Source organism: Verrucomicrobiia bacterium (assembly GCA_019634635.1).
Lineage (GTDB): Bacteria > Verrucomicrobiota > Verrucomicrobiia > Limisphaerales > UBA9464 > UBA9464.
Map to the genome: position 1 here is coordinate 57,672 of JAHCBB010000014.1, position 52,637 is coordinate 110,308.

At 66.3% G+C, this 52,637-nt stretch carries 33 protein-coding genes (1 of these 33 only partly in view); 17 read left to right on the forward strand and 16 right to left on the reverse strand.

What is annotated here, in order from left to right:
- From KF791_11520 to KF791_11545, 6 genes are all read right to left on the reverse strand, one after another.
- Positions 1 to 1,118: the 5' portion of a COX15/CtaA family protein gene (locus KF791_11520; GenBank protein ID MBX3733209.1), read on the reverse strand. It extends 100 nt beyond the left edge of the window; only the first 1,118 of its 1,218 coding nucleotides appear in the window; its start codon is at positions 1,116 to 1,118; its stop codon lies off the left edge, out of view.
- An 80-nt stretch (positions 1,119 to 1,198) separates the two neighbouring features.
- Positions 1,199 to 1,909, reverse strand: coding sequence for a hypothetical protein (locus KF791_11525; GenBank protein MBX3733210.1), 711 nt, complete (start codon positions 1,907 to 1,909; stop codon positions 1,199 to 1,201).
- Between the two features lie 150 nt (positions 1,910 to 2,059).
- Positions 2,060 to 7,930 (reverse strand): hypothetical protein, encoded by a 5,871-nt coding sequence (locus KF791_11530; protein MBX3733211.1) that lies wholly within the window; start codon positions 7,928 to 7,930, stop codon positions 2,060 to 2,062.
- Between the two features lie 128 nt (positions 7,931 to 8,058).
- On the reverse strand, positions 8,059 to 9,099 hold the full coding sequence (locus tag KF791_11535; GenBank protein MBX3733212.1) for a serine hydrolase: 1,041 nt from the start codon (positions 9,097 to 9,099) through the stop codon (positions 8,059 to 8,061).
- On the reverse strand, positions 9,065 to 9,682 hold the full coding sequence (locus KF791_11540) for an RsmD family RNA methyltransferase (GenBank protein MBX3733213.1): 618 nt from the start codon (positions 9,680 to 9,682) through the stop codon (positions 9,065 to 9,067). Before KF791_11540 ends, KF791_11535 begins: the two co-directional genes overlap by 35 nt.
- An 11-nt stretch (positions 9,683 to 9,693) precedes the next feature.
- Positions 9,694 to 11,256 (reverse strand): MFS transporter, encoded by a 1,563-nt coding sequence (locus KF791_11545; protein ID MBX3733214.1) that lies wholly within the window; start codon positions 11,254 to 11,256, stop codon positions 9,694 to 9,696.
- Between the two features lie 171 nt (positions 11,257 to 11,427).
- Between KF791_11545 and KF791_11550 the strand changes: the two genes are divergently transcribed.
- Both KF791_11550 and KF791_11555 read left to right on the forward strand, forming a co-directional pair.
- Complete coding sequence (locus KF791_11550) at positions 11,428 to 12,039, forward strand: hypothetical protein (protein MBX3733215.1); 612 nt, start codon at positions 11,428 to 11,430, stop codon at positions 12,037 to 12,039.
- Positions 12,036 to 12,695 (forward strand): hypothetical protein, encoded by a 660-nt coding sequence (locus tag KF791_11555; protein MBX3733216.1) that lies wholly within the window; start codon positions 12,036 to 12,038, stop codon positions 12,693 to 12,695. Before KF791_11550 ends, KF791_11555 begins: the two co-directional genes overlap by 4 nt.
- A gap of 36 nt (positions 12,696 to 12,731) precedes the next feature.
- Here KF791_11555 and KF791_11560 read toward each other — a convergent pair whose 3' ends face one another.
- Positions 12,732 to 13,802 (reverse strand): M42 family metallopeptidase, encoded by a 1,071-nt coding sequence (locus KF791_11560; GenBank protein ID MBX3733217.1) that lies wholly within the window; start codon positions 13,800 to 13,802, stop codon positions 12,732 to 12,734.
- Positions 13,803 to 14,074: 272 nt separating this feature from the next.
- Between KF791_11560 and KF791_11565 the strand changes: the two genes are divergently transcribed.
- Positions 14,075 to 16,987, forward strand: coding sequence for a PQQ-dependent sugar dehydrogenase (locus KF791_11565; protein ID MBX3733218.1), 2,913 nt, complete (start codon positions 14,075 to 14,077; stop codon positions 16,985 to 16,987).
- Positions 16,988 to 17,063: 76 nt separating this feature from the next.
- Here KF791_11565 and KF791_11570 read toward each other — a convergent pair whose 3' ends face one another.
- From KF791_11570 to KF791_11580, 3 genes are all read right to left on the reverse strand, one after another.
- Positions 17,064 to 17,240, reverse strand: a complete 177-nt coding sequence (locus tag KF791_11570) for a CPXCG motif-containing cysteine-rich protein (GenBank protein MBX3733219.1) — start codon at positions 17,238 to 17,240, stop codon at positions 17,064 to 17,066.
- 67 nt (positions 17,241 to 17,307) lie between these two features.
- The gene (locus tag KF791_11575) at positions 17,308 to 18,546 is read right to left on the reverse strand and encodes an iron-containing alcohol dehydrogenase (GenBank protein ID MBX3733220.1); all 1,239 of its coding nucleotides are present in this window, start codon (positions 18,544 to 18,546) and stop codon (positions 17,308 to 17,310) included.
- Between the two features lie 157 nt (positions 18,547 to 18,703).
- On the reverse strand, positions 18,704 to 20,143 hold the full coding sequence (locus KF791_11580) for an aldehyde dehydrogenase (GenBank protein MBX3733221.1): 1,440 nt from the start codon (positions 20,141 to 20,143) through the stop codon (positions 18,704 to 18,706).
- Between the two features lie 94 nt (positions 20,144 to 20,237).
- On the opposite strand from KF791_11580, the gene KF791_11585 reads away from it, so the two are divergent.
- Positions 20,238 to 21,410 (forward strand): 8-amino-7-oxononanoate synthase, encoded by a 1,173-nt coding sequence (locus KF791_11585; GenBank protein MBX3733222.1) that lies wholly within the window; start codon positions 20,238 to 20,240, stop codon positions 21,408 to 21,410.
- 10 nt (positions 21,411 to 21,420) lie between these two features.
- Positions 21,421 to 22,857, forward strand: coding sequence for an adenosylmethionine--8-amino-7-oxononanoate transaminase (bioA, locus tag KF791_11590; GenBank protein ID MBX3733223.1), 1,437 nt, complete (start codon positions 21,421 to 21,423; stop codon positions 22,855 to 22,857).
- Here the strand turns inward: bioA and KF791_11595 are convergent.
- The 3 genes from KF791_11595 to KF791_11605 all read right to left on the reverse strand — a co-directional run bounded on the left by KF791_11595 (position 22,849) and on the right by KF791_11605 (position 26,019).
- Positions 22,849 to 24,162, reverse strand: a complete 1,314-nt coding sequence (locus tag KF791_11595; GenBank protein MBX3733224.1) for a glycosyltransferase family 4 protein — start codon at positions 24,160 to 24,162, stop codon at positions 22,849 to 22,851. The two genes, bioA and KF791_11595, sit on opposite strands and share 9 nt — an antisense overlap.
- A gap of 21 nt (positions 24,163 to 24,183) precedes the next feature.
- Positions 24,184 to 25,467, reverse strand: a complete 1,284-nt coding sequence (locus tag KF791_11600; protein MBX3733225.1) for a tryptophan 7-halogenase — start codon at positions 25,465 to 25,467, stop codon at positions 24,184 to 24,186.
- Between the two features lie 162 nt (positions 25,468 to 25,629).
- Positions 25,630 to 26,019: a helix-turn-helix domain-containing protein gene (locus KF791_11605; GenBank protein ID MBX3733226.1), complete on the reverse strand. Its 390-nt coding sequence runs from the start codon at positions 26,017 to 26,019 to the stop codon at positions 25,630 to 25,632.
- Positions 26,020 to 26,299: 280 nt separating this feature from the next.
- Between KF791_11605 and KF791_11610 the strand changes: the two genes are divergently transcribed.
- From KF791_11610 to KF791_11665, 12 genes are all read left to right on the forward strand, one after another.
- Entirely contained in the window at positions 26,300 to 27,145 is an 846-nt protein-coding gene (locus KF791_11610) for a sigma-70 family RNA polymerase sigma factor (protein ID MBX3733227.1), read from the forward strand.
- Positions 27,146 to 27,287: 142 nt separating this feature from the next.
- Entirely contained in the window at positions 27,288 to 30,503 is a 3,216-nt protein-coding gene (locus KF791_11615; GenBank protein MBX3733228.1) for a protein kinase, read from the forward strand.
- A 73-nt stretch (positions 30,504 to 30,576) separates the two neighbouring features.
- Positions 30,577 to 31,200, forward strand: coding sequence for an NADH-quinone oxidoreductase subunit C (locus KF791_11620; GenBank protein MBX3733229.1), 624 nt, complete (start codon positions 30,577 to 30,579; stop codon positions 31,198 to 31,200).
- Positions 31,197 to 32,366: an NADH-quinone oxidoreductase subunit D gene (locus KF791_11625; GenBank protein ID MBX3733230.1), complete on the forward strand. Its 1,170-nt coding sequence runs from the start codon at positions 31,197 to 31,199 to the stop codon at positions 32,364 to 32,366. Before KF791_11620 ends, KF791_11625 begins: the two co-directional genes overlap by 4 nt.
- A gap of 10 nt (positions 32,367 to 32,376) precedes the next feature.
- The gene (locus tag KF791_11630) at positions 32,377 to 32,958 is read left to right on the forward strand and encodes a 4Fe-4S dicluster domain-containing protein (protein ID MBX3733231.1); all 582 of its coding nucleotides are present in this window, start codon (positions 32,377 to 32,379) and stop codon (positions 32,956 to 32,958) included.
- On the forward strand, positions 32,955 to 34,133 hold the full coding sequence (nuoH, locus tag KF791_11635) for an NADH-quinone oxidoreductase subunit NuoH (protein MBX3733232.1): 1,179 nt from the start codon (positions 32,955 to 32,957) through the stop codon (positions 34,131 to 34,133). The genes KF791_11630 and nuoH overlap by 4 nt, the downstream gene beginning before the upstream one ends.
- Entirely contained in the window at positions 34,126 to 34,662 is a 537-nt protein-coding gene (locus KF791_11640; GenBank protein MBX3733233.1) for an NADH-quinone oxidoreductase subunit J, read from the forward strand. The genes nuoH and KF791_11640 overlap by 8 nt, the downstream gene beginning before the upstream one ends.
- A gap of 8 nt (positions 34,663 to 34,670) precedes the next feature.
- Positions 34,671 to 34,982, forward strand: a complete 312-nt coding sequence (gene nuoK / locus KF791_11645; GenBank protein ID MBX3733234.1) for an NADH-quinone oxidoreductase subunit NuoK — start codon at positions 34,671 to 34,673, stop codon at positions 34,980 to 34,982.
- Between the two features lie 11 nt (positions 34,983 to 34,993).
- Positions 34,994 to 37,036, forward strand: coding sequence for an NADH-quinone oxidoreductase subunit L (nuoL, locus tag KF791_11650; GenBank protein ID MBX3733235.1), 2,043 nt, complete (start codon positions 34,994 to 34,996; stop codon positions 37,034 to 37,036).
- Positions 37,033 to 38,595 carry an NADH-quinone oxidoreductase subunit M gene (locus KF791_11655; GenBank protein ID MBX3733236.1) on the forward strand — a complete coding sequence of 521 codons (1,563 nt, stop codon included), beginning with the start codon at positions 37,033 to 37,035 and terminating at the stop codon, positions 38,593 to 38,595. The genes nuoL and KF791_11655 overlap by 4 nt, the downstream gene beginning before the upstream one ends.
- A gap of 3 nt (positions 38,596 to 38,598) precedes the next feature.
- Positions 38,599 to 40,083: an NADH-quinone oxidoreductase subunit M gene (locus KF791_11660; protein ID MBX3733237.1), complete on the forward strand. Its 1,485-nt coding sequence runs from the start codon at positions 38,599 to 38,601 to the stop codon at positions 40,081 to 40,083.
- Between the two features lie 6 nt (positions 40,084 to 40,089).
- Positions 40,090 to 41,595, forward strand: a complete 1,506-nt coding sequence (locus tag KF791_11665) for an NADH-quinone oxidoreductase subunit N (protein MBX3733238.1) — start codon at positions 40,090 to 40,092, stop codon at positions 41,593 to 41,595.
- Between the two features lie 13 nt (positions 41,596 to 41,608).
- Here KF791_11665 and KF791_11670 read toward each other — a convergent pair whose 3' ends face one another.
- The 3 genes from KF791_11670 to KF791_11680 all read right to left on the reverse strand — a co-directional run bounded on the left by KF791_11670 (position 41,609) and on the right by KF791_11680 (position 52,579).
- Complete coding sequence (locus KF791_11670) at positions 41,609 to 42,943, reverse strand: adenylosuccinate lyase (protein ID MBX3733239.1); 1,335 nt, start codon at positions 42,941 to 42,943, stop codon at positions 41,609 to 41,611.
- A 63-nt stretch (positions 42,944 to 43,006) separates the two neighbouring features.
- On the reverse strand, positions 43,007 to 44,083 hold the full coding sequence (locus tag KF791_11675; GenBank protein ID MBX3733240.1) for a glycosyltransferase family 9 protein: 1,077 nt from the start codon (positions 44,081 to 44,083) through the stop codon (positions 43,007 to 43,009).
- 75 nt (positions 44,084 to 44,158) lie between these two features.
- Positions 44,159 to 52,579, reverse strand: a complete 8,421-nt coding sequence (locus KF791_11680; protein MBX3733241.1) for a tandem-95 repeat protein — start codon at positions 52,577 to 52,579, stop codon at positions 44,159 to 44,161.
- Positions 52,580 to 52,637: the final 58 nt, after the last annotated feature.

Consider the following 52,637-nt stretch of genomic DNA (forward strand, 5'->3'; position numbering starts at 1 on the left):
CCGATGAGCAACGAGAGGGCGCCGATGGCGACATGGGCCGTGGCGACATCCGCCGCCTTGTTGGTCCAGATCGTCGCCGCTCCCAGGCCGGCTTGAATGCAGATCAGCCCCAGCCAGCACCGGAGTCCACGCATCACCACCCGGGGCAATGTCCCGCAACGGGTGCCCACACGGCACGCCATCGCGACGGCCACGAGCACGCCCACGGCGCCCAACCGATGGAGCAATTGCAGCACGATCTGGAAGGCGGTCACGGTGGACTCCTCGATCCGGTTCTGGTTGTACCGCAGCAATGCGGCGTCATCGAGCGCCGGCCACCAGCGTCCGTACGCTGTCGGAAAGTCCGGTATGGCCAGCCCGGAGTGCTGATGCCGCATGCTGGCCCCAAGGATCAACTGGAGGACAATCAGCACCGTCCCGGCGGTCACCCATGCCGCAAGGCGATGCGGGACCTGCGCGGATCCACTTCTGACAAGTCGCGACCAGAACGGGCTCACCCGCAGGGCGATCACGCCCAGCAGGACGAGAAATGCCTGCCCAAGGCATCCATGCACCAAGCCGAGGAGCAATCCGAGGGTCACATTTCCAAGGGTCCACTGGTCCAGCACCACGCGAAGACCGCCGAGAAGTCCCTGCAATTGAACCGCCCAGAAGGCCAGCCATCCCAGGGCCGGCAAGGGCGCCTCACGCGCTTCGCCCTGGTGCCAGACAACTGCCGCCAACACGACAACCCCGCCGATCCCGGCAAGGAAATGTCCGGCACCCCGCCAGTCCGGCCCCAATCCGAGCAGCGCGATCCCGAGGAATATCTCGGTGGCTCCGATGATTGCCAGCGGCCGCCGTGCCGCCCGGCCACCCAGCCAGCGCGTCAGGAAAACCACCATCAGCCCGACCATCGAGGCCCAGAGCCGGTGGGTGTGTTCATCAAAAACCCCGCCGTGAAACCATTGGCTCACCGGCAGGGCAAACATGTTGTACCCGAAGCTGGTGGGCCAGTCCGGAACCGACATCCCCACACCTTTGCTGGTCACCAACCCGCCCAGACAGACCAGTCCGAGGGTGGCCAGGGCGGTCAGGTATGCATACCAAGGGAGCCAGCGGTCGGAGGGAGAGGACACTGCGTGGAGCGGTGATTGCGAATCCCTTGAAAAAAGGGCCGGATCCCCGGGATGGGAATTCGGCCCGGAATGCAGCCTCCTCAGGAGGGCTTCACCTCGACCGTGAAGTCCGCAGAGGCCTTGCCTCCCTTGACCTCAATTTCCTCGGTCACCGAACCGGCCTTCTGGTGATAGGCCTCCAGAGTGTACTTGCCGTCCGGAATGTCTCCCCGGATCGCGAAGGCACCGGATTCGTCGGTCACCACAAAGAACGGATGCTCAAACGTGCTCAGGTAGGCGATCATCCAGGGATGCACATTGCACGCGAACCGGATCCCGATCTCGGGCTTTTCAAACACCTTCTCATCGGTCTTGCCCTGGGTGGCCTGCGCGATGTTGAAGCCCTTGTTGCCGGCGACCTTGGGCTGGACGTTCACGTTGTGCATGAACGGATCCGAGTTCTTGATCAGAATCGTCTGCCCGGCCATCGCCGCGGAGACGTACGGGATGTACATGCATCCAATCTGGTCAATCTCCACCTTTGAGGACGCCGCGGGAAACGCCTTGCCCTCGAGTCCCTTCTTGATGAACACGATGGTGTTGGCCAGGCCGCCATCGGCGCCCACCACATAGACCCGGGTCTTGGCCTCGCCTTGGGCGACCTTCCCGCAATTGGCATCCGTCTTCACCGCGCCAATCACCTTTTCCGGAGGCGGCGTCCCCTTGAGCGTGACCCTGCCGGTGATTTCGGCGGCGGAGGCGAGCGCGGCCGTGGCGGACATCCCGACGGCCAGTTTCAGAAGCGTGTTCATGGAGTTCATCAGCGAGCGTTTCCTGCAGATTTCAACCGCAAACTATCAAGCAGCCCCTGCGGGTCAAGTTGTTCGTGAAACTTTTCACAAGCGCCAGGCCGCAGGCCGTCCGGCGGGTTCCCTGCGCACGGAATCCGCCGGGAGCTTGGACTAGGGTTGGGGCTCGGTGATTCGAATCTCGCGCCCGGCCGAGTTGCCACGCAGTTCGGGGACATACATCGCCGCGGCCATTGCCGGCAATTCCGTGAAGTGTCCCGGGGTCTCGACCCGATACCGGTAGCGGATCTCCCAAAGTCCGGCCGGCATCCGGGACGCAAATGCCGCCGCCCGCCGGTCGCGCCATTCAAAGTAGAGGGGCACATCCGGCCCGCGCGGCATCCGTTCCGAAATTGCCCCCGGGGCTTCCGGATTTCGGAGACGAGCCGCGGGTTTTCCCCACCCACTCCGGACCTCTGTCGCCTCGAAGCCCGCAGGCTTGAAGTCCTCAATCATCACGTATTCCACGTCGGATTTTGCCTCAAGGACCAGCCGGCATTCCACCAGGTCTCCCGCAGCAACCGATTCCTCGGCGCCCAGCGGCACCGATACCTCGCGAATTCCCTGGAGCAGGGTTGGCACTGGCACCAACCGGAACAGTTCGCGGCGAACGAACACACCGCTCCCGGCCGGCATGGGGATCCCTTCGGTGAAGCAGGTGGCTTCCAGCGAGAAATAGGCGGGTGCCTCCCCGCCGCGCCGGAGGATCCGGACCTCGTTGGTGTCGCCCAGGAGGTCTCTGGAAACGGAAAATACGGCCGGCGCCTGCAGCACATCCGCCGGTGTCCATCGCGGTGTGGCGACCGTGCGCCCATTCACGACCAACTCCAGCTCAAGCGATTGCTTCAGTTCCCCGGAAACGCGCAGGTAATCGGTCAGGCACAGGATCGTGATCGCGGTGTCCCGTGTGTTGTTCCACGAGGCCCCGCGCCGGTTCTGCAGCAGCCAGGCCACCGCGGGCTGTACCAGGGGATTTCCGGGGTCGAGGGTCAGGAGGGACCGGACACTGAAAGCCGTGGCCTCCACCGGGGTGTCACCCCATCGCCGCATCAGGCCCCGGGAGCCCCAGTAGGCGGTCGGCTGGGTCGAGCCTCCCCGCACGGCGCCGGAATAAAGTACGGAACGGTCCGGAGCCTCATCCCGGATCACCCCATTCGACAGATTCTCGACCAATACCCGCGCCCGGTCCCCTTCCCCATACTGATGGGCCGCCCACGCAAGCAGGGCCCGGCCGGCCGCGCTCAACTCGGTCCGCTGATCGTAGGCCCGCTGGAACGCCCGTGCCTCAAAGGATTCCGGACCCATCCGCTCCGGCGTCCGCAGCCGGGACGCCAGCGCGTGCAGCGCCCAGGCGGCATCGTCCGGCCGATCCGCCAACCGGACCAACTGCCCCCGCAGCCAGTTTTCGGCGCGGTTCACCCGCTCCTCCTCGATCTCCACTCCCGCCTGCTGCGCCAATCGCAGCCCCCAAACCACGTAAGCCGTCATCCACAGGTCATCGTCTCCGCCGGGCCACCATCCCCATGCTTCCTGACCCTGTCCGTCGTAGAGCCGCTTCAAGCCGGCACCGATCATGTCGTCCAGCTTCTCCAGGTCCTTCCGGGAGCCCAAGCCCGGAGACACCTGACCGGTCGCATTGGTCGAAATCCCACCAAAGGCGCGCTCCATTGCCGTGGCGGCATCCAGTCCGACCGTGGCGAGGGTCTGCCGGACAACGACCGCCGGCAGGAACCGGCTCATGGTCTGCTCCGTGCAGCCGTACGGAAAATCCGCAAGGTAAGGCAGGGCATCCAGCAGCGTGACCGCCAGGCTGGGCGTCAGCCGAACGGCCAGGTTCGCAGAGTCCGGCCTTCGCGGCGGCAGCTTGAGATGGACGGTGATGTCGTCCGCAGTGGTCCTGCCGGCGTGCGAAACCCATTGCTCGATCCCGTTCGCCACGATGGGGAACGTTCGCCTCACGGAATCCGCATGCCCTTGCGCCCTGACGGTTGCGGTCAGGACCGCCGTTCCCGGCTCGATGGCCCGGGTCCGCCAGTCCATGCGCGTGGAGCCGCCTGGCGGGACCTCCACCGGGGGTGGATTGCCGGTTCCCCGCTGGTCCCCCCGAATCCACTCGATCAGCGTCAGGTGACCAGCCTCCAGCGTCGCGGACACCTTCATCGGCGCGTCGGTGCTATTGTCCATCACCACGGAAAGCACCGCCTGGTCACCGCTGACGAGAAATCGAGGCGTCTGGAGGCGGACGCTCAGCGGAAGAAATGTCCGGGTGACATTCGTGCCCAGGCCAACGCCGGCGCCCTCGGTGGCAGCCAGAGCGCGGAGTCCCCACCGGGTCGTGGCGTCCGGATACCGAAAGGTCACCCGTGCCGATCCGGAGGCGTCGGTGAGCACTGCCGGATTCCAATAAGCGGTCTCCCGGAAGTCGCTGCGGACCACGACAACGGGTTCCGCGGCCCCGGTTCCCGAGGACTTCGTGGAGCGGTCGGCGCGTGCCATCGCCGGGATAGGAAGCACTCGCTGCACGTTGGCAAACCCGGCGGACGAAACGTCCGTGACGAGAGCATCCGGCCCACGCATGAAATTGAGGCCATAGCGACGGGCCAACTGGGGACTCATTGCTTCGCTAACCTCGAATTTCGCCTGGTCCTGGCCCATCGTCCCCTCTTCCAGCCATCGCCCGTCCTCATCCACGACCAGGCGCAGATAGCGCCCCCGATTGAATCCCGACTGCACCGGCAGTTCCGGCAGGTAACGGCGGGGAAAGAAAAACGCCCTCGGATCCCCCGCCAGGTCTCCCTGGATGGCACTCAAGCTGTCATCCACGACGGATACCGCCACCTGCGCCACCACGGGTTTCCCTGCGGCATCCCGTGTCGTGATTCGCAAGGCACCTTCGGACCCCGGAGGCCCGGATGCCGGGTCCGGCTCGATCCCGACCGTGAGGAAGTTGCGGGTCGGAGGGACGACGATCTCCTTCCGGTCCTGCAATATCCGCCGGTTGTCCACGAGGACCGCCTGCAGCACGGCATTCGGTTCGAGGGATTCGGTGACGTCGAGCTCCACCAACCGGGTCGCTCCCGCCAGGTGCAACACCTGGGTCTTTGGCGGCCCCCCCCCCTGAACCGTGAACAGAACCCAACGATCCGGGTTGGGCCCCACGATCATTACCGGCGCCTCGGTGCCCGTCCGGAATGCGTCGGCATCCAGGATGATCTCCAGTCCGCTCGACCGGTATCCCAGATCCACGGGCTGTGTCGTGGTCACCCAGACGGAGGCCTGGGCCGTGATCAGGTTGGTGACGCCGACCGACATCCCGGGAACGGGCCAGAAATCCGGACTCGACCATGCGAACCGGTAGTAGCCGACGCGGTCCGTCGTGAAGGACAATTCGCCAACCCCGTTCGTCGCCAAGGTCACCTGGCGGACGCCCAGTTCCTCGGCACGATAGCCCCGGAACTTCAACTGCCAGTCCCGCTGGCCCGGATCCGGTCGCGGCGGCCAGACCGGGGAGGCGCCCTGCAGGCGCTTCAATTCCTCGCCGGCCACCTCTCGGCCGAGGCTGTCCACCCAGATTTCCCACCAATACTCCCGCGTGATCCGCACCGCGCCCGTGGTGACAACTGGCCGGCCGTCGGCGTCCTTCGCCTGGAACTCTATCCGGATGGCTTCTCCGGGCCGCGGCAGGTTTCGCAGCGGCCGCGCCCGCACCGCGTAGGCCTCGCGAGTGACCCGGAGCTCGGCGGACCCCGTGACCTGACGTCGTCCTGCATCGGACACGTTCGCAGTGACGGAGTACACTTGGTCCCCCGAATCGGCATCTGTATCCATGGCGAAGACCGCACGTCCGGCGGCGTCGAGGTGCAACGTTTCCCGCCGGACCTCAGCGGGCATGACGTCATGACGCCAGGGCCACGATGATCCGCTCTCCTGCAGCCAGGGATAGTCGCGGGTCACCGGCCAGATCCATTGGAAGGGACGCCGATGCACCACCACCTCGACGGTCCCTCCGGAAACCGGAGACCCGAAATAGTACGTAGCCTCAATCTCCACGGTGAGTGGCTCCCCGGGTCGCACCGCACCGGCGGGCGCCGTGCTTTCCGGAGCCCGGGACGCCGTCACGGTCACCTCGAACTCCGGAAGCCGGTATTCCTCGAGTCGGAAGAGGGTCTCCGTGCCCACAGGCTCCCCGTTGGCGCTTCCGGTGATGAACGTGACGGTGTACAATCCGAGGCCCGCCTGCGGACGCGTCTCGAATTGGCCCCAAGCCGCCCCGAAGGCATCGAGCGTCATGACACCGTTGGTCACGGTCGTCCCCTGGGGATCCCGCAATTCAAACCATAGCAACTGACCAACCGGCGTCAGATACGTCCCCTCCACCCGGCGTCGTGCGAGGACCTTCCAGTCCACCATCGCCCCGGGGCGGTAGGCAGGCCGGTCCGTGAAGGCGTACACCTTCCAGCCATCGGTGCCGTCCTGCCAGCGAGGACTGCCATGGCCGAAGGCGATGGCCGGACGTTCGGACAGCCCGGCCACACACACCATTTCGCCTGCCGGGGTTTCCAGCGACGCCACGCCGTGGGCATCCGTGGTGGCGGTCCATTCCTGCCACCGCACCCCGCGTCCGTAGGGCTCCCGCACGCCTGCCACGAAACGGACAGGCGCCTCCGGAATTGGGTGTCCTCGATGGGCATCCACGAGCCACGCCAACGTTCGGCCCGGACTCTCCTGCAGCACCAGAACGGCATCCGTGACCATCAGCACGTCCCGCACCGACTGGTCACCCGCCCGCGCCTCCAGCAAGTAGGCGCCCGGGGCCAGCGTCCCCGGCAGCCGCACCTGCCGGGTCACCTCCGCATGGGGCTGATCCGGCTCCATGGCTTCGTTCCACTCCCGAATCGCCGGCCCGGGGGGACGTAACCCGTCCTGCCATACAGAGCGTTCTCCGGTGACCGCCTCGAGTCGCAGGTCGCGGGTGAGGTCCATCGGGGTCAGCGAAAGCTGAACATTGGTGGCGTTTCGTGCGGACAGCTGAAATTCGATCCGCGATCCGGGCAGAAAGGTTCCCGGCACAGCCAAAACCATGGAAATGCCGGTCAGGTCGGCGAGCCGGGAGGCCGCCGATTCACGGTACCGGGATCGTCCGGCGGGAAACTCCTCCAGGAGCTCCCGATACCGCTGGATCGCACCCGCCTCATCAGGCTTCGGTTTCCAGCCACCGGAGGGGAGGGCTTCGATGCCTCCCTGGCGTTCCCGCCATTGGCCCTCGAAGTAAAGTGCGGCGTCCCGAAACGGGGTGCCCACCGATGCCAGCCGGGCCGCTTCAAAATCGCGGGCCGCCCGCCCCGGGTTGCCCGGGTGCCACATGGTTCCGGACCGGACCGCCCGATGAAGACGAAAGAAGGCGACATCGTCCGGACGTTCGGCGATGGAGATCGCGCGGGACAGGACATCGTCCGGAATCACAATCATGCGGTTCCATCCAGCGTCCTCCCCCACCGGCCCCGCCCAGTCTCGTGCGATCTCCAGGTACTGATCCCGGGCGCGCGCAAGGTTGGTCTGGCCGGCCCACCAATCCAGTGCCGCGGTATACTGGGCGCCAAAACCATGTCCCCAGGGCTCCTGGCGACGCTGCAGGTCCCCAAGAGACCGGCGTGCGGCGGCCCAGAATTCATCCCGTTCGGCCGCCGGAATGTCGTCGCTGGACAAACGAACCAGCGGGGCGGCAAAGCGGTCCGAATCCTCAAGCAGCTCCGGCGCCGCCGCACGCCACCGCGCATCCGCGAGCCGGAACTCCAGCCACCGCAGGTCGGGAGCGGCCAGGTCGTTGGTACGGACCTGCTCCAATGCGCCCACCGCCTGGGCAAATGAACCACGCAAGAAAAGGGCCTCCACCTGTTCGCGAAGCCCGGAAGGCACGACGGCGGAAGCCGTCGCGGGACCGGCCAGGGCCAAAATCAGCGCCAGACCAACAGCTCGAAGGTTCATGAGTACACTTTCCTGAGGGAGTCGCCGGCACGCCGGATCTGGCGCGGACGAGACGCTCGTTGATCCCAACGTTTCAGCCGGAAAATCCTTGGGTAAAATGCGCGGGGTCACCTGGGTCCTGACGCGCTTCAACGCGGGAATCCGTCCAAAAGGATCCGGACCACCGATGGGATGATCTGCCGCTCAAGCGCGTGCCCGGTGGTGAATACCACCACGACCAGCTTGAGACCCTCTGGCGATTCCAGGTAGGCGGCGTCGTGCCGTGTCGCGCTGGTCCAGCCGGCCTTGGACCACAGGCGCAGACCCTCGCGTCCGGGATCCTGCAAGACGATCCCCGTAAACCCATGGGTTTGGTCCTCGGGATCGCGAACCGGTGCGGAAACGTCCCGTGCCAGCAACCCCATCATCTCGCGGCTGCGCCCCGGCGTCACCGAACGTCCGGTGGCGATTTCCGCAAACAATCGGGCGGTCGCGTCGGTCGTCAGCCAGTTGCGTGACGGCTGGAATCGCTGGATGGCCTGCATTTCACGCCCGTAGGGTCCCTCGCACCACGGCTTCTTGTTGACGTTGATCCCTTCAAAGCCCTCGAGAACGAAGTAGCGGTTGACTGCGTTGCGCTGGTCGGCCCAGGCACGCAAGGCATCTTCCGTCAGCTCTGGACCACTCGTCGTGCCCGTCAGCAGGTCCACGACGTAGTGCGTCGCCTCATTGGAACTGTCCACGATCATGTCCGTCATGGCCCGGCGCAGCTCCCGCGTGTCCTCCAGTCGGCCGTCCTCCATCCAGCGGTGTGCCGCCACCAGGTAGAACAGCTTCACCACACTGGCCGGATACACCGGAACCTCCCCACGGTACGAGGCCCATCCGGGTCGAGCCGGATCGGTGAGATGGACCACGGTCACCGCAAGTTCGTCGGCCTTGAGTCCTCCGGCCGAAAAGCGCGCCAGCGTGCCTTCCACCGCCTTCGTCAGCAGATCCTGGAGCACTGCCGGACGGGTCGGGGCCACCTGAGGAGCCGAAACCTCGGCGGACCGCAATACGGGCGCGCCGAATCCGGAGACCAACAATCCGGCCAGCAGAAGCGCTCTCAACGGGCCCCTTCGCTGCCGGCATGGCCCCCGCCCTCGGGCAGCCTCACGGACGGATCTCAGGTGGGTCTGCACGTGCATGGGTCGTTTCCGATGGCTTCAGGAATCGAATGATCGTGTCGCCGTGTCGCAACGTCCGATCCTCCCGCCACAACGGTCCCAGGTCGAGCGCATCCCGCTTTGCGTGCCCCAGCACCAACACGCCGACCGGGGCCAGCAGGCTTGGCAGGTCCACCGCATCGAGCAACTGCTGGGCCGGAGAACGCGAGCGGCGGCCGGTGTTCTTCTCGCCGTAGGGCGGATCTGCGATCACCAGATCGAAGCGGCGTCCCGAGGCGGCGAGCTGCGGCAGCGCGGCAAACACGTCCTGCACCCGAAGCACGACGCCGGTCACGGGAAGGCCGGTCGCGGCCAGGTTGCGCTGGTAGCAGCGGGCGTGCCGCGCCGACCGCTCGACACTGTATACGGAGCGTGCGCCACGGCTGAGGCATTCGTGCCCCAGGGCTCCGGTGCCGGAGAAGAGGTCGAGCACCGCGGCCCCGACCACCCGGTCACCCAGGGAATTGAAGACGGCCAGCTTGACCTTGTCGGGCATCGGGCGGACGCCCAATCCCGCGGGCACCTGCACGATGCGGCCTGCGGCCTGCCCACCGATAATGCGCATGGGGGATCCCGTCAGTGCGCCGGTGCCCGCACGTCCTCGGGAAGCGGCTGTCCGCGCGTTTCGGGGGCGAACGGCAGCGCGATCAGGCCGATCAGGAAGGCGGCGCACATGGTGATGCCTGCATAGCGGAGCGGCTCCGGGGAATCCTTGAACACCACGCCGGTGAGCAATCCGAGCGCGGCCGGCCCGCTGGCCGCCACGAAGCGGCCGACGTTGTAGCAGAAACTGGTTCCCGTGCTGCGAAGACGCGTCGGGAACAGTTCGGGGAAATAGATCGCATAACCGCCGAACAGGGCCAGCTGGGAGAAGCCCATGAGCGGGATCAGCCAGAAGATCTGGCTGAAGTCACGGAGGAACCAGAAGACGGCCGCGGTGGTGATCATGGCCGCGACCAGTGCCACGGCAAACGCCGGCTTGCGTCCGAATCGCTGCGCCGCGATGCCGAAGGAGTAGATGCCGAAAAACGCCCCCAGATTCTGCATCATCGAGGTGATGCCGGCCCAGAACGTCAGCTTGCCCGGAATCAGCTGCGGATCCATGCCCTCCGCGATGAACCGCTTTTCCAGGACCGACCGCACCAGGTCGAAGCTGAAGAAGCCGATGCCCCAGACGCCGATGACACCGCTGAGCGCCAGCAGCAGGCCGACCACCGCGCGACGGCGGTAGGTGGTGTCGCCGCCCCCGCCGAAGACGGTCACCAGTCCGGCCCCCAGCGCCGCCAGCGCAAAGCACGCGACAATGGTGCGCTTGTCCCACGAGGCACGCCCCAGGAAGCCGACCCCGATGCCGATCACCAGCAGCAGGCCGGCGATGGTCGCCGGGGTACGCCAGCGCGGGTTGCCGAACAGTTCGCCATAGTCGCCCAGCTTGCGGCTGATTTCCGGATCCCGCTTCGCCTCCAGCCAGCGCTCCGGTTCCCGCAGACGCCGCCGAACCAGCACCACGAGGATCGCCGGCACCGCGCCCACCACAAACATCCACCGCCACGCCGCCCAGCCCGCCACGCTGCCCAGCACCCCGGTCTGTTCCAGATGCCCCAGGGACATGCTGGTGATCGCCGCCGAGACGTTGCCCACCGTGGACAGCGCCTGGAGCAGGCTGAGCGCGTAGGGACGTGCCCGTTCGGGCATCACCTCTGCCACCAGCGCCACACCCACCGCAAACTCCCCCCCCACGCCGAGCCCCGTCATGAACCGGTACAGCGCAAAATCCCAGAATCGCGTGGAGAAGGCACTGAGGCCCGTGCAGCCGGAGTAAAGGAGGATGGTGAGCAGCATCGTTTTGGCCCGCCCCCAGCGGTCGCCCAGCACGCCGAAAACCAAACCGCCGCTGGCCCATCCCAGGAGGAAGATCGAGGTGGCATAGGCCCCGTGTTCGCCCACCTCGGCGGCGGTTGCCGGACGCCCAAACCCCGCCGCGAGCAACTCCCGCATCGCCGGCATGCGCGCGAGGTTGAACAATTGCTGGTCCATGCAGTCCAGCAGCCACCCCAGCGAGGCGACAATCAGCACGAACCACTGGTAACGATTCAACAGGCGCCACCAGGCGAATCCGGATTCGGGAGGGGAGGACATGCGTGGACGGTCGGCGGAGCATGCGGAGCGGATCGTGCCCGGGAAAAGCGGAAATCTCCGAAATATCGGAAACGACCGTCCCGACGCATCCAAAGTGTGCGCGCCGCTTGAAATTCAATTCAGCAGTGGCTCCTCCTCGCCTTCCGGTCCGGGTTTCGATATCTAGCCTCCGTGGCTGAAACGAAGGAAGATTCCGCGCTCGACAAGCTCTGGCAGGAGTACGCCCGCAGTTTCCGCGATTTCGATGACCTGACGCTGGCCCGCTGGTGTTCCCAAACGCTGGGTCAGCTTCACGGAAGAGCCTGGAGGCTCTCACATCCGCTCGTGGGCGCCTACCGGCTGGGCTCACAACTCGCACATGACCGCCAGATCTGGCTCAAGCGGCTGGTGAACCTCCCGACCGGATACGTCGAGGCCGCTTGCTGCCGCGCGCCCCTCCTGCCCCTGCTCACCCGTGACGTCAGCGGTTCCGGGTTGATCTGTCAGCACTGCAACGAAACGGCGATCCCGCTGGACCAGCTTCCGGAGTCGCTGCAGTCCCGACTGCGCGCATGGGCCCAGGCCTATGCGCCGGTCCACGATGTTGCGCACTGGGATGACCAGCAACGCCGCAAGTCCCGCGACTACGACAACGCCTTCGAGAACGCTGCGCAGAAGGCCGAGGAACTGCTGGCGGAGGCCGCCCATGATCTGGTGCCCCCCCTGCTGGACCTCTTTCCGGCCGTGGTTTGGGAGGATCAGGACGAGTGCCTCGAGGTGCGTCCCGAAGACATCGTGCTGTGAGTTCCGTCGTCCGCCGCCGAGTTCTCTGGATCCTCCTCGGCCTCGCCGGAGCCGCGGCGTTGCTCGTCCTTGTGGCGCTGGCCAGCGTGGATCACCTGGCCCGCGGAGCTCTGGTGTCGGCCCTGCGCCGGCAGACGGGAACCGGGATTCGCCTTGACGCCGTGGACCTGGGACTGCGCGACGGCTCGATCCGCCTGCGGCAACTCGTGGTCAGCAATCCGCCGGGGTTCGGGCCGCGACCCCTGGTGGCCATCCCCGAGCTCTACCTCGCCTACCATCCCGAGGCCGCCGCCTCAAACGTGCTGCGCTTTCGCGAGGTCCGCCTGCACCTGTCCGAGCTGCACGTCGAAGTGGACGCGGCAGGCCGGACGAACCTGCTCGACCTGACTTCGGCCGCAGCCGGGGTGCGGGGCCTCGGGGCGACGAACTGGCTTGGCGGGTTTCGCTTTGAGGGTGTGGATCTTCTGACGCTGACCCTGGGCCGCATCTCCTTTTCGGACGCCCGCGACCCCCGGCGGGACAAGGTCTTTGACCTCGGCATCACCAACCGCTCGCTGAATCAGGTCACGTCGGTGGCCCAACTCGTGCCGCTGGCGCTCGAGATCGCCTTCAAGGGTGGACTGGTGCCCGGGAAACCCGCCCCGACATCCCCGTGAGCCGCACCGCGGCCGGGCGATCGGCGCGGTGCCGGATCAGATGACCACCCGGAACGTCTCGCCCGCCTGGACGCTGACCACGAAGGCGGCGAGCAGGTCGGGGATCAGGTCGAGGTCCTTCAGCGAAACCACCTCCACCGGAGAATGCATGTACCGGTTCGGCAGGCTGATCAGGGCGCTGGGAATGCCGCCCCGGGTCCAGAAGATGGCATCGGTATCCGTGCCACTGGTGGCGCTCATGGCTTCGTGCTGCAGGACGATGCCCCGAGCCGTGGCGCATTGCTCGATTCGCTCCACCACTCCGGGATGATTGCAGCCACCGTGGGTCACGGTCGGTCCGCCGCCGAGCCGGACATCCCCGTGCTGCCGCTTGTCCACCGTCGGGATGTCCGTGGCATGGGTCACATCCACCACCAACGCCACGTCGGGCTTCAGCGAGTAGGCGATCTGACGGGCCCCCAGAAGGCCCACCTCCTCCTGAACATTGGAAACGGCACAGACCTCGGCCGCATACCGGCCCCGTTCCGGGACGAGACGCCGCAGCGCCTCAGCGACCGCCCAGGTGCCGACGCGATTGTCGAGGGCGCGCGCGACCACCAGGTCGCCGTGCAACTGCTCGAAGCGGTCGGCCAAGGTCACGGGATCCCCAATCCGAACCCGTTGCAGCGCCTCCGCCCGGGAGGGGGCGCCGATATCGAGGAACAGGTCGTGGATTTTGGGCTCCTCCTTTTTGTCGTCCCCCTTGGTGAGGTGCGGGGCGACCGATCCGAACACACCCGAAACCGGCCCTCCCCGTGTGTGGATCACAGCCCGGCGCGCCCGGGTGATGGCGGGATTGACGCCGCCGGCGCGCCGGACATGGAGGAATCCCTCCTCCGTGACATGGGTGACCGTCATCGCGATTTCATCGGCATGGGCCGCGAGCATGATTCGCGGGGAGCCGCCCCGGTTGGCCACGGCAACACAATTGCCGTAGGCGTCGTGGTACGTCTCATCTGCAAAGGCTGCCGCATAATCCATCCAGACCCGCTGACCGCGCGTCTCGTATCCAGCGGGACTCGGGGTGTTGGCGAGGGTCTCGAGAAACTGAAGGGATTCGGGGCGCATGCGGCTGCCACAGTATTCCGGACCCCGCCCGGAGCAACACCGGAACCGGGTCACGATTTCACGACCGCTCCGTCCGAGCCCCAGGATCCTCGCCCACTCGACGATGTTGCCGGCCACCCGTCCATGATGGATCCGGGCGCACTCCCCGGCGCCCGTGCATCCCGATTTTCGGGGTTGCCGGATTCGCTCCAATTTACTATGCAGTCAAAAGTGAGTACGCCCGGGACCAGTGCCAACGGTTGGAATCACGCCTCCCACCAAAAAATCTCTTGATGAAATTCCTGCCCCTCGCGGCCCTTGCGCTGCTGGCGTCACCGCTGTCAGCGCAATGGCACCCGTCGCCGTTTCCCGCAACGCCTCCGACCGCGGGGTTTGTCCTGCAAAGCGCCTTTCCGGAACTTTCATTTCCGCGTCCCGACCGTCTGGTCGGACTCACGGCTAATGCCGGACGCCTCTTCGTCGTCGAGCGCGGCGGACGAGTCTACGTCATCACCAATCTGGCACGACCGACGAAGACGCTCTTTTTGAACCTCTCCGCGGACGTTTGGGTACGCGGCGACTCCGGCCTGCTCGGACTGGCCTTTCATCCGGATGGACGCTCACTGTTCACTTGGTCCGACGAAACAAACCGCGCCGCGGGCAACCTGGTGAATCGGCTGGCGCGCTGGACCGTGGACCCGGCGAATCCCAACCGGGTAATCCCGGGGAGCAAGGCCCTGCTGCTGGAGCAGGTGGATCGCGATCCGTACCACAGCGGCGGCGACATTCAGTTCGGGCCCGACGGCTATCTCTACGTTCCGCTTGGGGACGAAGGGAGCATGAACGGTCGCCTCGGCAATGCGCAGCGGATTGATGGGAACTTTTTCTCGGCCATTCTGCGCATTGATGTGGACTCCCGCCCGGGAAGCCTCGCGCCAAATCCTCATCCGGCCGTCATCGGAGGGTACCGGATCCCTCCGGACAATCCGTGGGTTGGAGCCACCTCGTTCAACGGGAAGTCCGTGGAACCCGGCAAGGTCCGGACGGAATTCTGGGCCGTCGGCTTTCGAAATCCCCACCGCATCAGCTTCGACTGGGAGACCGGCAACCTGTACGCCGACGACGTCGGCAACACCCGCTGGGAGGAATTCAACCGGATCGTCAAGGGCGGCAACTACGGGTGGAACTGGATGGAGGGCCCCGAAGTCACCCGATTCCCCGAGGTTCCACCTCCCGCCCAGCGACCCCCGGTAAATCTTCAGGAGCCGATCTGGAGCTATCCGCACACCGCCATCGCCCCGCCGGGAAGCGACCCGCGCTTCGTGGGCAACTGTGCGATTGGTGGCTTTGTGTACCGGGGAAGCCGGTATCCCTCGCTCAACGGCAAATACATCTGCGGCGACTGGGCCAACAAGCATGTCTGGGCGATCACCCTCGGACCGCAGGTGATTGTGGAGCGCATTGCCTCCACAGACACCGGCGTCAACGCCTTTGGACTTCACCCGGAGACCGGCGAAATATTGACCGTGTCGTTCGAGAACGGGTTCATTGGCCGGCTCGTCCCGGCGCCCGATCCGGAAGTCCTGCCGCCGACGTTGAGCGCCACCGGGGTGTTCGCCGACGTGGCCACGCTGACTCCGGCCGCGGGGGTGCTGCCCTATGAGGTTGCCGCCCCGTTCTGGTCGGACTTCGCGGTCAAGAGCCGTTGGTTTTTCCTGCCTCCGGGCCGCACCATTTCGAGAACCGACACCGACGAGTGGGCCTTTCCGTCCGGCACGGTCTGGATCAAGCACTTCGATCTTCCCGTCGTCCGCGACAGCACTCAAACCCGCCGGATTGAGACCCGCTTCTTCATCAAGACGGACGAGGGCGGCTACGGTCTGACCTACCGCTGGCGCCCGGACCAGTCCGATGCCGACCTTGTTTCCGATTCCGGTCTCGACACGACGTTCCCGGTGGAGGACTCGGGTACCCTCATCAGCCAGCTCTGGCATTACCCGGCGCGGGTGGAATGCATGACCTGCCACAATCCATCGGCCGGATTTGCGCTCGGGTTTTCGACGCGCCAGTTGAATGTGCCGGTCTCCGTCGGGAGTTCGGGAACGGTGAACCAGTTGCTGGGTCTCACCGGTTTGGGCGTCTTCAGCCCGGGATTCTCGAGCGTCGCCGGACTGCCCCGCCTGTCCCGTCCACTCGACGAGTCGGTGCCGCTGGAGCATCGCTTCAAGTCCTACACCGACGCCAACTGCGCGTACTGCCACCATGCCGGTGGTCCGGGGCGGGGAGACTGGGATGGGCGCTTTGAAGTTCCCCTGGCCGACTCGGGAATCGTGAACGGAGCGGTGACCGGAGACCTCGGGATCACCAACGCATTCGTCGTCGCTCCGGGTGACCCTGCGCGCAGCATCCTCTACCGGCGTATTGCGGACATGGCCGGCCCCCAGCAACCCGCGGAATATCACATGCCGCCGCTGGCCACGCACCAGCGGTACGATGCCGGGGTTCAACTCGTGAGCCGTTGGATCACCAGCCTTGCCCCGCCGGTCGGGGACTCGGAACCGGACGACGATGATCCGGGTGAAGTCCATCCGGACGATCCGGAAGAACTCAATCCACCCCCGGGTCCGGTGATTCCGGGCCCGCCAGTGACGGGCATCCGCACCTATTGGGAGTTGGGCACCAATGGTCCTGCCAAGCCGCCCCATGCCGAATTCTCGATTGAGAACCGTCGAAACGACCCCCCTCCGGGTTCCCCCGTGAACCTCGACGACGATTATTATTTCGCCGGCAGCTACCCGGCCGGTTTCAACGGGTTAAAGGCACCGATCGAGGTGGCCAGGGATGAACCCTGGTTGAACTTTGAGCGGGCGTTGACGCACCGGGATCTGACCAACAGGATCCATCTCATCGCAGACTCCGCGGGGCCGGCGACCTTCAGGATTATGTTCGCCACGGGTGGGGTGGCGTTGAACAACGTGGTTGAACCTGGATTCCATACCCACGACGTCATCGTGCTTCATGTGGCCAACGGAGTCGAGAAACCGATCTGGCGGGGTACGGTCACCAAGCGCCAGACGTTGGTCACCATCCCATTTCAGGCGGTCCGGGGTGCCAACACCCTGACCGTGGTGCGAACCGGTCCTCTTCGACCGGTCTATTCCTACTGGCTGACCTTTGACTGGCTGTCGGTGGAAAAGGCTCCGTGACGATTCTGCTTGGAGTCGCACGTGAGAACAGAACGGCCCGGGGGAACTCCCCCCGGGCCGGTTTCTTCGATACGTTCTACGACACGACCTCCAGTTGAATCACCTCCCCGGGCTCACACGCCGCCCGGACCTCGAATGGGCGGCAGCACACCTCGCAATCACTGGTGAACTGCTGGTCGGGGATGGACGTGTCCAAGACCAGGTCCTGTCGCTGCCCGCAATAGGGACACGCGATGGTTTCAGAGATTTCCATGACGGATCGTTTCGCAGACCGGTGAGGCGTTGTGCCTGGGAATCCGGGCCAGACGTGGCCCCCCGGATCAGGCACCCGCGGGCGCGGAGCGCCCGGAATTCACACTGCCTCTCGGCTGAAGCGCCGCCGTGTACAACGCGGTGAACTCGGCAACATCGCATGCCGCCGGATTGAACCGCGCCGTCCACTGACGGGAGGCCTCCACAGCCAACCCCGGGACCGTCGCGGGATCCGCGCCGGCCTCAAGAAGGCTCGCCGGGATCGCGGCGAGATCCAGCACGGCCTCCAGTCGCTCAACGAAGGCATCGAAGGCCTGATCCGGATCGCTCGCAACGCCCGGCAGGTCTGCCGCATGCGCCAGATCGGCGTAGGCGCGATGCGCGGCGGTGTTCACCCCGGCGTTGAGGCGCACCACGTGGGGCAGCATCAAGCCCACAGCGGCGCCGTGAACGATCTGGAATCTTGCCGTGAGCGGATTGGCAGCGGCGTGGGCCGATCCAAGCATGGAATTCTCGATGGCGATGCCGGCAAACGCGGCCCCGAGCAACATGTGCCCCCGGGCCTCGAGGTCGTCCGGCCTGGCAATCACCCGCGGAAGTGCGTGGATCAGACGACGGAAGGCCTCGCGGGAATGCATTACGGAAATCGCATTGCGTGCGGTGGTCACCGCAGTTTCCACGGCATGCGCGAGGGCATCCACCCCGGTGACCGCCGTGACCCCCGGAGGCTGGGAGAGCGTGAGCTCCGGGTCGAGCAGGGCCACCCGCGCAGCCGCCTTGGGGTCCAGGCAGGCCATCTTCTGGTGGGTTGCCTCGTCCGCGATCAATGCGGCCGACTGGCACTCGCTTCCAGTCCCCGCGGTGGTCGGCACCGCAATCAACGGCAGCATCGGCTGCGTCGCCTTGCCGACACCCCAGTAGTCCTTCATTTCGCCGCCGTTGGTCAGGAGAAAGTTGGTGCCCTTGGCCGTGTCCATCGAGCTCCCGCCCCCCAAGCCCACCAGCAAATCCACCCCCGAACCGCGCGCCACGGCAAGACACCGGGCGACATCCATCGTCGTGGGGTTTTCGCGGACGCCGTCGTACACGGTGACTTCAAGCCCCCCCGATTCGAGCGACGCCCTCGCGCGCACCAGGTGGCCCGCGGCCACAATTCCCGGATCGGTGACCACGAGGACGCGTCGCGCGCCCAACTCCGCGGCCAGTTCGCCGAGGCGGGACAGCGTCCCGTTGCCAAAAACCAGCCGGGTGCGCGGAGTCCGATCGAACGGAGCGAGGGAGGCGACGGGGTGGGGATCCATGGCCATGCCCGACTAGTGACTGACGCACTGATGCGCTTGTTCAAGCCCGGAGTGCCGCCGGGAGTTCGCCGGCCCCATCAAGGCCGCCTGCAGCAGGTGCAGACACCGCGCACCACGCCCGGTCCGTCGTTGATCCAGCATGATTGAAACGCCAGCCAACATCCTACCAGGCCCGTTCGATGCTTCGCCGCTGCCAGAGGAACTCGAACATGTTGCCCTCGTGCGGCTGGTCCCATGAGATCTTCATGGTGGACACCGGACCAATGTTCAGGCGCTCGATGTGCGGATAGGCCTCGAGCTCCGCGATGAATCCGGGCTCCTTCGTGATCGCGGAACAGGCGAGCGTGTACCCAATTCGGGACAACATCTCCGGTTGAGGGCAGGTAACGACGCTGGCGTACGGACAGAGGAACTCGCGATTGGCCAGCGGATGATCGAAGGAGTCGCAGCGGACGATGGTCGGCCGCAGGTACGTGCCGCCCTCGAAGACCGTCCGTCGGGGCCCGTCACGATATACGGCGGTGGCCTCAACCGCTCCCGGGGTTTTGAACCCCTCCTCGATCTGCCCCTCGATGAAGTCGGCCATCTTTGGATTCGCAAAGCCGGAGAGGCGCGCGTGCTCGTCGTCCGGCCGGGTGGGCTGAACCGGACCCAGCCGTTGCGCGAGGGCGTCGGCGATTTCCGCACCGAACCGGGGCACCACCACGGCACTGGCATTGATGCAGGAACGCCCGCCATTGTCGGCAATCGCCGAGGCGATCACCTCCACGTATTCCGGCCAGTTCCCGATGCAATCCTCGCCGATGAGAAATTTGCTCCAGCCCGGACCATGGATCTGGATGGCCGGGTTGTTTGCGTACTGTGCCGTGGTGGATTTGTCGCCAAAGATCAGCGCGCGACCGCACGCATTGAGGATGGTTGCCGCACCGTCATGATCCGTCGGATAAAACCCGAAGGCTTCGGCGGGAACTCCGGCGGCGATGAACGCCTGGATCAGCCGGTAGGGCGTCCACGGTTCCTCACGGCCCGGCTTGATGACCACCGGGGTCTTCAGGGCGATCGCGGGCAGCCAGAGCGAATTCACGGCGGGCGAGTTGCTGGGCATGACCAGGCCCAGGGCCTGGCAGGTGGGAAAAAAGCTCAGCTTGGTTCCGAACTGTTCTCCGTAGCCCCGGTCGAGAATGGTGAAGTCCAGGCCTCGGGACAATCCGTTCAGGACTTCGCCCAGATGGGTCAGCGCGTAGTGGATCTTGGCCATGTTGCGCCGGACCATCACGTGGGGAAGCCCCGACGTACGGCTGAGGGTATCCACATACTGGTCGGCAGACTGGGTGTGCCCGCGGTCCCCCAGCGCAAGTGTCCCGTTGAGGAACAGATCACCGGCCCGCGCCGAGAGCTCCCGAAGTTCGCTGACGGAGTGTCGGCGCAACGCACCGCGCGCACCCGCGAGCCTGCCCAGATCCCGCTTCACCACACCCCCGTTCACCTGCGACACCAGGGCCATCACATTGCCCGTCCGATGGTCTCGGATCTCGACCTTTTCCAACGAATCGTATGGGCGCCCAAGGCGAAGCGCCGGGAGGTGCGGAATGGAGTCACTCATGTGCAGATCAACCCTGCCAAACTGGTACGCCTGCGTAGTAATGGCAACCCGGAGTTTTGAGGTTTCGCGGATCCGCTGCTACCAACGGGGCGACATGACGTCCTCGCTCGATGCCGACCTCCTGCAGCGGCTGGAGGTCCTGGAAGCCGCCGGGCTGCGCCGGGTCCGCCGGCCGATGGACTCGCCGACGGGACGGGAGGTGGTGGTGGCGGGGCGGCGGTTGATTCAGTTTGCGTCCAATGACTACCTCGGGCTGGCCACCCATCCCGCGGTGGTCGAGGCGGCCGCGCAGGCGGCGCGTGATTTCGGGGCCGGCAGCGGCGCCTCCCGGCTCCTTGGAGGTTCCCTGAGGCTCCACCACGTGCTGGAAGAGGCGCTCGCGGACTGGAAAGGCACCGGGGCGGCACTGACCTTTTCCAGCGGCTACGCTGCCGCCTTGGGCGTCATCCCGGCGCTCGTCTCCGCCCAGGACGTCATCATGCTCGACCGCAGGGTCCATGCGTGTTGTGTGGATGCGGCCCGGATGAGTGGTGCTGCCCTGAGGGTGTTTCGGCACAACGACCCCGACCATCTGGACTCGCTGCTCCGATGGGCACGGCGACGTCCGGGCACACATCGAATTCTCATTGTCACGGAAAGCGTCTTCTCGATGGATGGCGATCGTGCACCGCTGGAGGCTCTCGTCCGTCTGAAGGAACAGCATGGAGCCTGGCTGATGCTGGATGAGGCGCATGCCGCAGGGCTTCTGGGTGACCGGCGCAGCGGCCTGTCCGAAGCCTGCGGAGTCTCCGGGAATGTGGAGATCCATTTTGGGACCCTGGGCAAGGCCCTGGGCGCCGCCGGCGGGTATGTCTGCGGCTCGCGCACTCTCGTGGACCATCTCGTCAACCGGGCGCGCAGCCTGATTTTCTCGACGGCACCGGTGCCCGCGGCCGCCGGCGCGGCGCGGGAGGCCCTGCGTGTGGTCCAGAGCACCGGGGGGCGCGAGCGGTGCGAGACCCTCTGGAATCGCCAGCGCGATCTGATCGAACGATGCCCCGGGCTGTCCTCTTCGAGCGCCATTGTTCCGGTGCCGGCCGGCGACGAAAGGCTGGCAACCTCATGGTCGGAAAATCTCTTGGCGGAGGGCCTCGCGGTGCCGGCCATCCGGTATCCAACCGTGGGCCGGCGCCAGGCGCGGTTGCGGGTCAGCCTCACCGCATCGCACCAGCCGTCCGACATCCACCGGCTTGCCACGGCCCTCAACCTTCTCCGTTCTCCCGTCTGAGCTCATTGCCGTGCACCCGATCGCCCGCCTGGATCACCGATACGTCTGGCATCCGTTTACCCAGATGCGCGACTGGCTCCGCGAGGAGCCGTGCATCCCCGTCTCCGGCCGCGGCGCGGTGTTGCGCGATGTCAGGGGTCGCCGCTACCTGGACGCCAATGCGTCCATCTGGACCAACCTCCACGGCCACGCCCATCCCGGAATCAACGCCGCCCTTCGGCGCCAACTGGCCCGGGTGGCCCATGTGTCGGCACTGGGATTGGCCAACGAACCCGCGAGCCGCCTCGCCGCCCGGCTCGTCCGCGCCGCCAACCCGCGCCGTTCGCTGCAACCGCGGCTTCAGAAGGTTTTTTACTCGGACGACGGATCCACAGCCATCGAGGTGGCGCTCAAGATGGCGTACGAAGTGGTCCGAAGAACGCGGGGACCGCGCTCTCGCCCGCGCTTTCTGAGCCTGCAGCATGCGTACCACGGCGATACCGTCGGAGCGGCCTCCCTCGGACACATCGCCCGCTTTCGAGGTGCCTTCTCCGGGCTGCAGTTCCGGACCGATGCCGTAATGTCGCCTTATTGCTACCGCTGTCCCCACAATCGCGCCGCGCCTGCACGGGCCGATGCACGCGACACCCGCAGTTGTCGTTGGGAATGCGTGGATGCCGTCGCCACCCGGTTGGATGCGGCCCGTCGGCGGGGGGCGCCGTATGCCGGATTTGTTGTTGAGCCCGGAATCCAGGGAGCCGCGGGAATGATCGCACAGCCCGAGGGCTGGCTCAGGCGCACCGCCGACCTGGTCCGCGACCATGGCGCCCTCCTGGTGGCTGACGAAGTGATGACCGGATTCGGCCGCGCCTGCCGGGCGATCCCGCGGTCCCCGGGACGGCCGCGCCTTTTTGCCATCCATGAGGCCTCCGTGCAGCCCGATTTCCTGTGCCTCGCCAAGGGGATGACCGGAGGCTATCTCCCGATGGCCGCCACGCTGACCACCCAGGCGGTTTTCGAGGCGTTTCTTGGGGATTACACCGAGTTCAAAACCTTCTTCCACGGTCACAGCTTCACCGGCAACCCGCTCGGAGCTGCCGCGGCGCTTGCAAGTCTCGACCTGCTGGAGTCCCGGGCTTCGTTGGAGGACAGGGCCCGGCTGGAGGCCGCGCTCCGCTCCGAACTGCCCGCACTGTGGTCGTTGCCTGCAGTGGGCGACATCCGGCAGGCGGGCACTGTCGTCGGGGTGGAACTGGTTCGCGACTGGAGGCGCCGCACGCCCTGGGATCTCCGGGAACGGGCCGGGATCCGCGTCTGCGAGGCGATGGCACGCCGGGGAGTGCTCACCCGACCGATCGGCAATGTGGTGGTCCTGATGCCGCCGTACTGCACAACTCCGCGGCAGGTGAGGACCGTCGTCAACGCGCTTGGCGGGGCGATAGAGGAGGTCCTTGGCGAGTCAGCCTGATGGCTTTGCGAGGAGGGATCCGAGAGCCTCGACCACCCGACGGGCCATGGCGGCGTCCGAGTATCGGGCCATCACCACCTGCCGGCCGGCATCCCCGAGATCGCGAAGCCGGCCGGGCGCGGCGACGAGTGGCTCCAGGGCCGCGGCCAATCCGGTTGCCGTATTGGCCCCGTAGAGCACGCCTCCCCCGGTGTCGCCCAAGATCTCGGGGAATGCCGCCACCGCAGGTTGAACCAGCGGGGTACCGGCGGCCATGGACTCGATCATGTAAAGCCCAAACGCCTCGCTCATCCGCGCGGGGACGCATAGGACGTCGCAGTCCGCATAGAATGCGATCTTCCCCTCCCGGCTGACATTGGGATGGAAGGTGACCGCCCCTCCCAGTCCCACAGCCTCCAGCCGGGTGCGAAGGGCCGACACGTAGGATTCATCCCCTGGACCGCATCCCCCGCCCACCTTGAGCGTCAGCCCCGGATGCCGACCTCCGGAACGCAGTGCAATGAAGGCGTCTACCACGAGATCCAACCCCTTGTCGGCACACATCCTCGCGAAGAATCCCAGGGTCAACGGATCGCCCGGGGCCTTTCTCGACCGGGCCGGAAGCCGGTCATATCCATCCAGCAGGATGCCGTTGGGAACGATCGCGATCCGCGCGGGCGGGAGGTCCAGGCGGGCCGCCATCCGGTCGGCAAAATAGCGGCTGGGTGACACCCACAGATCCACGTCGGAAACCCGCTGGCGCAGCGCCTCCCAGGAGCGGCTTCGCCAGGGCTCCGGCATGGAATCGAGATAAGTCTCCTCGCTTTGAAGGAAGCAGACCACCCGGGATCCCAACACCTCCCGAAGGCGCCGGGCAAACCCCGCCAGCATGGCATTGGAGAGAAACACCGCATCGGGTGCGCCAGACCCGGCCAGCCATTGAACCATTTCCTCCAAGTCGCGGGACTGGAGGCCGTGCTCTCCTTGAAGCATGGAGACGGTCACATCACCCACATCCGCAGCCTGGGTCTTTGCGGCTCTGCCGGCGGCCCACCGGAGCAAGCCGGGCGCGTCTGCAAGCCGCCGCAGCCAGGCCGGCGCGCGACGGTACCATCCGAACTTCTGGTCGAGGTACACATTGATGCCCCCAAAGAACGTCGGGGTCCCGTTCGCCGTGGAGGCCTCATCCAGGGTCATCGGCAGGTAAAGCGGCACCATCAACGCCTCGACGCCCAGACGTCGCCACGCCGTCACGAGGGCATTGTCCCGGAAGCAATTGCCGCAATACATGCCTCCGGCCCCGGGTGTGATCTGGACCAGCTTCACCGCGCCCAGCGTAGGCAGGTCTCAGGCGGCGACAAGCGGCACGCTACTGTTGGCCCGGGGGAATCCATATGGCAACGGCTCCGGGATGGGTGTGATCCGGCCAAACGCCTCAAACAATCGCGAAAAATCCTTGTTCACGTCCCCGGAAAGGCAGTCTGTCAGGTCGCCGGCGAGATCCGGAGATTCGTCCGTCACGGTGCGGAAACTGACCTGAGGATCATAGAACGCGTAGACCAGTTTGCGCATGTTCTCGATGCCCTCGTGCATCACCCGGCTGTACGCCAAAAAACGCTCCGCTCGGAAATCACCGGCATGGATGGCGTCATGTGCCGCGTCCGCCGCGGCGACGCCGCTCTTGAGCGCGAGCATCAGACCGCTGGAAAACACGGGGTCCAGAAATCCATAGGCGTCGCCCGCGAGCACAAGGCCGTCGGCTGCGGAGAACTCGGAGCGGAAGGTGTACTCGGCGGTCAGCCAGAATTCCCCCAGACAGCGGCCGGTCGCCAGGCGCGCGGCAATCCACTGGTTTTCAGGAACCTCCCGCTCGAAAATCAAGCGCGGGTCCTTGATCCCGCCGCGCGTCAGGTACGCCCCCTCGGCCACCACGCCGACGCTGACCCGGTCGCCGTGCTGCGGGATGTGCCAGAACCAGCCCTTGTCTGGAATGAAGGCCACCGTGGTCTGCCCTTCATCAATGCCATCGTCGCGCCGCGAGCCCTCGAAATACGTCCACACGGCCACCTTCCGCAGCTTGGGATCCCCCCGACGCCACGCGTAGGTGGTCGCGGCCATCGCTTCCCGTCCGGTGGCGTCAATGGTCAGGGGAGCCCGGAACTCCACGGTGTCTCCGGCAGCCGTCCGGACCTCGACCCCGACATGCCTCCCATCCTCCTTGAGGAATCCCACCACCTCATGCTGTTCCCGGACGTCCGCCCCCTTGGACCGCGCCTGATCGAGGAGCATCTGATCAAACTCGCTGCGGACCACCTGCCACGACTGGGCCACGGTGTCGCGATCATACCGGTTGAAGAAATAGAACGGCTGGCTGGCCTTTCCCGACGGTGCCACAAACTGGACCGAATACTTCTTCACGAACCCGGACTGGCGCAGCTTCGGGATCATTCCGATCCGTTCGAGGGCCGGGTAGGTGAAGGGAATCATGGATTCTCCGATGTGATATCGAGGAAACCGCTCACGCTCGAGCACGACCACCCGGTGCCCATGGTCCGCGAGCACACAGCCCGCCGCCGCCCCCGCAGGCCCGCCACCCATCACCACCACATCGCAATGCTCCACCCAATTCATACGTGTTCGTACTAGTTTGACACTACGAATACGCCGATTCGTCGGAGAGGCAAGCGGTTGGCGGGGCGAAATCCCGACTGACGATCGCGTGGGGGCGCGTTCGGATCCCGGGTCAACGACGAGAACTTGGCGGCGGACGACCGGCCCGACTCCAACCCTCATTCACGTGGCAGGTGCCTCCATTGCCACCTGACCGGCGCCGTGGATCGTTACCCGCGGGTGCCATCCACCGCGATTCAGTCCTCGAATCACGCGGGAGAGGTGGTCCGGGTGAACGCTAAGGCCGGTGAGATCCCGAAGGACGGTGGCCAGCCGCCGATACGTCCATCGGTCGTCGCTGTAACCATGTTGCGTGCAACTGGTTTCCAGGAGATTTCGGAGAACCAGCAGGTGCCGCTCCTTCAATTTGGGTGGCTTCCCGAGGCGCCCACGCCGCCATGCCTCCGCTCCCTTCGAGGCCAGGGCCCGCTTCCATCGCAGCACTGAGACATCCGAGACGCCCAACCGACGCGCCACCTCGGCGGGCCGCCACCCCTCGATGAGCAGGTTCATGCCGGCATGACGACGCTCCTCAAGCCTCGTGAAGTCGCGACGCCTGACGCGACAGGGATCCAGCGACTGGCGGACCCCTCCGATTGGTGCTTGTCCATGGGCCGAGGCCGTGAGTTGATTCACCATCGAGAACCAATTTGCCTGTGTCCGCAATTCCACATCCTTACTGCCCTGTGCAAAAGGAATGTCCCGGCATTGGTTACCGGGAATCTCCCTTGGTGGGGCACAAATCGGGTCCTCAAAGAATTCGGACGTCCAAAGGGTCAGGGGCTGACCGGGTATGAACGAGTTCTCCGTTCCGGTTCGGGAGGTCCCTGATCAGGTGCTGCATCCCCCAAGGGCATCGCGCGCGGAACATGCGGCGCCATCGCCGACCGGCGCCGGTGCCTTTCCCCCCACGGCCTGGTCGGTGGTGCTGGCCGCCTCTGATGGATCCCCTGCAGAAGTTCTCGCCGCCCTGGACCGTCTGGCCCGGTCGTACTGGCGCCCACTTTATCGGTTTGCCCGGCAGCGCGGCCAGTCCCACGAGGATGCGGCGGACTCGGTACAGGGATTCTTTGCCCATCTGTTGAACCGCGATTTTTTACACAACGTTGCCCCGGGCGCCGGACGATTCCGGACGTTCCTGCTCGCCTGCTTCGTGCGCTGGCTTCGGGATCAATGGGTGCGGACCACTGCGCTCAAGCGGGGCGCTGGGATCCCGCTGTTGATCCTGGAGGATGAGACCCACGCGGAATGGGGGTCCCATGGCGATGCTGAGTCACCCGAGGTGTCCTTCGACCGTCACTGGGCCCGCGAATTATTGTCCACGACCCTCCGGAGGCTGTCGGAGTCGTGGGCGGCCCGTCCGGAGTTGTTTGCCGCCCTGAAGGAATCGCTGGTTTCGGGCGGAAGCCCGCCGCAGTCCTACGCCGAGATCGCCGTCCAGATGGGAATGACCGAGGGTGCCGTCAAGAAGGCGGCGTTTGATTTCCGGTGCGATTTCGGCCGCCTGCTCCGGCGCGAGGTGCGGCGCACCGTCGAACGGGACGAGGATGTGGACGGCGAACTGCGCCACCTGGTGAGCTTGTTTCGCGATCCGGACGCCGGCCAGGTCGCCGGAGCCCCGCTGGCCAATGCCCGTTGAAGATCCCGCACAGGCCTCCGGAGACGCGGCCCATCGGAACGCTGCGTGCCCCACGTGCGGTGCGGCACCTGACGTCGGGCAGCACTGCGCCGCGTGCCTCCTCGAACTTGGCGTGGAGCCTTCCGGCAAGGCCGGCAGGTTCATGTCGTCGCTGTCCGCAGCGACGACGGGCTTTTCCGAGGTCCGCCTCGGACTCAGCCAGCTCCCCCGGGACCCACTGCCCCGAAACTTCGGAAGATTCATCCTGACCCGCCCCTTGGGCGCGGGCGCGATGGGCCTGGTGTTCGCAGCCCGCCAGCGGAAACCTGAGCGGGAAGTCGCCCTGAAAATGATCCGGTTCGGGCCGTTGGCGACCGCGGAGGAGACCCTGCGTTTCCACACCGAAGTGTCCGCGGTGGCCCGGTTGACGCATCCGAACATCGTCCCGGTCTTCGAAACGGGCGAGGTGGACGGGCACCCCTATTTCACCATGGAACTGCTTCCGGGCGGTTCACTTGCCGAGCGGATCGCTGGTGAACCGACCGGGGACGCTTCGAGCCGCCGCGGAGAGGTGGCCGCACGCCTGATCGCGACCGTGGCGCGGGCGGTTCATTTCGCCCATCAGCACGGCATTCTGCACCGGGATCTGAAGCCTTCGAACATCCTGCTCGATGCGCACGGCGAGCCCCATCTCTGCGACTTCGGCCTTGCCAAGATCACGACCAGTGTTGGCACCGCAACGCTCACCCGGGCGGGTGCAAGCCTTGGAACACCCGACTACATGGCCCCGGAACAGGCCGCCGGACGCCACGAGGACCTCACGGTTGCCACCGACGTCTGGGCACTTGGCGCCATTCTCTATGAATTGCTCACCGGAAAACGCCCGTTCACCGGGAACTCCATCGCCGCAACGCTCGAACGGGTCCAGCACGAGGATCCCGTGTCCCCGGAGCGCCACAGTCCCGGGCTGGACCGTAACCTTGCCGCCATCTGCCTGAAGTGCCTGCGAAAGCGTCCGGAACAACGCTACGCCAGCGCGGAGGCGCTGGCCGGGGACCTCGAGCGGTGGCTGCGGCAGGAGCCGGTGCTCGCCCGCGCGGCCACTCCCTGGGAGCACGCCGCAGGCTGGATGCGCCGGCAGCCGCGCGTCACCGCGCTGATCGCCACCGTGATGCTGTGCCTGATCTCGGGATTTGCCGGCATCTCCCGGGAATGGCGCCGCGCAGAAATCGCGCGGCGCCTCGCGGAGGATAACGCCTATTTTGGGACGGTCGCCAACGCCCTGGCGGCCCGAAGCAACCTCGATATCGGACACGCCCGGCACCTGCTCGCAAGCATCCCGCCGGACCAGAGGGGCTTCGAATGGCGGCTCCTAAACTGGCTGACCCGGGGCGATGACTTGGCAGCGATCCACTTCACCAACGCCGTCCCGCAAAGCCTGTCCTGGTGGCCTCAGAAGGAACGTTTCGTCGTGTTCACCGACCGGTCGCGCCTTCATCTCTTTGATCCCGTTCGCGGCACGATCCTTCCAAAATCACTCGCCACCCTCGACGGCGACGACCTGGAAGCCCCGTATCCGGCCCGGCACCGAAGGATCCGCATCTCCCCGGATGGCCGGCAGATCCACGGAACCGCCGGCGACACCGTGCTCGTCACCGACGTGCGGTCCGGAGAGCTGCGCGTTTCGTGGGCCGGCCGGTCGCCCACTGCCGCGTGGTTGGATGACCACCGCCTGCTCCTGGGCAGCAGCCGGCCCCATGGCGCGCCCGCGGACCCGGGCACGGCGATCCTTGATCTCGCCACCCTCCTGGCCGGACCGGGCCCCCCATTGAGCGCCGGCCCCGTGGGCGCCTCGCCCCGGCGGCGATGGATCGCCACGACCCATCCGGCGGAGGATCCCTGGGCCTCCGCAGTCCACGTGTGGCCCGCAGAAGATTTCCCGCAGGGGGAACCCAAACTGAGGCTGAAGGGACGCCCTCACCGGTTTCTGGATGCCGGTCAGGTGCAGTTTTCTTCCGATGAACGCTACATCGCCGTAATCTGGGGCACCGAAGCGATCGGGCTCCGGGAGATCACGGTACACGAAATTCCGACCGGACAGAGGGTCTTCTTCCAGCATCTCCGTTTTTCGGTGAATGCGGTGGCGTTTTCTCCAACGGATCCCCTCCTGGCGGTGGCGTCCGACGATGGTGTCCTGAGGACCTTCGACTTCTTGGAACCGGCGCATCCGAACGTTCCGGATCCAAATCTCAATCCCGATCCGGACGTGTCCGTGGCCGCGGCGCCCGCCAGCCTGCTGAGTCTCCCGTCAGGCCTGCTGGTTCGCAGTGCGCAGGACGGACGCGCCGGGTTTTTGCTTGGCCATGAGGCGCGGATTCGGGATGTCGCATTCACGCCGGACGGACGAATGCTCGTCACGGTCAGCGACGACGGCACGCTTCGGATGTGGCCGGTGCGCGCCGCGGTCAGCCGTCAGGCGGTGTCCGGTGTGGAGACCGCCACCTTTGCCTTCAAGGCGGCGGCGTCGTCGAACGGGCGCTGGATCCTCTTCCGCCGCCCGGATCAGCATGGATGGTGGTGGGACACTGCGGAGTCCCGGCTGGTGGACCTCGGCGACGACGAGCAGCCCGTGGCGGTGCTCTCCGACGGCCGCGCGCTCACCTACGCACCCGAGGAGGCCCGATACCGCCTTTGGGATTGCCGGGGGCGGCTGCCGGAGACGCTGTGGCAGATCGAGGATCCGGGACTCAACCTGCGGGGCCGGCTGGGCGGCACCACCCCGGATGGTCGTCACGTCCTCGTGCTGAAATATGGTGAGCTGGTCCGCCTGGACCTTGAGTCCCGATCCATCCGAGAGTCGTGTCCGATTCGGGTCGTGGATGGCAACAGCAGTGTTGCGGACCTCGCCATCGAACCTTCCGGAAAGCGATTCGCCGTCACGTCGGCGGATCCGCACGTGCAAATCCGCCCCGTCAGCGGCCTCGACCCCGTGGAACGGACGCTCAAGGGCCGTCGGGACCAGGACACCGCGGTCGCCTTCCACCCCGACGGCTCAAGGCTGTTCGTGGGGAACGAGGACGGATGGGTTCGCGTGTTCGAGACGATCCACTGGGCTGAACTTTCCGAAGAAGGTTTCCGGGCCCACCGGGGAGCAGTCACGGCGCTGGCAGTCTCGGCCGACGGCACCGTGCTCGCGACCTCTGGAGACCAGAGCCTGAAGCTTTGGAGTGCCGGACCTCCCGGGGCCGCGCCGCGCCGGCAACGGCTGCAGCTTCCGATGGAATGGGCGCGCAACTGGATCCGCTTTGCCGATGACGATCGCCGCCTCATTCACAGCGCCGAGTACCAACCTCTCGAAGTCTGGGAGGCACCGCGCTGATCCGGCGACCCCCTGCAGGAATTCGCGGACCTTAAGCCTTTGCGCGACGACACCCGCTCCATAAACTGCGCGCGTGGAGTGGCTGGAGGAACTCAGAACCCGGCTGGCGCAGGCGGTCGGAGCCCCGATCGCGCTGGTAGCCAACCCCGCGGTTCCCGACCAGTCCTCCCTGGCTGTGGACCCGCTGCATGCCGTGGCGGCGGCGACGTTCCTTCGCGATTCAGCGGACCTCCGTTTTGACTACTGCTCCAACGCCACCGGTGTGGACTGGCCCGATCGAAAAGACACCGTGAAGCGCCTTCGGGTCGTGGATGGCGTCGAGAAGGAGGTCACGGAGACGGTCCACCGCCCCGGATATCTCGAGGCCGTGTATCACCTGTACTCGACGGTCCACCCAAGGGGACCCCTCGTAATCCGCCAGCGGACTTCGGATCGTGCCGCGGGCGCGGTGTTGTCCTCGCTCACCCCCGTCTGGCGGAGCTGTGAATTTCAGGAACGGGAGATCTTCGACCTGTTCGGGATCCGGTTCGAGGGGCATCCGGACCTGCGCCGCATCCTGATGTGGGACGGTTTCCTCGACCATCCGATGCGCAAGGACTACGAGGCGCCCGACGACTACGAATACGAACCCACGCCCCACGGCGATATCGCAGCCCGGGCCCGGCGCCATCAGCCAATTCCGGAGGGGACGTCATGAACGCGCCGGCGGCGTCCGGCGGCTTCGAGCTGCGCTCCCGTTCAGGGGACCTGGAAGGCCAGGATCCCGCCGACCTGCTCGAGGTCTCGCTGGGGCCGCAACATCCGTCCACCCACGGGGTCTTCCGGATGAACGTCACGCTCGACGGCGAGTCGGTGGTCACCCTGAAGCCTGTGTTCGGCTACCTGCACCGGAACCACGAGAAAATCGCCGAGGGAACCAGTTACCTGGCCTCGATGCCGTACACGGACCGTCTGGACTACTTCTGCTCGCTGACGAACAACTGGGCCTATGCGCTCACCGTGGAGCGACTCGCCGGACTGCAGGTGCCGGAGCGGGCCGAGTACCTGCGCGTGATCACGGCAGAGCTCACCCGCCTCCAGAATCACGCGACAGTCTGCGGCTTCCTGCTGCAGGACATGGGGGCGCTCGGCACCCCGCTGATGTATGCGTTCCGTGAGCGTGAGCGGATCCTCGACTTGTTCGAATCGCTCACCGGGGCGCGGATGATGTGCAATTACATGCGGTTTGGCGGATGCCGTTGCGACGCCCCGGCCGGCTGGATGGACCAGGTGCGCCAGGCCGTTGCCGGATTTGACCGGTTCCTCGACGAATTCGAGGCGCTGTTGTCGTCGAACGAGATCCTCCTCGGCCGCACCCAGGGCATCGGTGTGCTGACCCCGGAACTGGCCATTGCCGCGGGGATCTCCGGCCCGATGGCCCGCGCCAGCGGCGTTCCCTGCGACGTCCGCAAGAAGGATCGCTACGGCATCTACGACCGCTTCGAGTTCCGGGTGCCCCTCGGGGATCATGGGGACGTCTTTGACCGCTACATGATCCGGGTGCTGGAGATGCGGGAATCGCTCAAGATCCTGGGACCCGCCCTCCGGGACATACCGGAGGGACCCGTGATGGACCCCAAGGCGCGGCTGCGGGGGTTTCGTCCGAAGCCCGGCGAAGCCTACGGCCGCATCGAGTCCCCCAAGGGGGAACTGGGGTTCTACCTGATCAGCGACGGCAGCGCGAACCCGTACCGGTACCGGATACGCCCGCCCAGCTTCATCAACCTCACGGTGCTGGAGGACCTCTGTCGCGGCCACTCGGTGGCCGACACGGTGGTCATCCTCGGCAGTGTGGACATCGTGCTGGGCGAGGTGGATCGTTAGCGAAATGCGTATGGTCGGAGGCGGCATCATCCGGGGGCTGGCGGTCACGGCCAGGAACTTTGTCGGGAGCTTCACGGACCCGGAGCGCCTCGTCACCGTCGAGTACCCGGAACAGCGCCTGCCCCCGAAGGAGAATGCGCGCCAGTTTCCATTCCTGGTGCATGATGGGGACGATCCGGCAGCCGGGTTGCGCTGCGTCGCCTGCCAGATCTGCGAGAAGGAGTGCCCGCCCCAGTGCATCTTCATCGTCAAGAGCCGGACCAAAAAGCCGGATCATGTCGGCAAACCGCAACTGTATCCCGAGGTTTTCGACATTGACCTGTCGGTGTGCATGAGCTGCCAGATCTGCGTCGAGGTCTGTCCATTTGATGCGATCAAGATGGACCAGGAGTTCGAACTGGCGACCGCCGACCGCTTCCAGGGCCTGCTCCGCCACAAGGATCAACTCTGGCGTCCCAACGCCCACTTCCAGCGGCTGCATCCCACCGACGCCGCGGCCATTGACGCCCAACGGGAGCAGGAGACCGCCAAGGTGCGGGCCGCGGCTGCCCGCACCCCCGCGCCTGCACCGCCGGAGCCGCCGAAGGCATGAACGCGCTGGACCAGATCTTCGTCACGAGCAAACACGCGCTGGTCGGGCTGTTCCCCGGCGAACTGCAGCCTTGGATCTCCGCGGTGGTGTCGGTCGGGGCCATCCTCGCGGTCTTCCCCCTGCTCTTCGCCCTCACCACCGTGGTGGAGCGCAAAACGCTGGCCCGCATGCAAAACCGCCCCGGGCCCAACCGCGTCGGTCCCGCGGGGTTCCTGCAGTTCGCGGCGGATGGCATCAAGTCGCTGACCAAGGAGGACATCGTGCCCCGCGCTGCAGACCGCCTCCTGCACTTTCTGGCGCCGCTGGTGGTGGTCGTCCCGCCGGTGCTGGCCTTTGCCGTACTCCCGGTCGGCCGCAACATGGTGGCGCTCGACCTGCCGGAGACGGGACTCCTGTTCTTCCTCATGGTCGGCACCGCGGTCGAACTCGGGGTCTTCATGGCCGGGTGGTCCAGCCACAACAAATACTCCTTGCTGGGCGCCATGCGGGCCCTGGCCCAACTCCTCAGCTATGAACTCCCGTTGGTGTTGTCCACGGTCACGGTGGTCATGCTCACCGGCTCCCTGTCGTTGGTCTCAATCATTGAGCAGCAGGACCGCGTGGTTGGCGGCTTCCTCACCGGCTGGAATGTGTTCACGCCCTGGGGCGCAGCGGGAGCGCTGTTGTTCTTCATCGCCGCCATTGCCGAGGCCAACCGCTCACCGTTCGATCTGCCCGAGGCCGAATCCGAAATCGTCGCGGGCTATTTCACCGAGTACTCCGGCTTCAAGTTCGCCCTGTTTTTCCTTGGGGAATACCTTGGGCTGTTCGCGATCACAGGCCTCGGCATCACCCTGTTCCTCGGCGGCTGGCTGCCGCTGTTTCCATTCCTCGACTGGGTGCCATCCTGGATGTGGTTCTTCGGGAAGCTGGGCGGTCTGATGCTGGTGTTCATCTGGTTGCGGGGAACCCTGCCCCGGCTGCGCATGGACCAGCTCATGCAGTTCGCCTGGCAGTTCCTTCTGCCCATGAGCCTCATCAACCTCGTCGTCGCCGGAGTGTGGCACTTCACCACACCGTGGCCGGCCGTGCTGCGGTGGGCGCTGGGCATCGCCCTGCTCGCCGGACCTTGGAGCCTCTATGCGCGGGCCTTCGCCACCCGCCACCCCGTGCGGCACTATCGTCACCTTGCCTAGACTTCATATGACCCTCTCCTTTGCCCTGCTCACCGGACTGGTCCTTGGCGCGGCCCTGGCCGCCGTGACGTGCCGCAACCGGGTCCATGCCGGCCTCTGGCTGGCGGTGAGTCTCGTCGGACTGGCGCTGGTGTTTCTCCGGCTCGGCGCGGAGTTCCTCGGGTTCATCCAGATCTTGGTCTACGTCGGGGCCGTCGCCGTCCTGGTGGTGTTTGCCATCCTCCTCACGCGTCGCGTGGAACGGCCCCGGGAACGGATCGCCAATGACCCGGTGTCCGCGGGCCTCATCGCCCTTGCCCTGTTTGCCCTGATCGCCGGGGCGCTGGTGTCCGATCCTGCAGCCCTGCCTCAGGCGCCACACATCCCGCCGCCGGACCTCGCCGTGCGGGCGCTTGGGGACCGGCTGTTCCGGGACTACATCCTGCCGGTTCAGGCGGTCGGGCTTCTGCTCACCGCCGCCCTGATCGGCGCGGCCGTCATCGCGATGCCTCCCCCGCCCCCAAGCGCCACCGCCCACCGCAAACCCTGAGCCGCCACATGTCCCCGCTTGTCCTGCACCTGCTGCTGGCCTCCGCCCTGTTCGCCATCGGTCTTGCCGGCGCGCTGGCGCGGCGCAACGCCATCATGGTCCTGATCGGCATTGAGCTCATGCTCAATGCGGCGAACCTCAACTTCATCACGTTCTGGAGATACGGCCCGAATCCGGAGTCGCTTCAGGGCCCCCTGTTCGCGTTGTTCGCCATCGCAGTGGCCGCCGCCGAGGCGGCCGTGGGTCTGGCGCTGATCATCGCCATCCATCGGCGCTACCGCACGACGGAGGTTGAGGACCTCCACCGCTTGAACGGCTAGACGCCCGGCCCATGGAGTTTGTCGTCCGTCACCTCTGGCTCATCGCCATGCTGCCCCTCGTGGCGGCCGCCATCGGCGCCTGCCTGCCTTGCGGCGCCCGGCGGATCGCGGGCGGATTGGCTGTCGCCTCCATGGCCGCCGCCACCGGGCTCGCGGCAATCGCCTTTGCCGCCACCTTGGGCGGAGACTCCCCGGGCGGTTTCCGCGCGGTCCGGAACCTCCCCTGGTTTGAGGCCGGCAGCCTGACGGTGTCCATCGGCTGGCTGCTCGATCCCCTGGGCGCCTCGATGCTCCTGATGATCACCCTCGTGGGCACCCTGATCGTCCTGTTCAGCACCGGCTATATGGCCGACGACCCCCGGGGGGTCCGTTTCTTCGGGTTCCTGTCCCTGTTCGCCGCCGCGATGCTGGGACTGGTGTTGTCCAACAGCCTCATGCTGCTGTTCATCTGCTGGGAACTCGTGGGGCTGGCGTCGTATTTGTTGATTGGCTTCTGGTTCACCCGCCCCGCCGCGGCCGCCGCAGCCCGCAAGGCGTTTCTCACCACCCGAATCGGCGACCTTGGGTTCCTGATCGGACTCCTCTGGCTCTACGCCGAAACCGGCACGCTGCTGATGTACGATGACGGGGGGGGCTGTCTCGAGCCGGCGGCGCTGTCCGGACTTGCCGGGCGCATCACCGCCAGCGGCATGGCGTTGGGCACCGCCATCGCCCTGCTCCTGTTCTGCGGGGCCATTGGCAAATCGGGTCAGGTACCCCTGCACGTTTGGCTGCCCGACGCGATGGAGGGACCCACGCCCGTCAGCGCCCTCATCCATGCCGCCACCATGGTCGCCGCCGGCGTCTTCCTGATGGCCCGCGTGTATCCGCTGGCGGCACTGGATGCCACCGCCGGGTCTCCGGGAACGACCCTCGTGGTCGTGACCTGGGTGGGGGTGGTGACAGCGCTGTTCGGGGCGCTCACCGCGGTGGCGCAGACGGACATCAAGCGCATCCTCGCCTACTCAACCGTCTCACAACTGGGCTTCATGATGATGGGCCTCGGCGCGGGAGGACCGGCCGTGGGCATGCTCCACCTCCTCACCCACGCCTTCTTCAAGGCCCTGCTCTTCCTCGGGGCCGGATCGGTGATCCACGGATGCCACCACGAGCAGGACATCCGTCGCCTGGGCGGGCTGCGCCGCCTGCAACCGTGGACCTTCGCCACCTACGCCGTCGGCATGATGGCGCTATCCGGAGTGCCCATCCTGTTTTCAGGGTACTGGAGCAAGGACGCCATCCTGCATGCGCTTGCCGGCTGGCCGGTCTCCCGGCTGCCATTCGTCATCGGCCTGTTCGCTGCGGTCGTCACCGCCTTCTACATGACCCGTCAGATGGCGTACGTCTTCTTCGGAGCTCCGAGGTCTGCCGCGGCGGCGGCGGCCCATGAAAGTCCCCGGGTGATGATCCTGCCCCTCGTGGTGCTTGCGGGCGCCACCGTCGCCCTGAGCCTCGTGGTCACCCCGTTTCATCCATGGCTGGAGCACTATCTGGGCGGTGCCCACCTCCAGAGTTCGGAGACCGGATCCGGCAGCCCCTGGGGATTGCTGCTGCTCTCCGCCCTGCTGAGCGCCACCGGCATCGGCCTGGGCGGGTATTGCTATCGCGGGATTCCGGGAAGCCGCGCCGACCACGACCCATTGTCGGTCCGCTATCCCCGCGCCTTCCGCGTCCTGGAGCAGCGATTTTCGGTGGATGAATTTTACGAGGCCACGGTCGTGCGATGGACCCGCGCGGCGGGCTGGCTGGCCGCGACCCTGGACCGTGGCCTTGCAGATTCCATACGCGACCTGGCCGCCTTTGGTGCTGCAGCGGGTGCCTGGCTGACGCGCACCGTGGATCAGGGAGTGATCAACGCGAGCTTCGACGACGGCTGCCACGCGGTGCGTGAGTCCGGGACCGTGTTGTCGCGATGGCACGACGGCCGGGTCCAGCGCTGGCTCCGGGTGGTGATCATGGCAATCGTGCTGCTCCTGCTCGGTCTTTGGATGCTACGGGGGCCTCGTCCGGTATGAACTCCCTGCCCGCCCTCAGCCTGCTCACGGCAACCCCACTGCTCGGGGCGGTCATCCTGTCGCTGCTGCGGACGGCGAACGCCGCGGTGGTGCTGCGGGTCAGCCTCGCCGCCAGCCTGCTGGCCACCGTCCAGGTGGTTGCGCTGCTCGCGAGGTTCGATACGGCCTCGGGAACGCTCCAGTTCATTGAACGTCTCGACTGGATGCCAACCCTCGGCGTCAGCTACTTCGTCGCGCTCGACGGCATCAACCTCCTTCCGGTCCTGATGACCGTGCTGCTGGTGCCCTTCACCCTCGCGGTCACCGGTGTGCCGGCGGACCGACCCCGGCTCTACGGCATCCTGATCCTCCTGCTCGAAGGCGGCCTGCTGGGAAACTTCACCGCGCTGAATTTCATCCACTGGTTCCTGTACTGGGAACTTGGGCTCATTCCGGCGTGGTTTCTCGTCCGGCTCTGGGGCGGCCCGGGCGCCCGACCGGCCTCCGACCAGTTCTTCCTCTTTACGCTTGCCGGAAGCGTCGCGCTGCTGGTGGCGTTCCTCGCGCTGCTCCCGGGAGCCCGTACGCTGGACCTGCCGCAACTCGCCGAACTCGGCCGCTCCGGAAGGCTCATTCCCGCGGCGGCTGCGGGGCTGTCCTGGACCGGACTCGACGCCACTCATTTGGGAACCGTGCTGTTCCTCGCCGCATTCGCAGGACTCGCGGTGAAGGTCCCGCTTGTGCCGTTCCACACCTGGCTTCCCGACACGTATGCCGAGGCGCCCACCGGCGTCACGATGCTGCTGACCGGCGCCCTGTCCAAGATGGGCGTGTACGGATTCCTTCGCGTGCTGGCGCCGGTCTTCCCCGGGGAGCTGCGTGCCCTGCTGGGCCCGCTGCTCGCATTGACCGTGGCGTCCATCGTGCTGCCGGCACTCATGGCCCTGGCGCAACAGGACCTCAAACGGCTGCTGGCGTACTCCTCGGTCAACCACCTCGGGTACTGCCTGCTGGGCCTGTTTGCAGTTCTGGATCCGGCGCCCGCCACCCCGGCCTGGGACCGGGAACGCAGCGCCGCGATGTCCGGGGCCCTGCTGCAACTCTTCAACCACGGCATCAACGCCGCCCTCCTGTTCGGCGTCGTGGCCCTGATCGAGCGGCGATCCGGCGGACGCCGCGGCCTCGACGACTTCGGGGGGCTGCGCGTCCGCGCCCCGGTCCTGTCCGGCATCGCCGGTGTCGCCCTGTTTGCCTCGCTTGGCCTGCCGGGCCTGTCCGGTTTTGTCGGCGAATTCCTCGTGTTCAAAGGAGCCTTCGCCCTCGTCCCGGGTGCGGCCGTCCTGGCGGTGCCCGGACTGTTCCTCACAGCGATGTTTCTGCTGACGCTGTACCAGCGCGTCTTCAACGGTCCCTTGAATCCCGCCTGGGTGGCATTTCCCGACCTGACCCGTCGCGAGGTGCTGGTGCTGGCGCCGGCGGTGCTCCTTCTGGTGCTGCCCGGCGTCCTGCCGCACCTGCTCCTCCGGTGGGTCAACGCCAGCGTCGTCCGCCACATCGCCCAATTGCTTCCCGGCACCTGACCCATGCTCGCCTGGCCCCTATTTCTCAGCTTGCTCGGCGCTGCGGTGCTCCCGCTGATTCCCCGCGGCAACCCGCGGGCCCCGAGGGCCGTGGCGTTGGGCGTCGGGCTGGCGGGACTGGCTGCCGTGGTCGCCTCGGTGCTTCAGAACCCGCCAGGCGCGCATCCGGTGACCCTGATGCGGTGCGACTGGATCCCGGGCTGGGGGGCGCAGTTCCACCTCGCCGCGGACGGCATCAGCGCCACGCTGGTGCTGCTGACCGCGGTGGCCGCCGTGGCCGGCGTGCTGTTTTCCTGGAACGTGGAGGATCGTCCCCGCGAGTTCTTCGCCCTCTACCTCGTCCTGGTTGGGGCGGTTCATGGCGTGTTTCTGAGCTGGGATCTTCTCCTGTTTTTCGTCTTCTACGAGCTGGCCATCATCCCCAAGTACCTCCTGATCGTTTCGTGGGGCTCCACCCGGCGCGAGTACGCCGCCATGAAGCTGGCCCTGTATTCGTTCCTGGGATCTGCCGCCGTCCTCGTCGGCCTGATCACGGTGTTCGCCGCCAGCGGCCAGGGGTCCTTTGATCTTTCGGTCCTGGCCCGCCACCCGGTCTCCGGGACGATTCAGGGTTGGGCATTCCCGGTGTTGTTTACCGGGTTTGCCGTTCTGGCGGGACTCTGGCCGTTCCACACGTGGGCCCCCACCGGCCATGTCGCCGCGCCCACCGCGGCCTCGATGCTGCTCGCCGGGGTGATCATGAAGCTCGGGGCCTACGGATGCCTCCGAATTGCCCTGCCCCTGTTGCCCGAGGGAGCACGCGACTGGCGGATGATTTTCGGCACGCTGGCGGTGATCGGCATCGTGTGGGGTGCCCTCGTCGCCCTGCGACAGCGCGACTTCAAGTTCGTCATCGGCTACTCCAGCGTCAGCCACATGGGTTTCGTGCTGCTTGGGATTGCCGCAGCCACGCCCGACGGCCTCGCCGGCGCGGTGCTCCAGATGGTCTCCCACGGGGTGATCGCCGGGCTCCTGTTCGGCGTCGTCGGCCGGATGGTTTACGACCGCACCCACACCCGTGACCTCGATGAACTCGCCCGCTTCGGACTGGGCCGCACATTGCCCGGGGTCGCCATCGTCTTTGTGATCGCCGGTCTGGCCTCGATGGGGTTGCCCGGGTTCAGCGGGTTCGTTGCCGAAGTCCACGTCCTGCTTGGCACGTGGCCGGTGTCCGGCCGCCTGGTCGCTGTTGCCGGTCTGGGAATCGTCCTGGGCGTCGCCTACACCCTGAGGACCATTCACCTTGCGTTCTTCGCTGGCGACGCAGCAGCGGCGGCGTCCGCACCCCCGCCGCTTCCCACGGTGACCCTGCCCGAAAAGCTGGGGGCATGCCTGCTGGTCGCGGGAACGCTTGGGCTGGGCCTTTTTCCCCGGGGAATTCTCGACTGGATCCAGCCCGTGCTCTCGGGCCCGTTGTTTGAGGGGCTGCGGCGGGCCCTCGGCACCTGAGTTCCCATGGACGGACTTCTCCATCTGGATCTGCTGGTGCAACTGCTGCCCGAGGTCGCCCTCGTGCTCACGGCGCTGACGGTGCTGATCCTCGATGTGCGCGGCGCCCCACATCACCCGCCCGGGGAACGTATGCGCCGGGCGGCATGGGGAAGCGCCGCCGGCCTGGTTCTGGCCATCGCCCTGCTCAGGCTGCACCTCGCCTCGGGGGATGCCCCCGCCGGCACCTTTGTCCTGGAGGGCCCCACCCAGTTCCTGAAGCAGCTCGTTCTGCTGATGACCCTGGCGACGGTCCTGCTCGCGGTGCCGGCCCGGTTCACCACCCACATTGGTGAATTCTTTGCGTTGCTGCTTCTGGCCGCGGTCGGTCTGCTGCTCCTCGCCGGCACGGAAAACCTGCTCATGCTCTTCGTCGCGCTGGAGCTCGTGGCGTTGTCGCTCTACGTGTTGACCGCGCTGAACGAGCGCCTCCCCGAGGCGACCGAGGCCGCGCTGAAATACTTCCTCCTCGGCGGCGTGGCGGCGGCGCTGACCCTGTTCGGCCTCAGCCTCCTGTATGGCCTGACCGGTTCGCTTCAGATCCCGGTGATCGGCGCGCGGCTCGCCACGGGTCCGGCCGGGCCGCTGGCCTGGGCGGCGATCGTCCTCACACTTTCCGGCTTGGGATTCAAGGTGGCCGTCGCGCCGTTCCACTTCTGGACCCCCGACGTGTATCAGGGAGCGCCGACACCGGCGGCCGCATTCATCGCCACAGGCTCCAAGGTGGTCGGATTTCTGCTGTTGCTTCGCGTGGTCCATTCCGGCTTCGGCGAGGCAACCGCCGGCCATGCCGGCGGCTGGCCCTGGCGGCCGGGATGGCTTCCCGTGATCGCCGCGCTTGCGGTCGCCTCAATGCTGGTTGGCAACCTGACGGCGCTCCGGCAGTCGGATCTCCGCCGCCTGCTGGCCTACTCCGCCGTGGCCCAGGCCGGATACGGAGTGCTGGGCCTGCTGGATCCCGCCCCGGAGTCCCGTGGCGCCGTTCTCTATTTCGCCGTCACCTATGCGATCGCTGTTCTCGGTGCCTTCGGCGTCATCGGAGTCCTGGAGTCGGCCGGCGAGGCCCCGACGCTCGGCGGGGTTTCCGGACTCATGCGCCGCTCCCCGTTGCTGGCCGCCTGCCTTGGCGTGTTTCTGTTGTCCCTTGCCGGCATCCCGCCACTGTCCGGATTTTTCGGGAAGTTCTTCGTGTTTGTCGCCGCCGTGTCCCGGGGATCCGCCATGGACCGGATCTGGATTGTGGGCGTGGCGGTCGCCACGAGCGCCATCGCCCTCTACTACTACCTTCAGGTCCTGAAACATGCGTGGGTCCTGCCCGGCGCGACCCCGCCGACCTCGTTGCGCGTCCCCACTGCCAGCGCGATCACCCTGATCGTCCTCGCGCTCCTCACCGTCCTTCTCGGCGTCGCCCCGGGGCTCCTGCTGGGCCCCCTCGGGGCCTCGTTGGATTCGGGCGCGGCCTCCCCACCCTGACCGGTCGGCGAGTTTACAGTCCGAGCAGGCGAAACCGGTGGTCCACCTCGCGGAAGTGGAACTCCAGGGAACACAAGGCCTCCAACTCCCCGGGGGCAAATTGCGCCGCCACCTCAGGATCCGACTTCAGGACCTCCAGGAAGTCCGCATCCTCCCGGCCATTGTGGCGGACCTCCCAGGTCTTCATCGCGTTGCGCTGGACCAGCTCGTAGGCCCGTTCGCGCGTCAGCCCCTTGCGAATCAGCGCCAGCAGCACCGTCTGGCTGTGCCACATCCCCAGGCTGAGCCCCAGGTTTCTCCGCATGTTCTCCGGATACACCTTCAAGCCATCCACAAGCCGAACCAGGAGCCCGAGCATGTAGTCCAGCAGCAGGCATCCATCGGGGAAGATGATCCGCTCGACCGAACTGTGGCTGATGTCGCGCTCGTGCCACAGCGCCACATTCTCCATCGAGGCCACCGCATGGCCGCGCAGCACCCGGGCCAGTCCGGTCAGGCGCTCCCAGGTGATGGGGTTGCGCTTGTGCGGCATGGCGCTGCTGCCTTTCTGGCCCGGTGTGAACGGTTCCTCGGCCTCGAGGACCTCGGTCCGCTGCAGATGCCGGAATTCCACCGCCCAGTGCTCGATGCCCGCCCCGACCAGCGCAAGGGTGTTCATGAACTCCGCGTGGAGATCCCGTTGCACCACCTGTGTGGCAATCCGTGCCGGACGCAGCCCCAACCGCGCGCAGACGGCTTCCTCGACGGCGGGCGACAGGTGGGCATGCGTGCCCACGGCCCCCGACAGCTTGCCAACAGCCACCGTCTCGCGGGCCCGGAGCAACCGCTCGCGGGCACGGACAAACTCCTCATGCATCAGGGCTAGCTTGAGCCCGAAAGTGGTGGGCTCGCCGTGAATGCCGTGGCTCCGCCCGATGCAGGGCGTCCGCTGGTGCTCCCGTGCGCGCCGGGCGATCACCGGCAGCAGCTGTTCCACATCCCGCACCAGAAGGTCGGCGCTCTGGACCATCTGGACCGCGAACGCGGTATCCACGATGTCGCTGCTGGTCAGACCGAAGTGCAGCCAGCGCGATGCCGGCCCCTGGATTTGCTCCGCCACCGCGGTGGTGAAGCCGATCACGTCATGATTCAGGGTCTTCTCCAGCTCCCGGGCGCGATCCACCAGGCCTTTCAGATCCGCGTGACACCGTTCGGCGCCCGCCTGCATGGCCACAAAATCCTCCCGGGGTACCACGCCCTCCGCCACCAGGGACTCACTGGCCAGCATCTCAATCTGCAGCCAGATCCTGAGCCGGTTCTCGTCCGTCCAGATCGCCCGCATCTCGGGCCGGGTGTAACGCGGAATCATGCGGCGGCATCAAACCGGTCGGACCGCTGCCGGGGGAAGAAAATTGAACGGATCCCGGATCGCTTACAGCCCTCCGAGCACCGGACGGATCGCCCCGGCCACCGCCTCCACGGTCACCGCCTCCATCTGCCGGCGGATGGCATCCGGAGTCCCCGCGATCGGCCGCCCGTCGTACCGGTAGAATTCCAGATGGCGTCCGGCCACCGCCGGATTCGGGATGCGCACCCAGTCCTCCCGCAGCGGCAAAATGCAGGGGTTGAGGGTGGGGGTCTCAATGACGAACTGGTGCGACACCTCCATCGCGGCCGCCAGATGCATGAAGGCGGTGTCCACACTCAGAAATGCGTGCGCCCCGCCCACCAGGGCCGCGGCGTGCCGGATCGTCGGGCAGTCCGCAAACACGACCCGGCCGCCGCGCAATCGTCCGAACAGTTCCGCCTGGGCGACGCGGTCCTCAGGCCCGCCAAAAAACACCACCGGGAGTTCCGGGTGCTCGTGCTGCAACTGCGCCACCAGCGCCGCATACCGCTCCAGCGGCCAGCGGCGCAGGGCCAGGTTCTTGGTGCCGCCGGAGCCCGCGTGAATTCCCAGCCAGCGCTGCGCCATCAACCCGTGGTGACGGGCAAATTCCGAGGCCCAGGTGGTCTCCGCCGTCGTCAAGAACAGCTCGTAGGCGGGCCGCGGAAGCCGTCGCTCCACCCCGATCAGGCCCAGGAGCCGGGCATTGTTCTCCGCCGCGGACACCGAGTAGTCCTGCGGAAGGCTGTCGGTGACCAGATGGCGATCCAGCCACCCCGCATTCTCGTACGAATGGCTCAACCGCCGTTCCGCCCCGATGATGCGGGCGATGAACCGGTAGGCATGGCGCCCCTGCGGGTGCGGATTCACCGACAGGTCATAGCGCCGGCGGCGCAGCCCCAGGGCCAACCGCAGCGAGGCCCAACGCGAGGCCTTCAGGAACTGGTGCTGATGGACGGCGTCGAGATGCGGATTGCCCTCCAGCAGCGACGCCGCTCCGGGCCACATCACCAGGGCCTCCAACCGGGCCCCGGGGGCGTGCAGGCGCAACTCGTGAATCAACGGCGTTGCCAGCAGCGTGTCCCCAATGCCTGCCAGCGCGATGACCAGGATGCGTTGCACGCCCCTCATCCTCGCGATGGAATCCCGGGAAGTCCATGCGCGGACGGCGGCTCCATCCGCAACCGGAAGCCAATTTCATTTGCCCTGGTGGATCACGATGCTTCCAGCCCCGAGGATCTGGGGACTGGCATTGTTGAGATCGTCGGCCGCACCGAACACGTTGTCGTAAACCACGAGGCCACTGGCCCGATCCCAGATCTTCAGCCGGAACCGGTCAATGCCACCGCCGCCACTGACCTGTCCGTCGGTCGCAGTCAGCAGGAATCCGTAATCCCCCCCGTTGTTGACCTTGCCGACACCCTTGTATTGAGCGCGTGCCCCCGACACCACCAGCCAATCGTAGGCGGTGCTGTGGAACCGGAATTCCGCCGCCTGAAACTGGAACTGGGTGTCACCCGTCGGCACCTGCCTGCCCTTCTGATACCTCGAGTTGAATCCAAAGGTGGCACGGCCGGCCAGTGTCGCGTCGAACACGTAGGCGCCCGGCGGTGAGTGGATCCAGCCACCGCCCGTCACGAACCCGCCGTTCGGATCGTAGATGACCACGTACTCGAAGTTGCCTTCGCGCTCGTCGCCCTCGGCATCCACCACTCGGACGATCACCGGATACACCCCGGGCCCGCCATAGAGATGCGCGGCTGACGCCATCCCCGCCCCACCCGACACCGTCGGGATCACCGCGTTGGCGGTGCCGTCGCTCCATTCGAAGTGCACCTGCACCTCGTCTGGATCGCCCAGCACCGCAAACGCCACCGACACCTCGATCGGCTGGCCCAAAGCCACCGGACCTTCAGGCCCGTAAACTGCCTGCAACTGCGGCTGGCTCTCGAACATCCCGAACACCGTCCCTCCCAGTTCCAGGATCGTCGGCGTGCTGGTCAGGTCGAAGATCACCGTGAACCGGCCGCCCGAGATCGTCCCGTCCAGGTTGTCCGTGGTGTCCTTGGCGGGCGGCAACCTACCGCTGCTGAGCACCGGAATCCAGTTGGTCCCGTTGAAGTACCGCAGCTTCACCCGGTTCTCCATCCCGCCCCTGACCGTGGACGGGTAGTAGAAGGAGACCGTGGCGGAGACATTCGCGAGCGTCGCGGGATCCCCCACGACCTGCACGTCCACAAATGACCCGTTGTCCACTTGGAACACGGTCTCCCCCACGGGCCGCCCGCCATAGCTGGCGGCCAGCACCGTCACCGGTTGGTCCCCGGCGTTCTCCACCGTCACGGTGGCCCCGGGTTCCCCCGCCGTCGTCGGTGCCGTGCTCACGGTCGTGGTCCCGCCCGGTTGCGACACCGTGGCGTCCACCGTACCGACGCTCTGGACCACGATGCTGAACCCGAGGGGGTCGGAGACCTGGCCATCGCCATTGACCACTTGGACCGCGGCCACGAAGATGTCCACGCCGGTCTGAAGATCGGAGGCCGGGATGGCGGCCCGCAGCTCGTTCGGCCCAAGCCAGGTGGTCGGACGCGGTGCCCCGTTCCAGTACACGCTCGCGCCTTCGAGGAAGCACCCGCCCGTCACCGTGAGCTCGAACGCCGGCCCGTTGGCGTAGGCGGCCGCGGGCGTCAGGGGGGCCAGGATCGGCGCTGAAGGCAGAACCTGGATCATCAGGGTGTCACTCGACGCGACGACGCTGCCGGCAACATCGGTGAAGACGGTGAGCCGGGCCTGGTAAGTGCCGATCGCGAGTGCCCAGGAGACGGCGGCTTCCCCGGCCACGGTATCCAGCAGTTCTCCGTCCTCGAACAGTTCCCAAGCAAAGCGGATCGGGTCGCCGTCCGGATCCGACGAGGCGCTGCCGTCCACGGTCACCGTCGCCACGCAGTGGTGTCCGGCGAAAACGCATTGGTCGTCACCAGCCAGGGCCACCGGCGGATGGTCGGAGACGACCACGTGCACGGTCCGAGTTGCCGTGGCATGCTGGCCGACGGCGTCCGTGACCACGTAGGTCCGAGTATAGGTTCCAGCCACGGAAGTGTTGACTGCACCGCTGGCGAACACCACCAGCGGACTGCCGCAGGTGTCGAACGCCACCGCGCCGGGGTCGTCGTAAGGTGTACCCTGCTCGTGGGTCACGGCCGCCGGCCCGTGGAGGGTGATGGTCGGAGCCGCGGGGCCGGTTTCAAGCCGGGCGATCAGCTTCCGCTGGACGCTGTTGACCGAGGAAAAGTCACCGCCGATGAGCAGCTTGCCATCCGGTTGCAAGGCTACCGTGCGAACCTGGTTGTCGGGACCATTCAGTGGATCAAAACTGGCCTCCACGCTGCCGTCGGTGAGGAGCCGCGCCACCCGCATGCGGTTCACGCCATGGACGGTCCCCATGTTGCCGCCGATCAGCAGCCGGCCGTCAGTCTGGATTGCGATGGCGAACACCGGACCCGCCACGTTGGGACTGAAGCCGGTGTCCACGCTGCCATCGTCGTTCAGCCGGGCCAGGCGGTTCCGGCTCACTCCGTTGATTGAAGTGAAGACGCCGCCCACCAGCACCTTGCCATCCGGCTGCAAGGCCAAGGCATGAACATCCTGGTTGGCGCCGGTACCCACGTCGAAGCCGGAGTCCAGGGCTCCACCGGGTTCCAAGCGGGCAATCCGGCTCCGGCTGATTCCGTCCACCGTGGTGAACGCGCCTGTGATCAGGATCTTCCCGTCGGCCCGCACCGCCACTCGGAACACGTAGTTGTCTCCGACACCCGCTCCCGGATTGAAGGACGTGTCCACGCTGCCGTCGCTGTTGAGGCGGGCGATCCGATTCCGGCCCACGCCATTGACCGAGGTGAACCAGCCGCCGACAAGTACCTTGCCATCCGGCTGCAAGGCCACGGACATGACCCGGCTGTTGGCACCCGTCCCCGGATGAAAGGCAGCATCCACGCTGCCGTCTGGATTCAACCGTGCAATGCCCCGTCGGTTCACGCCGTTGATCGCTGTGAAGTCTCCGACCACCATCACCTTGCCGTCGGGTTGGAGGGCAACGGCATCAATGCCGCCCCCGCTGGCTCCAGTGCCGGGGAAAAAACGCAGGTCCAGACTCCCGTCGGCGTTGAGCCGGGCGATTTCGTTACGGGCGACCCCGTTGATCGAGGTAAACCACCCGCAGACGACCGCCTTCCCGTCGGGCTGGACGACGATCATCCGCAGTTGATGACCGGACGTGCCCATGCTGGCGTCAAACGAAAGGTCCAACTGGCCCGGCGGCGCCCCCGGATGGAGCCGCACACCGATCGTGGTGGCGGCCGAAGCCGGATTCCAGTTGCCCAGATCGGCTGGCGTGAACGTGACCGACAGCAACTGGGCTTCGCCCAGCGGCAGGGAGGTGCCGGCGGGCGGATCGTAGGTGAGCGTGCCCGGGGCGTTCACGGTCGCGTTGAGCTGTGCCGCGCCAAGAACCGTCTGACAGTTGATGTCCGCCGGCGTCGCCCATGTTATCACCGGCGTGCCCTTGCCGGCGGTGAAGCTCACCTGGACGGACTCCGCCGCCAGATGGTTCGCATCCCCGGCCTGGTACGCCGTCAGCAGCGTGGTGCCCGCGCCCGTGATGGTCAGCGTGGTGCCACTGACCGTGGCCACCGACGCCACCGAACTGGTCAAGGTCACCGGCAGCCCCGAGCTGGCGCTCACGGGAACCTCGAGGGGCGCGTCGCCATACACGCTCAGGGGCAGGGCCCCGAACGTGATGACTTGCGGCGCCCGCGCCACGGACAGCACGAAGGTCCCGTCCGCTGACAGCGCCGGTTCGCCGTTGTCCGTCGCCGTCACGGTGACCGTGTACTGGCCGGTCGCGGTGGGCACACCGCCGAAGGTGCGGCTGGCAGGGTCGAACCCGATCCCCGGGGGCAGGCCATCGGCAGAGTAAGTCAGCGTCTGGCCGATGTCGGGATCAGTGAAAGCTGCTGCCGCGAGCATGGCCGAGAATTCCGCGCCATGGGTCGCCGTCAGGTCCGGCAGCGGCCCGGCCAGCATCGGCGCCTCGTTGACGTCCAGGACGTCCACGGACCAGACCGCCTCCACGAACAGCCCGCTGACATCGGTGGCGCGCACCCGGATGCTGTATCGGTTCTGCGCCTCGTAGTCGCACACCGCCGCCGTCCGCAGCTCGTTGCCGACGATGCTGAACAGCCCGTTGTCGGTGTCCCCCTCGCCGGCCACCAATGCAAAGGTGTGACTGTCCCCCAGATCCGGATCGTCGGCGGTGAACAGTCCCACCACCGTGCCGACGGGTTGGTTTTCGGGAACCGCCTGGTGGCTCAACAGAATGACGGTGGGAGCGTGGTTTGCCGGAGCTACACTGAAGGCATAGACCGTGCCCGAATCCGCGCTGCCCCCTTGATAGGAGGTGGCGTAAAAGCGGCCGTCCCTGCCCAGGGTGAACCTCCCCCACGGATACCGAGGTTCGGTCGCAGCGAGGCCAAGGTATCGCAGGGTTTCAAAACCCTCCCCATCCTTGCGCAAACGGAACAGGGTTCCATACCGCACCAGCGTGCCGACGCCGTATTCCCCCGCGCCCGAGGTGCTGCCGTAGAGGAAACCGTCCGGCCCCTCCATCACCGAATCCATGTATTCACCATCCACGGGTGGGTTGAGGTGCTTGAGCACGGCAAAGCCGGTGCCGTCGGCCGCGATCCGGTAGATCGTCCCACCCCCGTAAGTTCCGCCCGCCTCAGTCGTCCCGTACAGCAGGCCGTCACTGGCCCCGAGCAGCCGGCTGGAGGGATGGGCGCCATCGGATGCGCCGTCCAGGTGTCTGAGGACTTGGAACTGGCCGTCGTCCCGGCTGAGCCGGAAAATCGTGCCTTGCCCATGGGCGCCACCCAGGGGCGCGGTGCCATAGAGCCACCCATCCCACCCATCGGTCAACCCACCGAACTGGCCAGATCCGTCCGTGTCCGGCTTCAAGTGGCGCAGGACCCCAAATCCGGTGCCGTCATGGTTCATCCTCCACACGGTGCCCCCCCCGTGGCTGCCGCCACCATAGGTCGTTCCATACAGGATGCCATCGCTCCCCTCGAGGACCCTGGAGAAAGGTGTTCCTCCCTCCGTCGAACCATCGAAGCTCTTCAGCACGACGTAATCGGTCCCGTCGCGTTTCAACCGGAAGACGGTGCCCATCCCGGCCGTGCCCCCGTTCCCGGTGGTGCCATACAAGAGGCCATCGCTGCCTTCGATCACAGGACCGAAGGGGTTGGCCCCATCGGGCGAATCGGCCAGGCTGCGCAGGATCTGGAAATCCGTACCATCCGCATTCAGGCTAAACACCATGCCTTGGTTGCTTTCGCCACCAGAGATGACGGTGCCATAGAGCCGGTGGTCCGAGGCTTCGATCACCCCGCTGTTCGGATACGCCCCGCCACCCCAGTATTTGAATACCCACTGAAGCTGAAACTCGCTGCCGTCCCGGTTCAGACGATAGAGCGTTCCGTTGTTGGAACTTCCACCATTGGACGTCAGTCCGTAGAGGACGCCGTCGCTGCCTTCAATGACCCCGCCCGCCGGAGAACTGCCGTCCGGAGCCGGACCAAACGCTTTCAGGAGCTCAAACCCGCCCGCCGGGTGGATTCGGAAGGCGGTTCCGTAACTGTCAGGACCGCTCGATCGGGTGGTGCCGTAGAGCCAGCCGTCCGTTCCCTGCTGCAGCCCCTGAACTCCTCGGCCATCCGTGGCCGACACAAAGTGGTGCAACACCGCAAACCCCGAGCCGTCCCTGTTCATCCGCCAGACGGTGCCGTCCCCCTGTGTTCCTCCCAGAAAGCCGCTGCCGTAGAGCCTGCCGTCAGCGCCTTCGACGACCGCGTCGTATAGGTAGGATCCCTCCGCGGAAGCGAACGGCTTCACCACCGCAAAGCCACTCCCGTCCTTGGTCAACCGGAACACCTTGCCTTCGGGGGATGCCATGCTCTCGCGGATCGTGCCGTAAAGGACACCGTCCGATCCCTCGATCAACGCTGCCGACGGGGCACGCCCCTCGAACCCTCGGAGATGATGGAGCACGGCAAAGCCGGTGCCGTTGCGATGGAGCCGGAAGACCGTCCCGTTCCCCAGGACGCCCCCTGCCGAGGCGGTGCCGTAGAGGACGCCGTCGCTCCCTTCGAGCAGGGCACCCAACATGCGGGATCCATCCACGGGGGGATTCAGATGCCGCAGGACCAGGAACCCGCTGCCATCCGGTTGCACCCGGAAGATCGTGCCCGCGTCGTGGAAGCCTCCTTCCGAGGTGGTCCCGTACAGGGCACCATCGCTGCCTTCGATCAATCCGGCATACGGCAACCCGCCGTCACTCACCGCCTCGAGATCCCGCAACACGACAAACCCGCCGCCGTCCGGATGGACCCGATAGATCGTGCCGCCGTTGTGCCTACCTCCCCGGTGGGAGGTCCCGTAGAGCGCACCGTCACTCCCTTCCACCACCCGCCCCATCGGCATGATGGCCGATGTGGATGGCTCCCCAAAGACATGGAGCACCGTGAGGTCGGCCGCCGGTTCGCCGGCCGGCAACACGGTAATCGCCACCGTGGCCGGGTTGGAGTCCGCCTGACCATCGCTGGCCTGGAAGCTGAAGCTGTCAAATCCCCGGAAACCGTCCCCCGGCGTGTAGGTGAGCGCCGGGGCCACCCCCGACAACGTCCCGTGCTCCGGTCCGCTCAGCACGGTGAAATTGAGCGCGTCCCCATCCGGATCCGCGACTTCCAGCAGGATCGCCACCGGCATGTCTTCGGTCGTCGTCACCGACCCTCCAAACGCCACCGGCGCATCATTCACCGGCTGCACGACAATGGTCACCGTCGCCAGCGCGGATTCGAGCGTCCCATCGCTCACCCGGAAGGTGAAGCTGTCCGCGCCGTGATAGTGCAGCTCCGGCGTGTAGGTCAGATGCGGGGCACCGCCGGTCAGGACGCCATGCTGCGGACCACTGACGACCAGGTAGGTCAACGAATCCCCATCCACATCGCTACCTGTCAGCGTGATCGCCACCACGGTGTCCTCCGGCGTCGTCACCGACTGGGCAAAAGCCACGGGCGCATCGTTCACCGGCATCACGGTGATCGAGACGGTCGCCGGCTCGGACAGGAACTCCCCATCGTTGGCGACAAACGCGAAACTGTCGGGTCCGTGGTAGTTCGGGTTCGGGGTGTAGATGAAGTCCCCGTACCCCTCCACCACCACGCCATGGCTGGGACCGGAGATCACGTGGAACAGGAGGACATTCAGGTCCGGATCCTCGCCGGTGAGCGTGATGGCCACCGGGGCATCTTCGGCCGTGGTCACCGACTGGGCGTAGGCCACCGGCGCCTCGTTGACGTCCAGGATGTCGATCGGGATCCAGTCCTCGAGGAACAGCCCGCCGGAATCCGTGGCGCGGACCCGCACGGTATAGGTGTTGAAGCTGCCCTCCCGCGACGCCTCGTAGTCGAACACCACCGCCGTCCGCAACTCGTTCGCCACGATGCTGAACAGCGCGTTGTCCGTGTCCCCCTCCCCCGCCACCAACTCGAAGACGTGGGTATCGTCCGCATCCGGATCCTCGGCGGTGAGCAGGCCCACCAGCGTGCCAACGGGTTCGTTCTCAGGGACGGTTTGGTTGCTCAAATTGATTAACTCCGGAGCCGAGTTCGGCGGCGGGAGAGGGCCGGTCTCGATCTGCGCCACGCCGGGTCGCTGCACACTATCGAACGTCGTGAAATCCCCACCAACAAACAAACCTCCGGACCCGTGAAGGGAGATGGACCGTACCAGCTGATCGGCCCCCTTCCCTGGAGCAAAGCTGGTGTCCAGAATGCCATTCGGATTCAGGCGTGCGATCCGGGGGCGACTCATGCCACCCACCGTCGTGAACTCACCACCAATCAGCACTTTGCCGTCGGTTTGAAGCGCCATGGACATGATATAGGGAGGCCAAGAACTCGATATCCCAGAGGGCACAAAGCCCGTATCCACCGCACCATTGGCTTCGAGCCGAACGAGGCCGGGCCGGGACAACCCATTGAAAGACTGGAATGAGCCTGAAACCATCACCCTGCCGTTGGGCTGCACTATAAGGGCCATAATGGAGCTCGACGCCCCCGTCCCGGGATCGAATGTCTGATCCAGACTTCCATCCGCGTTCAAACGTGCGATCCGATTCCTTGCAATTCCATTGAAGCTGGTGAATCCCCCGGCCACGAGAATCTTCCCATCCAACTGAACACCAATAGTGAGCACGCCCGCTCCGGCCCCGGAACCGGGATCAAAACCCATGTCGAGACTGCCGTCAGGATGCAGGCGGGCGACTTGGTTCCGCGGTGTGCCATCAAATGAGGTGAACACCCCCCCAATGAGGATCTTGCCGTCCGGTTGCAGGCCAACGGCGAGCACGCCCGGCGCCCCGGCGCCCGGATCAAAGGCTGCATCGATGCTCCCATCCACGTTCAATCGTGCCACGCCTCGTCGCGTGATGCCATTGACAGAGGTGAATACACCCCCAGCCAGAATCTTCCCATCGGGTTGTTGAGCCAACGCATACACATCCGAATCGGGACCTGACCCTGATTGGAATCCCAGATCCACAGACCCGTTTTCGTTC

Excerpts from the sequence above, each read along its gene's own strand:
- KF791_11655 (MBX3733236.1), top strand. The coding sequence starts at position 37,033 with ATGAACTCCCTGCCCGCCCTCAGCCTGCTCACGGCAACCCCACTGCTC.
- KF791_11585 (MBX3733222.1), top strand. The coding sequence starts at position 20,238 with ATGACGTCCTCGCTCGATGCCGACCTCCTGCAGCGGCTGGAGGTCCTG.
- KF791_11565 (MBX3733218.1), top strand. The coding sequence starts at position 14,075 with ATGAAATTCCTGCCCCTCGCGGCCCTTGCGCTGCTGGCGTCACCGCTG.
- nuoH (MBX3733232.1), top strand. The coding sequence starts at position 32,955 with ATGAACGCGCTGGACCAGATCTTCGTCACGAGCAAACACGCGCTGGTC.
- nuoL (MBX3733235.1), top strand. The coding sequence starts at position 34,994 with ATGGAGTTTGTCGTCCGTCACCTCTGGCTCATCGCCATGCTGCCCCTC.
- KF791_11665 (MBX3733238.1), top strand. The coding sequence starts at position 40,090 with ATGGACGGACTTCTCCATCTGGATCTGCTGGTGCAACTGCTGCCCGAG.
- KF791_11630 (MBX3733231.1), top strand. The coding sequence starts at position 32,377 with ATGGTCGGAGGCGGCATCATCCGGGGGCTGGCGGTCACGGCCAGGAAC.
- KF791_11545 (MBX3733214.1), bottom strand. The coding sequence starts at position 11,256 with ATGTCCTCCCCTCCCGAATCCGGATTCGCCTGGTGGCGCCTGTTGAAT.
- KF791_11535 (MBX3733212.1), bottom strand. The coding sequence starts at position 9,099 with ATGCACGTGCAGACCCACCTGAGATCCGTCCGTGAGGCTGCCCGAGGG.
- KF791_11605 (MBX3733226.1), bottom strand. The coding sequence starts at position 26,019 with ATGAACCTGCTCATCGAGGGGTGGCGGCCCGCCGAGGTGGCGCGTCGG.
- KF791_11575 (MBX3733220.1), bottom strand. The coding sequence starts at position 18,546 with ATGGCCATGGATCCCCACCCCGTCGCCTCCCTCGCTCCGTTCGATCGG.
- KF791_11615 (MBX3733228.1), top strand. The coding sequence starts at position 27,288 with ATGTCGTCGCTGTCCGCAGCGACGACGGGCTTTTCCGAGGTCCGCCTC.
- KF791_11580 (MBX3733221.1), bottom strand. The coding sequence starts at position 20,143 with ATGAGTGACTCCATTCCGCACCTCCCGGCGCTTCGCCTTGGGCGCCCA.
- KF791_11610 (MBX3733227.1), top strand. The coding sequence starts at position 26,300 with ATGAACGAGTTCTCCGTTCCGGTTCGGGAGGTCCCTGATCAGGTGCTG.
- KF791_11670 (MBX3733239.1), bottom strand. The coding sequence starts at position 42,943 with ATGATTCCGCGTTACACCCGGCCCGAGATGCGGGCGATCTGGACGGAC.
- KF791_11560 (MBX3733217.1), bottom strand. The coding sequence starts at position 13,802 with ATGCGCCCCGAATCCCTTCAGTTTCTCGAGACCCTCGCCAACACCCCG.
- KF791_11625 (MBX3733230.1), top strand. The coding sequence starts at position 31,197 with ATGAACGCGCCGGCGGCGTCCGGCGGCTTCGAGCTGCGCTCCCGTTCA.
- KF791_11660 (MBX3733237.1), top strand. The coding sequence starts at position 38,599 with ATGCTCGCCTGGCCCCTATTTCTCAGCTTGCTCGGCGCTGCGGTGCTC.
- KF791_11530 (MBX3733211.1), bottom strand. The coding sequence starts at position 7,930 with ATGAACCTTCGAGCTGTTGGTCTGGCGCTGATTTTGGCCCTGGCCGGT.
- nuoK (MBX3733234.1), top strand. The coding sequence starts at position 34,671 with ATGTCCCCGCTTGTCCTGCACCTGCTGCTGGCCTCCGCCCTGTTCGCC.
- KF791_11600 (MBX3733225.1), bottom strand. The coding sequence starts at position 25,467 with ATGAATTGGGTGGAGCATTGCGATGTGGTGGTGATGGGTGGCGGGCCT.
- KF791_11540 (MBX3733213.1), bottom strand. The coding sequence starts at position 9,682 with ATGCGCATTATCGGTGGGCAGGCCGCAGGCCGCATCGTGCAGGTGCCC.
- KF791_11570 (MBX3733219.1), bottom strand. The coding sequence starts at position 17,240 with ATGGAAATCTCTGAAACCATCGCGTGTCCCTATTGCGGGCAGCGACAG.
- KF791_11525 (MBX3733210.1), bottom strand. The coding sequence starts at position 1,909 with ATGAACACGCTTCTGAAACTGGCCGTCGGGATGTCCGCCACGGCCGCG.